38 protein-coding genes, 3 tRNA genes and 1 pseudogene are annotated in these 51,953 nt (G+C 44.6%); 25 read left to right on the forward strand and 17 right to left on the reverse strand.

Going from position 1 to position 51,953, the window contains the following annotated elements; all coding sequences use genetic code 11:
* The 5 genes and pseudogenes from NG821_RS06855 to NG821_RS06875 form a co-directional block, all read left to right on the forward strand.
* Positions 1 to 123: transposase (locus NG821_RS06855; protein WP_252760955.1), on the forward strand; the 123-nt coding region annotated here is incomplete at its 5' end.
* A gap of 23 nt (positions 124 to 146) precedes the next feature.
* The gene (locus NG821_RS06860) at positions 147 to 476 is read left to right on the forward strand and encodes a helix-turn-helix transcriptional regulator (RefSeq protein ID WP_252760919.1); all 330 of its coding nucleotides are present in this window, start codon (positions 147 to 149) and stop codon (positions 474 to 476) included.
* Positions 477 to 483: 7 nt separating this feature from the next.
* Entirely contained in the window at positions 484 to 1,182 is a 699-nt protein-coding gene (locus tag NG821_RS06865; RefSeq protein WP_252760920.1) for a DUF6291 domain-containing protein, read from the forward strand.
* On the forward strand, positions 1,176 to 1,766 hold the full coding sequence (locus tag NG821_RS06870; protein WP_252760921.1) for a P-loop NTPase family protein: 591 nt from the start codon (positions 1,176 to 1,178) through the stop codon (positions 1,764 to 1,766). Before NG821_RS06865 ends, NG821_RS06870 begins: the two co-directional genes overlap by 7 nt.
* A gap of 812 nt (positions 1,767 to 2,578) precedes the next feature.
* Positions 2,579 to 3,241: pseudogene (locus NG821_RS06875) on the forward strand (IS982 family transposase); the annotation flags it as partial.
* Positions 3,242 to 3,269: 28 nt separating this feature from the next.
* On the opposite strand, the gene NG821_RS06880 reads toward NG821_RS06875, so the two are convergent.
* On the reverse strand, positions 3,270 to 3,740 hold the full coding sequence (locus NG821_RS06880; protein ID WP_252760922.1) for a lipocalin-like domain-containing protein: 471 nt from the start codon (positions 3,738 to 3,740) through the stop codon (positions 3,270 to 3,272).
* Positions 3,741 to 3,913: 173 nt separating this feature from the next.
* Here NG821_RS06880 and NG821_RS06885 point away from each other — a divergent pair, with 173 nt between their 5' ends.
* The 12 genes from NG821_RS06885 (at position 3,914) to NG821_RS06935 (ending at position 23,179) form a co-directional block, all read left to right on the forward strand.
* A complete protein-coding gene (locus NG821_RS06885; protein ID WP_252760923.1) occupies positions 3,914 to 4,909 on the forward strand; it encodes a helix-turn-helix transcriptional regulator in 996 nt (331 codons plus the stop codon).
* A 157-nt stretch (positions 4,910 to 5,066) separates the two neighbouring features.
* Positions 5,067 to 5,285, forward strand: a complete 219-nt coding sequence (locus NG821_RS06890) for a helix-turn-helix transcriptional regulator (RefSeq protein ID WP_252760924.1) — start codon at positions 5,067 to 5,069, stop codon at positions 5,283 to 5,285.
* Complete coding sequence (locus NG821_RS06895; protein WP_252760925.1) at positions 5,282 to 5,914, forward strand: BrxA family protein; 633 nt, start codon at positions 5,282 to 5,284, stop codon at positions 5,912 to 5,914. The genes NG821_RS06890 and NG821_RS06895 overlap by 4 nt, the downstream gene beginning before the upstream one ends.
* A complete protein-coding gene (locus tag NG821_RS06900) occupies positions 5,911 to 6,519 on the forward strand; it encodes a BREX protein BrxB domain-containing protein (protein ID WP_252760926.1) in 609 nt (202 codons plus the stop codon). Before NG821_RS06895 ends, NG821_RS06900 begins: the two co-directional genes overlap by 4 nt.
* An 11-nt stretch (positions 6,520 to 6,530) precedes the next feature.
* Complete coding sequence (gene brxC, locus NG821_RS06905) at positions 6,531 to 10,151, forward strand: BREX system P-loop protein BrxC (RefSeq protein WP_252760927.1); 3,621 nt, start codon at positions 6,531 to 6,533, stop codon at positions 10,149 to 10,151.
* 7 nt (positions 10,152 to 10,158) lie between these two features.
* Positions 10,159 to 13,677, forward strand: coding sequence for a BREX-1 system adenine-specific DNA-methyltransferase PglX (gene pglX / locus NG821_RS06910; protein WP_252760928.1), 3,519 nt, complete (start codon positions 10,159 to 10,161; stop codon positions 13,675 to 13,677).
* Positions 13,678 to 13,688: 11 nt separating this feature from the next.
* Positions 13,689 to 15,233: an RNA-binding domain-containing protein gene (locus NG821_RS06915; RefSeq protein WP_252760929.1), complete on the forward strand. Its 1,545-nt coding sequence runs from the start codon at positions 13,689 to 13,691 to the stop codon at positions 15,231 to 15,233.
* Positions 15,234 to 15,304: 71 nt separating this feature from the next.
* Complete coding sequence (pglZ, locus tag NG821_RS06920; RefSeq protein ID WP_252760930.1) at positions 15,305 to 17,857, forward strand: BREX-1 system phosphatase PglZ type A; 2,553 nt, start codon at positions 15,305 to 15,307, stop codon at positions 17,855 to 17,857.
* Positions 17,858 to 17,860: 3 nt separating this feature from the next.
* Positions 17,861 to 19,936 carry a BREX system Lon protease-like protein BrxL gene (brxL, locus tag NG821_RS06925; RefSeq protein ID WP_252760931.1) on the forward strand — a complete coding sequence of 692 codons (2,076 nt, stop codon included), beginning with the start codon at positions 17,861 to 17,863 and terminating at the stop codon, positions 19,934 to 19,936.
* Positions 19,937 to 19,989: 53 nt separating this feature from the next.
* Entirely contained in the window at positions 19,990 to 21,753 is a 1,764-nt protein-coding gene (locus NG821_RS06930) for an SIR2 family protein (RefSeq protein WP_252760932.1), read from the forward strand.
* Positions 21,753 to 21,884 (forward strand): hypothetical protein, encoded by a 132-nt coding sequence (locus tag NG821_RS12600; RefSeq protein ID WP_262921868.1) that lies wholly within the window; start codon positions 21,753 to 21,755, stop codon positions 21,882 to 21,884. Before NG821_RS06930 ends, NG821_RS12600 begins: the two co-directional genes overlap by 1 nt.
* A 224-nt stretch (positions 21,885 to 22,108) precedes the next feature.
* Positions 22,109 to 23,179: a hypothetical protein gene (locus tag NG821_RS06935; RefSeq protein ID WP_252760933.1), complete on the forward strand. Its 1,071-nt coding sequence runs from the start codon at positions 22,109 to 22,111 to the stop codon at positions 23,177 to 23,179.
* A 117-nt stretch (positions 23,180 to 23,296) separates the two neighbouring features.
* On the opposite strand, the gene NG821_RS06940 is transcribed toward NG821_RS06935, so the two are convergent.
* Positions 23,297 to 23,370, reverse strand: a tRNA-Ile gene (locus NG821_RS06940).
* Between the two features lie 324 nt (positions 23,371 to 23,694).
* On the opposite strand from NG821_RS06940, the gene NG821_RS06945 reads away from it, so the two are divergent.
* From NG821_RS06945 to NG821_RS06965, 5 genes are all read left to right on the forward strand, one after another.
* Positions 23,695 to 24,000, forward strand: a complete 306-nt coding sequence (locus NG821_RS06945) for a helix-turn-helix domain-containing protein (protein WP_252760934.1) — start codon at positions 23,695 to 23,697, stop codon at positions 23,998 to 24,000.
* 175 nt (positions 24,001 to 24,175) lie between these two features.
* Positions 24,176 to 26,881 carry a calcium-translocating P-type ATPase, PMCA-type gene (locus tag NG821_RS06950; protein ID WP_252760935.1) on the forward strand — a complete coding sequence of 902 codons (2,706 nt, stop codon included), beginning with the start codon at positions 24,176 to 24,178 and terminating at the stop codon, positions 26,879 to 26,881.
* A gap of 41 nt (positions 26,882 to 26,922) precedes the next feature.
* Positions 26,923 to 27,561 carry an HAD family hydrolase gene (locus NG821_RS06955; protein WP_252760936.1) on the forward strand — a complete coding sequence of 213 codons (639 nt, stop codon included), beginning with the start codon at positions 26,923 to 26,925 and terminating at the stop codon, positions 27,559 to 27,561.
* A gap of 12 nt (positions 27,562 to 27,573) precedes the next feature.
* On the forward strand, positions 27,574 to 28,527 hold the full coding sequence (locus NG821_RS06960) for a bifunctional riboflavin kinase/FAD synthetase (RefSeq protein WP_252760937.1): 954 nt from the start codon (positions 27,574 to 27,576) through the stop codon (positions 28,525 to 28,527).
* Positions 28,520 to 29,344: a CPBP family intramembrane glutamic endopeptidase gene (locus NG821_RS06965; RefSeq protein WP_252760938.1), complete on the forward strand. Its 825-nt coding sequence runs from the start codon at positions 28,520 to 28,522 to the stop codon at positions 29,342 to 29,344. The genes NG821_RS06960 and NG821_RS06965 overlap by 8 nt, the downstream gene beginning before the upstream one ends.
* Before the next feature lie 188 nt (positions 29,345 to 29,532).
* Here the strand turns inward: NG821_RS06965 and NG821_RS06970 are convergent, their stop codons facing one another.
* The 9 genes from NG821_RS06970 to NG821_RS07010 form a co-directional block, all read right to left on the reverse strand.
* A complete protein-coding gene (locus NG821_RS06970) occupies positions 29,533 to 30,021 on the reverse strand; it encodes a pyruvate ferredoxin oxidoreductase (protein ID WP_252760939.1) in 489 nt (162 codons plus the stop codon).
* Positions 30,011 to 30,523 (reverse strand): RNA polymerase sigma factor, encoded by a 513-nt coding sequence (locus NG821_RS06975; RefSeq protein ID WP_252760940.1) that lies wholly within the window; start codon positions 30,521 to 30,523, stop codon positions 30,011 to 30,013. The genes NG821_RS06970 and NG821_RS06975 overlap by 11 nt, the downstream gene beginning before the upstream one ends.
* Before the next feature lie 125 nt (positions 30,524 to 30,648).
* On the reverse strand, positions 30,649 to 31,428 hold the full coding sequence (argB, locus tag NG821_RS06980; RefSeq protein ID WP_252760941.1) for an acetylglutamate kinase: 780 nt from the start codon (positions 31,426 to 31,428) through the stop codon (positions 30,649 to 30,651).
* Between the two features lie 24 nt (positions 31,429 to 31,452).
* Positions 31,453 to 33,345, reverse strand: a complete 1,893-nt coding sequence (speA, locus tag NG821_RS06985) for a biosynthetic arginine decarboxylase (RefSeq protein ID WP_252760942.1) — start codon at positions 33,343 to 33,345, stop codon at positions 31,453 to 31,455.
* Positions 33,346 to 33,485: 140 nt separating this feature from the next.
* Positions 33,486 to 34,022, reverse strand: coding sequence for a shikimate kinase (locus NG821_RS06990; protein WP_252760943.1), 537 nt, complete (start codon positions 34,020 to 34,022; stop codon positions 33,486 to 33,488).
* Between the two features lie 39 nt (positions 34,023 to 34,061).
* Positions 34,062 to 36,398, reverse strand: a complete 2,337-nt coding sequence (gene topA, locus NG821_RS06995) for a type I DNA topoisomerase (RefSeq protein WP_252760944.1) — start codon at positions 36,396 to 36,398, stop codon at positions 34,062 to 34,064.
* Positions 36,399 to 37,255: 857 nt separating this feature from the next.
* Complete coding sequence (locus tag NG821_RS07000; RefSeq protein ID WP_252760945.1) at positions 37,256 to 37,777, reverse strand: NUDIX hydrolase; 522 nt, start codon at positions 37,775 to 37,777, stop codon at positions 37,256 to 37,258.
* A gap of 26 nt (positions 37,778 to 37,803) precedes the next feature.
* Positions 37,804 to 39,234, reverse strand: a complete 1,431-nt coding sequence (locus NG821_RS07005; RefSeq protein WP_252760946.1) for a sialate O-acetylesterase — start codon at positions 39,232 to 39,234, stop codon at positions 37,804 to 37,806.
* Positions 39,235 to 39,272: 38 nt separating this feature from the next.
* Positions 39,273 to 40,448, reverse strand: coding sequence for a TlpA disulfide reductase family protein (locus NG821_RS07010; protein ID WP_252760947.1), 1,176 nt, complete (start codon positions 40,446 to 40,448; stop codon positions 39,273 to 39,275).
* Positions 40,449 to 40,829: 381 nt separating this feature from the next.
* Here NG821_RS07010 and pnp point away from each other — a divergent pair, with 381 nt between their 5' ends.
* Together pnp and rbr are read left to right on the forward strand one after the other, a co-directional pair.
* Positions 40,830 to 43,124 (forward strand): polyribonucleotide nucleotidyltransferase, encoded by a 2,295-nt coding sequence (pnp, locus tag NG821_RS07015; protein ID WP_252760948.1) that lies wholly within the window; start codon positions 40,830 to 40,832, stop codon positions 43,122 to 43,124.
* A 275-nt stretch (positions 43,125 to 43,399) separates the two neighbouring features.
* Positions 43,400 to 43,942 carry a rubrerythrin gene (rbr, locus tag NG821_RS07020; protein WP_252760949.1) on the forward strand — a complete coding sequence of 181 codons (543 nt, stop codon included), beginning with the start codon at positions 43,400 to 43,402 and terminating at the stop codon, positions 43,940 to 43,942.
* A 123-nt stretch (positions 43,943 to 44,065) separates the two neighbouring features.
* Here the strand turns inward: rbr and axeA1 are convergent, their stop codons facing one another.
* The 6 genes from axeA1 to NG821_RS07050 form a co-directional block, all read right to left on the reverse strand.
* On the reverse strand, positions 44,066 to 45,451 hold the full coding sequence (axeA1, locus tag NG821_RS07025; RefSeq protein ID WP_252760950.1) for an acetylxylan esterase AxeA1: 1,386 nt from the start codon (positions 45,449 to 45,451) through the stop codon (positions 44,066 to 44,068).
* A gap of 95 nt (positions 45,452 to 45,546) precedes the next feature.
* Entirely contained in the window at positions 45,547 to 47,610 is a 2,064-nt protein-coding gene (metG, locus tag NG821_RS07030; protein WP_252760951.1) for a methionine--tRNA ligase, read from the reverse strand.
* Between the two features lie 96 nt (positions 47,611 to 47,706).
* Entirely contained in the window at positions 47,707 to 49,266 is a 1,560-nt protein-coding gene (locus NG821_RS07035) for a YifB family Mg chelatase-like AAA ATPase (RefSeq protein WP_252760952.1), read from the reverse strand.
* A 51-nt stretch (positions 49,267 to 49,317) separates the two neighbouring features.
* Positions 49,318 to 50,325, reverse strand: a complete 1,008-nt coding sequence (locus NG821_RS07040) for a DUF4369 domain-containing protein (protein ID WP_252760953.1) — start codon at positions 50,323 to 50,325, stop codon at positions 49,318 to 49,320.
* 54 nt (positions 50,326 to 50,379) lie between these two features.
* Positions 50,380 to 50,465, reverse strand: a tRNA-Leu gene (locus NG821_RS07045).
* Positions 50,466 to 50,484: 19 nt separating this feature from the next.
* Positions 50,485 to 50,557: transfer RNA gene (locus tag NG821_RS07050), tRNA-Gly, on the reverse strand.
* Between the two features lie 926 nt (positions 50,558 to 51,483).
* On the opposite strand from NG821_RS07050, the gene NG821_RS07055 reads away from it, so the two are divergent.
* Positions 51,484 to 51,834: a hypothetical protein gene (locus NG821_RS07055; RefSeq protein WP_252760954.1), complete on the forward strand. Its 351-nt coding sequence runs from the start codon at positions 51,484 to 51,486 to the stop codon at positions 51,832 to 51,834.
* The last annotated feature ends 119 nt before the right edge of the window (positions 51,835 to 51,953 follow it).

Consider the following 51,953-nt stretch of genomic DNA (forward strand, 5'->3'; position numbering starts at 1 on the left):
CTTGAAGGGATAAACAACAAAATCAAGACAATGAAAAGACAGGCGTATGGATATCGGGATGAGAAGTTTTTTGAACTCAAAATTTTATCGCTACATGATAAAAACTACGCATTTGTCGGATGAACCAAATTTATTCAAAGTAAAAAATGGAAGAGAAAAACTCTATTTTAGGTACTCAACTTATCGTGATGACTAAATCAGATTTGGATGAATTGATTAATAAGGCTGTTAGTGGCATTGCTCCATTAAAGGATAGCACTGCAGTATCTCTTCAAGAAAAAGATGCAGCGATTCCAATGGTGCCAAATGAAGAACGATTTATTACTCGTGAGGAAGCCTCTCAACTTTTACATGTTGATTTGAGTACATTATGGCGTTGGAACAAGACTGGGGTGTTGTGCTCTAAGAAGGTGGGCCCCCGCAGGGTGATGTACAAATATTCTGAAGTCTTATCCCTTTTGAATAATGCTAAATGATGTGGTAATGGGAAAGGATATGAAAGGCTTTATGCTGTTCACGGATCAAAAGGAAGCTATCTGCTGTCTGGACGATGTAGAGGCAGGGACTCTCTTTAAAGCACTCTATCGTTATGCTGCAGATGGCCAGCAACCAGAATTTAAGGTTAGGGCATTGATGTCACTTTTTTGCATGATTCGTGCGCAGATAGACCGTAGTCAAAGTACCTATGAGAAAAGGTGCAAGGCTAATCGAGCCAATGCATTGAAGCGACAAGTCGTTAAATTATCTCAAGGTAAAACGACCGTAACCCAACGTTTACAGTCGCAAACCACCGTTAGCGATGGTGTTCTATCGTTGGATAAGAATAAGGATAAGAGTAAGAAAAGTATTAATGAAGAAGCTAGCGCTTCTATTATCACGAAAGCCAGTAATGAAGAATATTCATTTGATACTGTTTGGCAAATGTACGGTAAATCTGTTGGCAATGTCGTGACTTTAAGGGAAAAGTGGAACCGTTTGCCTGATACTGACAAGGCTAATATCATACAGTATGTCCCGCAGTATGTGGCTTTACGGTCAGACGTTCAATTCCGCAAGAACTTTGATAATTTCCTTACTCAAAGAATTTGGGAAACGGAGCCTATCAGAAATAATAACATGAAGGTTGGAATAGTATTGCAAGATAATGATCCTAACAAATATAAAAATGACGAGACATGGTAACAATGAGTACGGAGACTTTCAATACTACGATACGGAGTATGAAGAATATGGGCTTCAACCCTGATGCGCAATGTGTATCTGTCCGGATACCTAATGCTAAACAAAATATAGAGATAGGATTAAAACGGTTCGTCCAAAGCCCTAAGTGGTTGCCGGAATATGATGCTGTTTCAGAATGGCTGTCTGACAATCATGGACGTGGATTGTTGTGCATTGGTAACTTAGGACGTGGTAAAACTATTATCTGTGCTAAGATACTGCCTGTACTCCTCAACTACTATCACCGGTTGATTGTACATGTAGTCGATGCCACGGAACTTAATACCAAGTTTGAAGACATCAAACAATATCATATCCTCTGCATAGATGATGTAGGGGTGGAGAATGAGGCCGTAAAATATGGCGAACGGAAGATACTGTTTACAGAGTTAGTGGACTTGGCAGAGAAGAAGGGCAAACTTCTACTACTTACCACCAATCTGTCTACGGCAGAACTGTCGGCCAAATATGGAATGAGAACACTCGACCGGTTAAAGGCAATTACTCGTGTCGTTCACTTTAAAGGTGAAAGCTTGCGTAAATAATTCCTAAATTCTAAGATTCTAATTTATAGAATCATATTTGGGAATAATAATTTATAAAATGTTATTTTACGAACTTATAGTCCGGTTATTATCCTTACAGAATCTGCCAGGCAAGTTGTACTTTTGTATATACATTCTTCCCTACGGGAAGCCTGTATGCCAAAAGTTACTTGCCGGCAGAGCCGGGGGATATAACTCGCAACTTGTTATATTTTGAAATGCAAGATAAAGGCTATAGAACTTATAATGCAGGAAAAACAAGGTTATTTGGCTCTCCCTGAAAGATGAGAACTCTTCCGAAAAAGTCAAGTCTTATCAGGGTAATATGAGTGCCATGATCCGTAGTACTGTTGCTTGGTTCTATGATAGGGAAATAGATGTATAAACTGACATGATGAAGCTATATCAAAACATTAGCAGATTTTAAGCTAATTGAAAGGAAATTTTAATTGGCCATGAAACAGCCAACAAAGTGGTTATCAGTAGCAAACTCTCCAAAAGCTACTACGAGGGGATGCTGGTGTCTAAACTCCACTTGCTGTAGAATATCAAGGACGAGTTGTCTGGTATCACAACCAAATTAACTCATGACTTATAATCCTTATCACTAATTCATTTGTCATTCAAGTCACTATAAGATATTTCCTATCATTTGATATTTTAATTTTCTCTACTTTATATTCCTGTAATTTATAATATCATAGGCTTGAACAATATAGATTTTGAACTTATATTTTTTAAGCTATAAACTTATAGGACAATAATGATAGCAGAGATATTGGTCTTAAGTCCCATTTTTTATGTGGTTGAATACAGAAAGTATTAACAACGAGAAAAGGTCCTTCGAATACAAGCTACAAGAATGCAGGGATAAAATTTCCAATCTTATTTCCCGCAGACAATTCAATGACCGCAGGAAGAAGACAGCCGGACTGTGTGAAGAAATCCGTAAGAGACTCGCCTACAGGATGGATGGCGGAGAAGACTTCTTTATTGTGGATTCCAACTAATAGAGGCTAGGGGGACAGCCAGAGGGGAACGCTGTAGGGACGGACAGAGGATTTTACCCGGGCTCCGAACTTCGGATTCTGTGCCTTGCAGAACACATACTATTTTGGCTACAAACTCCATGCTATCTGTGGGTTAAACGGTGTAATTATGGCGACAAAGGATATATCGGAGCAGATGTACAGCTCGATCTTTTTCTAGACGGCACACATCAGACTTGAATGTCCTTACCGTCTTAACCAGAAAGACTGGAATCCCAATTCATCCTATTTGCCGAGGCCTGGAAAAGGATTGAGACACTGTTCTCGCAACTGACAGATCAATTCTTAGTCATCAGAAACTATGCGAAGATAACAAACGGCTTGTTTGCCAGAATAATCGGCAAAATCAGTGCGCTGACAGTTTCTCAATATATGAAATACATTAATAGCAAGCCCATCGGCAGAATCAAGTACGCACTAAAATAATTCCGCCAACGAGTAGAGTTATTGATGATTATTCTATTTTTCTCAAAGTCAGCCGGTTAATGTATTTTGATCCCTCTTCCAGCGGAAACTCTACGACAAGTGTGCTATTCTTCAGAGTAGTCACCGTATAAGTATCCTCAATGTTTCCTCTGGAATCATAAATGTAAATCTTATTTTCGGAAACTTCGTATTTGCCTCCATCAAAATCATTTGAAAACCATGAGTCCGAAGAGGTCAGATAGAAATACTTTTTGTAAGTTCCGTCACCTTTAAATAAGATACGATCTCGGTCTGATCCTATCATATCCGAATCTATCGGTACGATATCATCTTCATCATCATAATCATATCCGGAGATATGATGAGTTTCCCAGAGTCCTACGATATTGGTTTTCAGGTCATCCGTATTGAAGGAATCGTGGCCGGATGAACAGGAGGATAAGGCAAGCATGCCAGCAAACAGGCCGATTAGGCCGAATAAACTCATTTTTTTTATCATATTAAGACCTTTTTAATGAAACATTTCTTTGTTTTTCGACAAAATTAAAAGATATGTGTCCAGTGAAAGCAAACCGATTAAAAAATATCTTATCTTTGCACAAGAAAGGTAATGATCCATAAGGGAAACCTAAACTTTTATAATCTATACCTATGATTTAAAAACTAGAACGAATGGCTAATACGAAGGATTATTCTACAAGAGAAAAGATACTGGACAAGTATTTGCGGAGTCGGAGAGGGTATACTCGTAAAGAACTCCAATATTTCGTTAATAAAGAACTTGCCCGTAGAGGGAGGGATCCGGTCACGGCACGGACTACGATTCTGAATGACTTGAACGAGATAGAAAACAAGTACAATACGGTCATCAGCCGGGAGCAGCGGGGACGCTCCATCTATTATTTCTATCAAGATTCTGCATTTAGTATTTTTAATATTGATCTTACTGATGAAGATTATGATAAGATTTCCATGGCGGTTACGGCATTGAAACGTCTGCAAGGCATCCCGAAATTCTCATGGGTTGATGAACTGGAAGCCCGGTTGGATATGACCGTCAGAAAAAAGAGCCGTCCTATCCTCATGTTTGAAGATGCAAGTTACAATACCGGAATGGAATACTTCCTGCCGTTGTATGAGTATATTGCCGACAGGACAACTGTCCGGCTCATCTATCAGAATTTCAGAAGTGAGGAATCTGAAGAGAGAATAGTCTATCCTTATCTGTTGAAACAGTATAATAACAGATGGTTCCTTTTTGGGACAGATAAAGGATATACCACTTTGAGCATCTATCCTCTGGATCGTATCCTTTCAGTAGATTCTTCCGAAGAGAAATTTATTGATACGGATATAGATTTCGCCACGTATTTCTCTGATAAAATAGGTGTGGGTATCCCTAAGGAAGGTAATGAGGTCAGGGACATCCTGTTCAGAGTACCGCTCAATCAGAAACCCTATCTGGTGACGAAACCCCTGCACAGCAGTCAGACCTTGGTTAGCGAAGATGCGGAGTGGGCTACCTTCTCCCTGCATGTGAGAATCAATTATGAATTACAACAGGAGCTTCTCGCTTTCGGCGATCTGATCGAAATACTGGCTCCGGCCGACTTCAGGGAACAGATCAAGTCCAGGCTTCAGAAAAGTCTGGTCCGTTATGAGAAATAATCAGACAGGTTTGCTTTGCGTGGACCGATTTAACTTACTTTAGCGGACAAGAAACTCATAAATTGATCTTAAAAGCATAAGAAAGTAATCAAAGACCATGTAAATTAAAATAAAAGCATTATATTTGTCTCTGACACAATCAATTCTTTTTATAGCAATGGAAGATATTAACCGAATCAAAGTGGTTCTGGCAGAAAAGAAGAGAACCAATAAATGGCTGGCCCAACAGTTGGGAAAGGATCCTGCTACAATCTCTAAATGGTGTACGAATACTTCCCAACCGGATCTGGGAACATTAAAACAGGTGGCCTTGTTGTTGGATGTGGATATTCGGGAATTAATTTACCGGACTAAAAAGGAAGGTCATAATCTATGAATAAAATCAATAGTCCATATCGTTCCATTACCGGCTGTGCTTTCCAGTATTATGAATACCAGCGGTTGCTGCCTTTACTGATGGATCCGGATTCGGAGCGCCTTCTGAAGGAGGAAGTGGAACAGAACCGGTTCTTGCAGATTAATGCCCGCACTGCCCGAATTCGCTTTGTCACGGAGTTTAAGCACCGCTTTTCCGCCGTTCCAAGAGCTTTTTGGAAGCAATGGGAAACATTGAGCGAAGAAGGACAACGTGCCGGATTGTTCTTTGCAATATTAAAAACTTATAAACTGGTGTTTGACTTTCATTTTGATGTCACCGTCAGGAAGTGGAATTCCATTGACCATCAGTTGACCAAGTCAGACTTGATGATGGAAATGAACGAAATAGCGGCAAAGGATGTTTTCGTGGACAGTTGGTCGGAGAATACGAAGAGCCGTTGTGTGAGTCAGTATCTCACTATTTTGCGTCAAACCGGTTTGTTGGAAGGAAAGGACAACCGACTCCAGCCCCTCCATCTATCATCCGTCAACAGTGCCTATTATTTCCGCAGCGGGGAGGAATGGTTTTTCGATGCCTGCCTGCTCTATCCCTATGAAGTCAAGGCCTTAAAATCCCAGTTGCTATGAGAAGTATGACGATCCCTGAATTGTATGACTATCTTTGCAGTCCTCAATTTCAGGATGCGAAGAGTGGTAATATTTTCTACAATTACTATATCTACCAGTATCCCGCACGACAGGAATATGAGATCCGGCGGCAGATCCGTGAGTTCCAGCAACAGTTGAGGCGCCCGGCCCATTTCATCAATGCAGTACTCCTGGATTTGTTTGAAGTATTCTGTGATTATCTTAAAGCAGAAACTTTTGGCAATCAGAACCTCCTCGATATGACTTTTCAGGAAGAGAAGGATACCCCCGACGAAGTGACAAGTGAACTTACTTATGAAGCCAATAGTGACGAATTTTTCTCTTTTGTCCATGATCGTATCCTTCAATATATTCAGGAAGATGACGGTTATAAGCATCCCTATGTTTTTGTCTATGGCATCGGAAAAATGTTTCCCTATTTGCGCAGCAATGTCTTTCTTAATGGCTATGAGAAATATAACGATACGGATATTTACAAGATCATCCTCTTCTATCCCGGCCACAGTGTCGGTAATTCCTTTTCCTTGTTTGATACGCTTCCCGATGAGCATACTTACAGGGCCATATTACTGGTAAATGAATAAAATCTATCCACATGAAATTTGAAGACTTATACCTGAAAGGGCTGGACCGGAAAGTCAACCCCGCAGTTTCTGCATCAGATCTCAACGAAGAGACTGTAAATATTGAAATCGACGAGTATGTGTTTACTGATGATATTATCAATAATCTCTATGAGATATTAAGGAATATCCGGGAAAATCATGGAAACCATACCGGTATCTGGATCAACGGCTATTATGGTTCGGGAAAGTCGCATTTTCTGAAGTATGTCGATTACTGTCTGTCACAGAAGTACGGAGCGAAGGCTCTGGGCCGGTTGCGGGAGGCAGTGGCGGAACGCAAGCCTATGGAACTGAATGTGGAACCCGGGGAGATGGATGACCTGATTCGTTGGTATACCACTCGGGCCACGGTGGATACGGTTATGTTCAATATCGGCACCGTTCACGATGCCAACAGTGGCGAAAATGAAGTATTTACTCAGGTGTTCTGGAATCAGTTTAACGGGATGCGCGGACTGAATGCCGAACATCTGGCTATGGCCCAGTTTCTTGAAAAGCCTCTTGCTGACGATGGCAAATATGAGAAATTCTTGGATTATGTCAAGGAACAAGGGTATGACTGGAAACGGAATATCCACCGGTTCAGCGGCAGCAAACTCGACCTTGCCCTGAAGATGGCAGCGACTGTCGACCCATCACTTTCTACTGATGTTATCCGTGAGCGCATCAAGAACAATGATGTCAATATCAGTGTGGAGTCCTTTGCCAATGAGTTAAAAGAGTATCTTGACCATAAGAACAATCCGAATTATCGTCTGTTGTTCCTCGTGGATGAAATCAGCCAGTTTATTGACAACCGCCAGAATGTGCTGCTCCAGTTGCAGGAGGTAGTCAGCCGGGTATGTGAAGTCTGTGCTTCGCAGGTGTGGTTTGCCTGTACTGCCCAGCAAGACCTGTCAGAGGTACTGGACAACTGTAATATCCAGAAGACCAGCGAGAACTATGGCAAGATCATGGGCCGTTTTGAGGTACGTCCTTCCCTTCAGGGAACGAACCCCGAATACATCACCCAGAAGCGTATTCTCGAAAAGAAAGGTGAGGTGGAGATAATGTTGAAGAAACTCTATGAGAAAGACAAGGTCAAGTTGGATGCCCAGTTCATCCTGCCCACATCATACAACTCTTATCGCAATGCTGATGATTTCGCCAATTACTATCCCTTTGTACCTTATCAGTTCCAGTTGATCATGAAGGTGCTGGACTCTTTCGTCAACATGAACTATGTCGACAAACAGGTTAAGGGCAACGAGCGTTCACTGATCAATATCACCTTCTCCATTGCCCGGGATACGGCCGGTATGGAAATGGGACAGTTTATCTCCTTCGATCGGTTCTTCGGGGCTATGTTTCAGGGTTCCATGCAGCATCTGGGCCAACGGGCCTTGTCCAATGCCCGGGCTGCCCTTGACCAGGTCAAGGATGAAAAACGGGATTTCTATCAGAGAGTGGTCTATGTTCTCTTCATGGTCTGCAACCTGGCTGAGGAAGACAAGCAACAGTTTTCGGCTACGATAGACAATATCGTGACCTTGCTGATGACGAAGATCGATGATTCCAAGGCGGCCATCAAGAGCGATGTGGCGGAGGTCTTGACTTACCTGATGGACAAGGCTGTCATCCGAAAAGTGAAGACCGACAGTGGTGGTGAAGTCTATGAGTTCTATACCGAGGAAGAATCCAAGGTGGCTCAAATCATCAGCAACCAACATGTAGACAGCAATACGTACAGTGATGAACTTTATAAGATTTTCTTCAAGCATTTTGGTGAACCTGGCAACAAGGAACCTTTTGGCACCCGGTCTTTCAGTGTCGGGGCGATGATAGAGGGGAGGAATTACCTTGTCAACAATGCGGATGTGTACGTTGATTTTGTCACCACGGCTGATACGGATTCTCCCGAACAATATGCCTTGAACAATCCAGCCAATCACCTGGCTTTTTTCCTCTTCCCTCAATTGAAGGATAACCGGGATTTGAAAACACAGTTTCTGGAATATTGTCGGGTGCAGAAGTTTGCCAGGGAACCGGCACTCAGCGAGGAACGGCAACGCACTAAACAGATTTTCCAGGACCGTGCTAAGGAGCGTTATGATCAGGAGATCTGCCCTCAGTTCCAACATATTCTGGATACGTGTAAGGTTATCTCCGGTCAGAATGTCCTGTCGGAATCTGAAATCGGTATGGTAAAGGCCAAGGAACGCTACAAGAGAGCCTTGCAGATGCATCTGTCTCTCGTCTATAACCAGGCCAAACTGATAGATATTAAGAAGGTTCCCCAAACAAATGCAGACCTGACACAGCGAATTCTCCGTCCCGTGCAACCGCAGATGCTGGACCTGCCCCTGACGACTGCCGAGAAGAGGGTTAAAGATGTTCTGGACCGTTCACCTCATGACAACACAGTGGCAGACCTTGTGCGGATTTTCTCCAAGGTGCCTTACGGGTGGTCAGATCTGGCCACGATTGATGTGCTGAATGAGTTGGTGCGCCGTCATCTTTATGCTTTGAGCTACAATAACAATCCGGATGTAAGCCGTGAGGAGATAGCTCGCAATATTGTCCGTGATGCTGCCCGCTTTACTATCGAACCCGCCAAGGCCATTTCTCAGGAAGTGTTGAATGCGTTTGTGGAGAGTTGGAAACAGATCTTCAATGTCATGACGGTTCTGGGCAGCAATGACAGTGCGGAACTTTACCATAACTGCAAGGAGAGAGAGGATTCGGCCTTGAAAGAACAACTTAGAGCGTACCGCAAATTGTCCAAGACTCTAGGAGATAAGCCTTTTACTCCCGTGGTTGATGAGGCAGTCGAACTCTTGGAGAGTTGGTCGGCCATCCGCGATCAGCAGAAGTTTTTCGAGACCATCATCGCTGCCCGCGAACATGCCAGTGCACTGATGGACCGGTGCAAATCCATTGCTACCTTTTATAACGATCAGAAAGATAATTATCTGAGTCTCTATCACTTTTTGGATGATAACAGGGATAATTTCGCTTTCCTGACTCCTGAACAGCAATCGTCTGTGGAGAGTCTGAAACAGGTCAAGAGTGATGAGGAACCGTGGAAATCTCTGCAGTCGTATCTCAAGATTATGAGAACCCTGAGAGGTCAGTTGGCAGAGCGCAAGCAACAACTGGTAGAGGATATCAGGAAGAATTACGGTCGGGTGTTTGACGAACTGGAAGCCTATGCCATGAAGATGGGGGTGGTGCGCAGTGCCTTTGCTGATCGGGACCGGACGATTGCTCAGAAAGTAGATTCCAATAATTTTTATGCGCTCCAGTTAGCGGCGGATACCAGTCAGTTCTATGCTTCTGAGATGGAGAAGATCAGTGCAGCGATCCCTCAGAAGCCGATAGAAGAAGGTTCGAACGGTTACCCGGAAGCTCCCACAGGCGGGACTTTCGTTAGCGAACCCGACCCGGGAACAAGATCAAGACCGGTTCCCCTGAAAGTCGTCCACCTGTCCGTTCATTCTTCCCGACCGATTTGTTCGGAGGATGACATCGATCATTATCTTCAGGACTTGAAACAACAACTTCTGAAGGAGCTCAATACTAATAAAGGTAAGGGCATTATCATCAACTGAGACGAAGATGGATACAAATGGATTAAAACGCTTTGCGGCTGAAGCGCGTACGATATTAATTCAAGGTGTAAGAAACCGTGTGGAAGGCTTAGGCTTTGATCTGGAATCCGGACAACCGGCAGCGTTGCCGCAGTTGAAGGGTGGTGGAGCCGTATTCATGGACGAAACTCAGTCTGAGGCTTTTTACGACCGGTGGATGTCTCTTTACAACCATATCCGGAACCGTGGAGTGAAGGATGTTGTGGAGGAAGCTGCCTATACGTGGTTTAACCGTCTGGTAGCTATCCGTATTATGAGTCAGTTGCATTTTATTACTCCGGTGCTCAAGTACGAAAGCAACGAGATTCATATTCCTGTCATCGTCTCGGAAGCCCGGCATGGCCGATTGCCGGAAATGCAGGAGAAGCTGCGGGATGAACTCTGGGAACTGTTAATGGATGACGCTAAAACCAATGAACAGTTTGCCATTCTCATTGTTGCTTTTTGCCGCAGTTGTCCTGTCATCCATCAGTGTTTCGGGGCCATCTCCGACTATACGGAACTGTTGCTGCCTCAGGATATTTTGAGGGAAGGGAGCTTTGTGGATAGACTTAATCATACGGACTTCATCAAGGAGGAGGATTATCAGTCGCCGGAACTCATCGGTTGGCTGTACCAGTTTTATATCTCCGAACGCAAGGATGAGGTCTTTGCTAAGAAGGGCAAGTATGAATCGGATGAGATTGCACCGGCCACTCAAATCTTCACGCCCAACTGGATCGTAAAATATATGGTGCAGAATACGGTCGGGCGAATGTATCTGGATAATCATCCCTACGAGAAAGAAGTGGCTAAGAATTGGAAATATCTGGTGGATATTCCTCAACGTGATGATAAAGACAGTTATCATTTTACGGATTTGGAGGAATTGCGTTTGGGCGATCTGGCTTGTGGTTCCGGTCATATACTCAACGAAATGTTCGATATTCTCTTCCAACTCTATACTAATGAAGGTTATGGTCGAAGACAGGCCATAGAGAATATCTTCCGCAAGAACCTTATCGGTATCGACTTGGATACCCGTGCCAGACAGCTGGCTACTTTTTCATTGCTGATGAATGCCTGCCAGAAAGATAAAAGTTTCCTGGATGCACGGGTTATGCCCCGAGTGTATGATATGCCCCGGCCGTTCTGCGAGGAGTTTGCCTCAGAATATGATCCTGAGCGACAAGATGAAAAGGCTTTCATCAAGGAGCAGATCAATCCGTTAGTTCCGTCCCAGGACCAGGAGGTGTGCGATGAGCTTTCGGATGCCATTATAGTGATGGATCATGCCGATACCTTGGGCAGTATCATGCAGTTCGAGCTCTCTGAACGTACCCGGAATATCTTGCAGGCACAGTTGCAGGAGACGGAGGCCCAGCATTACCTGACGGATCGGGCCCGCAAGATTCTACCGTATGTGCGTATCATTCTCGCCCTGACAGAAAAATATTCGGCCTTGGTCATGAATCCACCGTATATGGGGAGTGGAAACATGAATGCTACGCTTTCTGATTATGTGAAGAAACATTATAAAGAAGGTAAAGCGGATTTGTTCTCTGTGTTTATGCTTTTAGCCGTGAGACGACTTGCTCCGAATGGCAAATATGGTATGATCAATATGCAAAGTTGGATGTTTCTTTCTTCTTTTGAAAACTTACGTAAACAACTCCTTGAACATGAACAGATAGATAGCTTGCTACATCTTGGTCCACGAACATTTGATGAGCTGAGTGGAGAGGTGGTTCAGAATGTAGCCTTTGTGATCAGTCTTCATTCTCCTAAATATATGGGAACTTACTATCGCTTAGTGGATGGTAAGAACTGTGCTGATAAAGAAAACAGATTTCTTACTAAACAGCAGGAATATGCAAATGTAGATCAACAAAAATTTGAGCAGATTCCGGGTAGTCCAATAGGGTATTGGGTGAGTGAGAAATTCTTTTCCGGCTTCGCCGGAAATCTCGCGTTGTCTGCTGTTGCTAAACCCTGTGTTGGTTTGCAAACAGCAGACAACGCGAGATTTCTCCGATATTGGTCAGAAGTTAGTATTCGGAGAATTGGTTTTGGATGTAAATCTTCGGAAGAAGCATTGTCTTCAAGGAGGAAGTGGTTTCCTTACAATAAAGGTGGTGGACAACGTAGATGGTATGGTAATCAAGAATTTATTGTTAACTGGGAAAATGATGGACAAGAGATAAAGGCATATAAGAGCGCAGTTATCCGTAACCCAGAAACCTATTTCTTAGTATCATTATCTTGGGGATTAATTTCTTCAATTGGGGCAACATTCCGTTATTATCCAAACGGATTTATCTATGATGTTGGAGGCATGAGTATATGTCAAGCTGATATAGTTCTATTGGGATTTTTAAATACTAAGGTGTGTAAGATATTTTTAAATATCATTAATCCTACTCTTAATTATCAGGTAGGAGATGTTGCACGTGTCCCACTTTCATCTTTCAATAAAGATTACATTTTACCCATAGTAGAAAATTGTGTAAGTATTTCCCGCCAGGATTGGGATGCACATGAAACTTCCTGGGACTTTAATGAAAATGAATTGATCCGTATAGGGAAGGAGAAGGGGACGCATCTTTTGGAAGACTGTTATGAGGCATACGTGGAGGAGTGGACAGATAAGTTTATGCAGCTCCATGCCAATGAGGAGGAATTAAATCGCCAGTTTATTGATATTTATGGTCTCCAGGATGAACTGACACCTGATGTGCCTTTGGATGAGATCACAATTCTCCAGCAGGGGGAAATATCCATTGAAGAGAATCACTTGGTGTGGCACCCGGATGTAGTGATGAAACAGTTGATTAGCTATATTGTAGGGGTATGGATGGGGCGTTACCGCCTGGACCGGTCGGGACTGTATATCGCCTATCCGAACCCTTCGGCAGAGGATTTGGCACCGTACACCTATCACGGACAAACCGTGAATATAGACGATGATGCCATTATTCCCCTGTTGCCACGGGACAGTCCGTTTGAAGATAACTTGGTGAATCGGATCGTGGATTTCGTGCGGATCGTCTTTGGGGCGGATATGCTGACGGAGAACTTGAATTTTATCGAGAGACAGTTGGGGATGTCCATCGAGCAATATGTGTTGAAGAATTTCTGGAAGGATCACAAGAAGATGTATCACAACAGGCCCATCTACTGGCTGTTTTCTTCCAGGAAGGGTGCATTTCAGTGTCTTGTCTATATGCACCGTATGGATGCGTACACGGCGGAACGGGTGCGCAGCAAATACCTGTTGCCCTATATGGACTGGTTGCTGAACCGGTTGCATGAGTTGGAGGAGAATGCAGCCAACCTCTCCACGGTTGAACGGCGGGAGATGGACAGGATTACCCGTCAGATCGCGGAGTGCCGGGAGTATCATGATCGCTTGCATGTCGTGGCAGACCGGCAGGAGGGTTTCGATTTGGATGATGGTGTAGTCGTAAACTATGCCAAGTTCGGGGATGTGCTGGCAAAACTCAAATAAAGGATAATCAGATGATAACGAAAGAAGAATTAACAGAGCTTCTACAAAGTTCAGAAACTTATAGAATAGAGCGAACAATCTCTAAAAGCAATACGGATAAATTCTGTGAGGCTATCTGTGCTTTTGCTAATGATTTGCCTGGTTCTAAAAAAAACGGCTATCTTATTATTGGTGCTGAAGATGATGGTTGTATTCAAAAGGGTTTCAAAGTAGATGATACTCTCTTGAAGAACATAGCGTCATTGCGTTCTTCCGGCAATATATTGCCTTTGCCAACTATGACAGTTGATAAGTTTGAATTTCCTGAAGGTGATTTATTGGTATGTGAAGTACAGCCTTCATACTTTACTCCTGTTAGATATAGAGGACGCATATTCGTTCGTATAGGTCCTCGTCGGGATATTGCTTCAGAGGATGAAGAACGGATTCTTACGGAAAGACGCACCGCCAATATGGCAACTTTTGATGTTATGCCGTGCTTGAGGGCAAAATTGACTGATATTGATGTTGAAGGCATCAGAAATGGCTATTTGCCCAAAACAATAAGTGAGGAAGTCTTGGTTGTTGACCGACGAAGTATTGAGGAACAGATGGCTTCTGTCGGATTTTATGATCTGGAACATCATTGTCCTACGTATGCTGCGATAATCCTTTTCGGAAAGAATCCTAAACTGTTTTTACCCGGCGCCTACATCCAATATGTTAAGTTTGATGGTTGTGACGTGACTTCAGAAATATTGAATGAAAGAGTGTTCAATACATGTCTTTTCGATATGCTGCCTAAGTTAGATACCTTTACAGAAAATTCGGTCGTTACCAAAAGACCTGTTGCTGTTACTGCTTTTCGTGAGGAACAAATTATCAATTATCCAAAAGAAGCGATTCGTGAAATATTGCTCAATAGTGTCATGCATAGAGATTATAATTCTAATATGCCTATCCGCTATTATGAGTTTAAAGACAGAATAGAGGTAATGAATGCCGGTGGATTATATGGCAAGGCACGGCCTGAAAATTTTCCAACAGTCAATGATTACAGGAATCCGATCGTAGCTGGTGCACTGAAGAATTTAGGATATGTAAATATGTTCAACAGAGGTGTTCGGCGTGTCAAAGAGCTTTTTGAAGAGAATGGTAATCCTCCAGTGCAATTTAATGTAGACAAGATTACGGTCTTTGAGGTTGTAGCAAAGGCTGCTACACAGATAATTGGGACCAAGTCAAATTGGGATCAAATCAAAAGTGGGACCAAGTCGAAAGTGGGACCAAGTCAAATTGGGACCAAGTCAAATTGGGACCAAGTCAAAGTGGGACCAAGTCAAAGTGGGACCAAGTCAAAAAGAAAATTTATTGCAAGTCAGACCGAGTGCAACAAGATGCTGGAATATTGTTCTTCCCCACGTTCTCTGTCAGCAATTTTGCAGTATATGGGTTATACGAATAGATCGAAATTCCGCAATAAGTATATTGTTCCAATGATTAAACAGGGTAAATTGGCAATGACAATACCGGATCATCCAACGAGTAGATTTCAAAAATATGTGATAAATAAATAGGGAATCAATGAAGAATGATAGGATGCAATCTGTTTTAGAATATATAGAGCAGTAAGATTGAAAGAGAAGAAATGACCGTATTACAAGACAAGATATTGAATTATTTTGAACGGGACCACGACTTGCGGGTGCTGTTCATTTTCAGAGATGATTTCATTGAGGCTGAACTGAAGGATGTGGTTTGGCCGGCGGGGTATCGTTATGTAGACTTTAAGGGTGACTGGTTTACGACCAAATATCATCTGGATCATGACTGGGCAGGGAAGAAGGTGATCCTGCAGTTTCACCAGGAATCACCGTTAAAGCAGAAATCGCTTCAGGAGTCTTTTCCTTTGATGGATGTTCTGGTCGCAAACATGGAATTCCATAGTCAGGACACGGAGGCGTTTATGCAGCAGTATGATATTCCCCGTCAGATGGCTCGCTTCGTGGAGAAAAATATCCAACAGCTCCAGACATCTAAGATGATGAAGTTGTTGGAACCTTATTATCGGGATCATACTATTACGGAAGATATGGCTGTACGAGCTTTCTTGAGTCATTTCCTGGGAAAGCAGAGGATATTGGACTGGGATTCTATTCTTTTGCAGGTTCTCTTTCTAAGTTGTGAAGACGGGGGACAAAAGAGAAGGGACTTCTATACCAAACTGCGGAAAAATCAGATCGTGCAGGAAAAGTTGCAACGGAAGTGGAAGGATATTTTTGGAGTGGGGTACGATGACAATACGGAGGAGAAAGTTAAGAATATTGTAGAAAGATTCAAATACAATGCCATCACGCAGAATTTAGCTCCTGTAAAGGCCGATCGTTACAGTCCATATCGTATGAAGGATGCCCTGGCTCTGGAAGAGATGAACCGCATGCTGGAATTGGCTGCCGGACAGAAAGATACGGCGTTGGCTCTGGATGAGTTACTGGACGATCTCGGAGGGGATGTCCGGGATGCGGAGATTATCCGGTGGTATGGTCCAGAGGCGGATTATTATTATGTGCCGGATGGTTTGTGTGTACCTATCGTCAAGACGTTATTAGACAAGAAACTGGAAACGGAGCCAGAGGTGGCGCTTCAGCGTCTGCAGGAGTTGATGATGCGCCGGGGAGATAACGGTCCGATGAAGCTTGTGATGGATACGGCCGTGCAGATGGCCAGGTATTATGAGAAAGTCTTGTCAATAGGTTCAATTACGCTGAATATTCCGGATGATTATGTGACGGCCTACCAACAGGACTACTATCTTTTAGACCAACTCTACCGGCAGTCGCTGGAGACTTACTTTAAGGTGGATCCGTCAGTAAAACTCTTTGATACCTTGCAGGCGGCTAAGAAACGGTTGGATCGGCATTATGCGAAGTGGACTAATCTGCTGAATCTGGAATGGACGAAATGTCTGCGTGAGGCTGGAGGTATGAATACGGTCCACTTAATGCGGCAGGAGAATTTCTACAAGGAAAAGGTAAAACCGGCCAATAAGAAGATTGCGGTCATTGTCAGTGATGCGCTCAGATATGAGGTGGCACAGGATTTAATGCAGGAACTGGCTAAACGGAAGCATTTCGCACATCTGGATGTCGCTCTGGCCATGCTGCCCACGGAAACGAAATTCTGCAAACCGGCTTTATTGCCTCATCGGAAACTGCAACTCTGTAAAGGGCAGGATGAAATCAATATGTTGGTGGACGATCAAATTCTGAATTCTACGGCAAAGCGGTCTGCTCATTTAGCCCAGTATAATGAAAATGCTATTTGTGTGGATTATCAGGAAGTGGCAGCCTATGATCAGGAGAAGAACCGTGAAATCTTCAAACATTCTTTGGTATATGTCATGCACAACACAATAGATGAAAAAAGTCATGATGCTTCTGCGGCAGATGTGGTAAATAGTTGTCGGAAAGCGATTAAAGAATTGGAAATGCTGGTACATAAGATTCATGAAACATATAATGTGACGGAAGTCTTTGTGACTAGTGATCATGGATTTTTGTTCAATGATATTTCTTTTGCGGAAAAGGATAAGCAAAAGGTGGTTGATGATTGTATCGAAAGCAAGACTCGGTATTACTTGACACATTCATCTGAAGAGGTTAAAGATGTCATGAAATTTAAGCTCAATGAGGTTTCTGCAATGGATACGGATAAGGTTGATGTGGCTGTTCCGGAAGGCTCAAACCGTTTTGCTGCGCCCTCTGGAGGTTATCAGTTTGCGCATGGAGGAGCCTCGCTCCAGGAATTACTGGTGCCTGTTATTGACAGTGTTTACGAGCGGAATGATACCAAACAACCAGTGGGGGTAATGCTGCTCGGGCATCATCTCTCTGTCCAGTCTTCTCGTCTGCGGTTCAATTTGTTGCAGACGGATGCTGTCTCAATGGAGAAAAGGGAGCGGACGATTACTTGTGCGCTTTATTCCAATGGTCAACCGGTTACTCCAATCAAGGAAATAGTCTTGAACATGACGGATACTTTGTTAGACAATAGGAAAATTCTGGTGGATCTGACTTTGAACAAGAAGGTGAAGTCGAAGATTTTCCAACTGAAGGTTTATGATGTGCATGACAAGATTAATCCGCTGATCAGTGAAAATGTAACCAATAATACTCTAATAGAAAACGATTTTGATTTTTAGCGTATGAGTCTGCAAGAGAAGATAATGGATGCCTTTATCGGCAAAGTGGTCCGTAAGGATCTGGCCTTTCAGGTCAAGGGTGGTCTGCCCGTACCTACTTATGTTCTGGAATATCTGTTGGGACAGTATTGTGCCAGTGATGATGAAGAGGTAATTCAAGAAGGTCTTGAGAAGGTGAAGACGGTCATTCAGAATAATTATGTTCATCGGGCTGAGGCTGAGACGGTGAAAGGAATTATCCGTGAACATGGAAAGCATCGGATCATTGATAAGATCAGTGTTGTCCTGAACGAAAAAGAGGATGAATACCATGCTTCTTTTGCTAATCTCGGCATTTCGAATGTGCCTATCGGTACGGAATACATTATGAAAAATCCCAAATTGCTGAGTGGAAATGGGGTGTGGTGCATTGTTACGGTAGGGTATAATCATGGAGAGGACTTGAAGGTGCGCTGGGAGATCCAGAGCCTGAAACCGATACAGATCTCTAATGTCGATAAGGAAGAATATATCGAGCAACGACAGAAATTCACGACTGATGAATGGATGGATCTGCTCGTCCATACCATCGGCCTGAATCCGGAGATGATGAACCGAAGGGAGAAGTTGATCACGCTGGCTCGCCTGTTGCCGCACGTGGAGAACAACTTCAACTTTATGGAACTGGGACCTAAGGGGACGGGGAAGAGTCATGTGTTTCAGGAGTTGTCTCCTTATGGGGTGCTGGTCAGTGGAGGAGATGTCACTTCTGCCCGGTTGTTCGTGAAGATGTCTGGGAATAATGAAATCCTGGGGCTGGTCGGCTACTGGGATGTCGTGGCATTGGATGAGTTTGAACAGCAGAAGGGGCGTAATGTGGATCCCGTGCTGATTGATACGATGCAGAATTATCTGGCCAACAAGAGTTTTAACCGGGGGAAAGCTACGCATGAGGCGAGTGCGTCTATGGTATTTGTCGGCAACACGAAGCATACCGTACCGTTTATGTTGAAGAACAGCCATCTCTTTGAGTCCATTCCCACAGCCTTCATCAAGGGAGCCTTTTTGGATCGTATTCATCTCTATAATCCGGGATGGGAAATTCAGATATTGAAGAAGAATAGTTTTTCTAAGGGCTATGGACTGATCACGGACTACATTGCAGCCATTCTGCACGAATTACGGAATACAGACTGGACTGCTGTCATGGACCAATATGCCAAGTTTGACGGTTCTCTTTCTGAGCGTGATCACCTGGCTATACGAAAGGCTTTTTCGGGCATGATGAAATTACTCTACCCGGATGGGAATATTACGGATGAAGAAGCCTACGAATTAGTCGATTTCGCTGCGGAGGGGCGTAAGAGGGTGAAAGACCAACTCTATAAGATTGATGAGACTTTCCGGGCTGAGCCGGCAAAATTCCAGTATGTCAATCTGAAAACAGATGAAACGGTAAAGGTGACGACCTTGGAGGAGGTTGAAAATCCACAGTATGCGGAACTTGGAGAAGAAGGAAAGGGGGAGTCTGGAACACAGTCTGATAGAAATGAGCAGGCAAAAGTGGCTGGTCAGGAAGGTACAGAAAGCAAGATGCCCCGTCCTAGGATTCCTATACTTCGTGAAGGAATGAAAAGTATCCGGATGAATCAAAAGGGAGTAACCTATCAATCCTTGTTCGGTGATTATCTGCATTCGGCCCGTCAGATCGACATTGTTGATCCTTACATACGGGCTCCATTTCAGGTCGATAATTTTCTCGAACTTGTAGAGACTATCCGTGAAGTCAGTTTGACACCTGAAGAACTGACTATCCACTTGAGTACGGCCAATGAGGAAGACAAAATTCCGGAAATGACTGAAATCTTCAATGGTATCAGTGACGAACTGCAAGCTCTGGGTATTACTTTTACCTACGATTTCAAGGCAGATCATGACCGCTGGATACTCTTGGATAATGGATGGAAGATCCTCCTTTCCCGTGGACTTGATATCTATGAGAAATACGACCGCTTCTCTCTAGGTTCTATCCGTCAGAGCGAGCGCCGTTGCCGTGCTTTCACTATCAGCTTTACGAAAGGAAAAGATATCACATCATAAAGACTTAAAATCATTCTATTCTTTGATCATTAAAGACTTTAAAACAGAAAAATATGGATAACATTGAATTAACGACATTGTCGGTATCTATGTATACCAACAAGGGAGCTTATGCTTTATTATTAGGCTCTGGTATTTCCGTCCCTGCTCATATTAAATCTGGATGGGGTATTGAAGAAGAGTTGATTAAAAAATTTGCGATAACCAATGGCGTTTCTGAGGCACCAGATTGGCATAATTGGTATAAAATCAAATATAATGAAAAAGCTACTTACACATCTCTACTTAGCAGGTTGGTTAAGACATCAACAGAAAGAGTACAGCTCATGCGGCCCTTTTTTGAGCCGAGTGAAGAAGAAAAGAAGTTAGGATATAAGTTGCCAACACAAGCTCATCGTAAAATCGCTAACCTTGCAAAAGAGGGATATATTAAGGTTATCCTGACAACAAATTTTGACCAACTAATGGAAAATGCTCTTGAAGATGCTCAAGTTCATTGTCAAGTGATTAAAAATGAGAACGATATAAAGACTGCAACTCCTCTTATTCATTATCCAGGAGTGACCATAGTTAAAATCAATGGTGATATGGGTGATTGCAATTTCAGAAATACGGAAGCTGAGCTTTCAGACTACCCGGAGGCCTTTCAATCTTTTCTGCAAAGGATTTTTTCTGATTTTGGTGTTATCTCTTCCGGCTGGTCGGCTAAATGGGACACAGGTTTGATTGAGATTCTGAAAAAAGCTCCAGTTTCAAGATATAATTCCTTCTTTACGGATTGCACTGTAAACGAAAACTTAAAAGGACTTGCCATTAATCGTAAAGGTGAGTTTTTGAAAGTAGATAGTGCCAATACATTATTCAGCAATTTATTTGATGGCATTGCTTCACTAGAAAAAGCCGATATAAGCAAATCAATGTCCAAAGATATCATTCTGGCCCGAACTAAGAAATATTTGGTCAGTGATGTCTACCGTATAGAATATGATGATCTTGTTAGAGAACAGTGTAATTTGGCAAAAACAGCTATCCTTAAAGAAGCACACTATGACTTTGAACTTACAAAGGAGAAATTTGATCACTATGTTTCTTTGCATGAAAAGGCAGTCAGTAATTTAATAGATATGAGCATACTTGCTGGTAAGTATGGTAAAGATTATCATATACAAGCATTGACTAAATGTATTGTTGAGTTGTGCTTAAGACAATTTTTTAACGGAATGAGAGAAGTTCTAGATACTTCTTACTTACATTCTATTGGGGCAGTATTAGTTTTTAATGCCTTAGGATTTTCTTTGGTAAAGAACAGTAAATTTAAGGCTCTGAATGAATTGTTTAAGACAAAAGTTCCACCATACAATTTCTTAGGATCACATCCTGAAAATATTTTGCAGCTTTTAGGTGCACCTCTTTTTTTAGATGAGACATTAAAAAGTCTTATGAATCGAAATTATAAATTTCCAAGAAGTTTCTTTATTAAGAAACAGCTCAACTCCCACTTTAAAAAGGAATTTTATTCGGATGATGATTTTGAAAATGAATTTGACAAATGGGAGATGATGGAATCCTTAATGTTTTTTTATCGTCAAGATGGTAAGCTAATGGAACCTTTTTTCCTTGATGGTGACTTTGTGAATCATGTAGGGAAAGATTTTAGCGGACAAGATTCATTTACAGAATTCTATAAATCCGCTGATGTTCTAAAGCAGGAATGGCCACCGATCAAAGAGGGACTATTCGGGGGGAAATATGAAGAATATGTAAATATACTAAAGAAGGCAGAACAGGAGTTTCATCATGAATTGTATAAACGATAATGTTAGATACGATTGGATGTAACGGTGCAGATCATGCTATGCTTTATACTACACAACTCTTCGATATCGGTTTTGTCGTCTTTTCTGCTATTGTATCGTTAGTCTTAAGTTGTAATCTGAAACTTGTATAAGAAGTTATTAGCAACATCCCTATCGGGGTAGCGTGGAACGGTGCCCAACTTGAGTGATTGTGTCTCTCTACTATCTGAGAATGGAATCAAGACCATTCTTGTGTCTATGGATAATCTTTAGGAAATGGCTATATTGCCCGTAACAATTCTCAACAAGACAGATGTACTTTTCTATCGAAATCCTCAGATGTTAATACAAAAGAAGATATAAAAGATTATTAAAAATGAAGAATTATTTTCAGTCAGGGCTAGCATTAGGTAATCCCACAGGAGCTTGTCAGGCTTGTAATATTGATATTTCATGGTTATTTCGTAATACATCATCATTATTGTGGATTGATAAAATCTATGTTACAAATCATGTATGGGATGTTATAATGGAATATCATAAAAAGGATACCAAAATCGGACAAGTAATCAAACTATTTTACAACATGTTGGATGACGCCGGATTAGTAAGGAAAATAAACGATAAAGAAATAACGGAACAACAGGCGGAAAATATATATGAACAAATAGAATATGATCTTGGCTTAATAAAAATACATAACGGTATTGAAACCAGTAAAGAAGATAGTCATCTTCTTAAAATTGGTGATTATTCATACTGTGAGCCTCGATTATGGAGCTTATATGCAGCACTATCTTTATCTTACAAGCATAATGCAAGCTTCACTTTATCAGATGAAGAGATGTATTACTTACAACTATTGATTAACCTCAAATACAATTCTAATTTAAATGTAGGAGCAAAAGGCAGTTCAATAACTGAAGTTCTAAATGTGTTGGTGCCTCAAGTTAGAATTTGGCCAGAATATGTCCTGGAAGATTCGAAACATTGCGTTAAATGCATAAACTATCAAAAATGTAGCAACAATTATCTTCCAAAAATTGAGAAAAATATTACTCATTTATTGTCACTTCGAAATTGCGATGAAATCAGACAGTTATGTGAAATAATGGATAAAATAACGGAAGAAAAGTTTAAGTCTGGATTAGATATTGACGGCGAATCTCTCCTTCATGATGTACGAATAGAAGCACTAGCTGTCCAAAAAAATATATATAAAGTCTTTAAAAGGGTTGATCACTGGTCTAAAGTTGTTGGAGTTATTTCCGGTGCTCTATCATTAGGAGCCTTTTATCGTCATCCAGAATTAGTTCCTTTTGGAGGATTAGGCCTATTTGCTTCAAATGCCGCTGACAATATTGAGAAAATATATAAGGATAAATATAAATGGGTAAATTTCGTAGTATCATCACCAATCTTACGTAAAGATAAGAATTCAGACTAATTATAAAACTATAATTCACTATCAGTATCCCCTTTATGATTGCCCCGTGTTCGCAATGTGTTCGCAAATAAAAGAAAAAGGAGTCGCAGAATTTCTGTAACTCCTTGATGTTCAGTGTGGACCAGATAGGGCTTGAACCTATGACCTCCAGATTATGAGTCTGTTGCTCTAACCAACTGAGCTACAAGTCCGTGAAAATAACCAAGGTCATTTTCGTGTGCAAAGATACAATGTTTCCAGCTATTTCGCAAATTATTTAGGGAAAATATTGAAGTTAGACCGGCGTCAGGAGAAAGAATCACTCGCCTTTGGCATCTTCTGAATCTTCGTTCCGCTCTTGGTGTTCATGACGGATTTTGGATCAACTTAAAGGTTAAGCCGTTAATAGGATTCAAAAAATAAATAAAGTTGTATAAATAGTTGACTCGTTATTTGGTCTTAAATAGAGAAATATCTATATTTGCAATGACTATCATACAAAGTTACTATTTATCGATCAGGCATAATTTGCTGCTATGTTAGAAGAGGATGATATCTATGCGAAATTGAATTCGATGATTATCGCAGATCTTGGCCGTCGGTTTAAGAGATACCGAGTACTCTCTCAACTAACTCAACGGGATGTCGCGGAAAAGGCAGGGGTAAGTATTTTTACAATCAGCCAATTTGAAAAGGGTGAAGATAAAAATATTACCTTCGGCAACTTTCTCGCGCTTTTGCGTAGTATCGGATTGTTGGAAGAGGTGGAAAAACTGCTGCCTTTGATGCCTGATGGAGAGGAACAGCAGCGATGGAAGGAAAGGGTAAGGCATGGCAAATGACGCCCCGATCATTTCCGAACTATCGGGAATTGGAAATAAAGCGATGGGATCTTCTGAGCATGATGTCGCAGGACTCTGCCAAGAGAAAGATAAACGTTGATGATGTTAAATCATAAGGATAGCCAGTTCATTCGTTGGATTTTCATTAACTTTGCGCATAATTTAGGTATAGAATATGAACAATAACCAGAAAGACGGGAATTATAATTCCCATGGCCTGACCGACAAGCAAGTTTTGGAGAATCGTGAGAAGTTTGGTAAGAATCTTTTAACCCCTCCTCACAAGGTATCGATGTGGAAACTGTATTTGGATAAATACAAAGATCCTATTATTGAGATATTGCTGGTAGCTGCCGGTATTTCCCTGGTCTTGGGATTCCTTGAGAATGATTTCGTAGAGACGATAGGAATATTTGTAGCTATCTTTTTTGCTACTACCGTAGGCTTCTATTTTGAGCGTGACGCAGCGCATAAGTTTGACCTTCTGACTGCTTTAGGTGAAGAACAACCTGTGAAGGTTCGCCGAAATGGAAAGGTGATGGAGATCCCAAGATATGATGTGGTCGTCGGGGACGTCATTCTGGTTGAAACCGGTGACGAGATCCCTGCAGACGGTAAACTCTTTTTCTCTCAGAACCTGCAGATCAATGAGTCGCAGTTGACCGGAGAACCGGTAGCAGCCAAGTCTGCTGAGGCCGAGGAAGAAAAGGACTCTAAAGATGCTGCAGCTTTCCCAAGAAACGTGATCCTTCGTTCTTCTATGGTGATGAGTGGGAGAGGGGAAGCGATAGTCACGGCTGTAGGAGATGCGACAGAGATCGGAAAAGTTTCCAAACTCACTACTGCTGAAACCTCCGTGAAGACCCCGCTGAACATCCAATTGACCAAGTTGGCTTCTCTGATTTCCAAAATCGGTTCTTTGATTGCCGTTGCCGCCTTTGTCATCTTTCTGGTACATGATATTCTGACAAATCCGGCCTGGGGTTCAAAGGATTATTTCTATCTGGCACAGATTGTTCTGAACTATTTCATGATGGCTGTGACCCTTATTGTAATGGCTGTCCCTGAAGGCTTGCCTATGGCAGTGACCCTCGCTTTAGCCTTGAATATGAGGCGGATGCTGAAGTCGAACAATCTGGTCAGGAAACTCCATGCCTGTGAGACGATGGGAGCCGTGACAGTGATCTGCACAGATAAGACCGGTACCCTTACGGAAAACAAGATGACCGTAGGAGAGATGTACCTTTGTCATCCTGAATCTTCCCGAACGGTCCAGTTGCCCGAAGGTGAAAATGAGAAAGAGTTATTGGTGCATGGCATTGCCGCCAATTCTACGGCGGAGTTGAATGGGAACAAAGGTATCGGAAACCCTACGGAAGTTGCCTTGTTGCTTTGGATGAAAAAAGAAGGCTACGGGTATGAGAACCTCAGAAAGCAAATGAAGGTTGAAGATCAGATGCCTTTCTCAACAGAAAGAAAATATATGGTTACCATTGCCTCTTTCGACAATCACCGTTATGTGTTTGTCAAAGGCGCCCCGGAGCGGATTCTGGCCATGTGTGACCTGAGCGATGCAGAGCGCCAGTCGGCAGGCGAAAGGCTGCTGGGGTATCAGAACCGGGCGATGAGAACACTCGCTTTTGCCTATAAGGAGATTCCTGCAGGGCAATCAGAGGAAGAGCCGTTGGCTACAAGCGTAGACCATTTGCTGGTCCATTTATCCTTACAGGCACTGACTGCAATTTCTGATCCTGTCAGAAAAGATGTGCCTGAGGCTGTGAGAAAATGTCAGGATGCCGGAATAACGGTGAAGATCGTCACCGGTGATACTTCCGCTACTGCTGTAGAAATAGGCAGGCAGATCCACTTGTTTGATGATATCAAACCCGGTACTGATCTGTCTCCATATACGATTACCGGTACTGAGTGGGAGGCGCTGCCGGATGATGAGGCTTTCCAACGTGCCAAAACGCTTCGGGTCATGTCCAGGGCAAGACCTGCTGACAAGCAAAGGCTGGTAGAACTCCTTCAGAAAGGTAAAGAAGTGGTTGCCGTAACGGGCGATGGCACCAATGATGCCCCCGCTCTGCACTATGCTCATGTGGGACTCTCACTTGGGTCCGGTACATCTGTCGCAAAAGCAGCTTCGGATATCACCCTGATCGACGATTCCTTCAGTTCCATCGCCAGTGCAGTGATGTGGGGACGATCGATCTATAAGAACATACAGCGGTTCCTGTTCTTCCAACTGACAGTGAATGTGACGGCATTGCTGCTAGTTTTCGTAGGTTCTGTGGTCAGTACCCAGATGCCGTTGACGGTGACTCAGATCTTATGGGTCAATCTGATTATGGATACCTTTGCAGCCATGGCGCTGGCTTCTCTGCCTCCTTCTCCTGAGGTGTTGAAGGAAAAACCGAGAGATCCCGACAGTTTCATCATTTCCAAACCGATAGGAATAGGTATATTGGCTTGTGGCTTTGTCTTTTCCCTGATGATGTTCCTGTTCCTCCTCTGGTGTGTAAGGCGCGGCCCGGAGAGTGGCGTGAGTGTACACGAGTTGACCTGGTTCTTTACCGCCTTCGTTATGCTCCAGTTCTGGAACCTCTTCAATGCAAAGGCATTGGGAAGCAAGCATTCGGCTTTCTACCAGTTCTTTGCTGATAAAGGAATGCTTTGGGTCTTGCTGATCATCTTGGTAGGGCAGTGGCTGATCGTCACTTTCGGTAGTACGATGTTCCGGACTGAACCGATGTCATTAAAGGAATGGCTGATCATTATCCTTTCGACCTCTGTTGTCCTCTGGGTAGGTGAAATCGGACGTATATTCGAAAGACTGGCTGACAGGATCAAGCGGAGACGTGCCGCTGCCGCTGTATAGAGGAGCAGAGCGATAAAGCGGGAGACATAAACAGTTTAGAAATGAATCAAATTAAGAATATTATCTTTGATATGGGCGGTGTGCTCGTTGGCTTGGATGTCCAGAGGTGTGTGGATGCATTTACAAGTCTCGGTGCAGGGAGCATTGCCCATTATGTCCAGGAACATCTGACGGAAGACCTTTTTCTGGATATAGAGACGGGAGCGATCAATCAGAAACAGTTCTGTGATAAAGTTCGCCTGACTGCGGACATCCAGTGCTCTGACGAGAAAATCGTGTGGGCTTGGAACCAACTGCTGACCGGTATCCCGTCTGCCAAAAAAGCGCATCTCCTGCAACTTCGTCGTCAAGGGTATCATCTCTTCCTGCTCAGCAATACCAATGTCATGCACTGGAATTACTGTGTCAGAGATTTCTTCGATGACGGGAAACATACTGTGAATGATTATTTCGAGAAATGCTTCCTGTCTTATCAGATGCAACTCGTCAAACCGTCTGAAGAAATTTACCGGAGTGTACTGGATCAGACAGGGATTCAACCTTCTGAGACAGTTTTCATAGACGATACGAAAGTGAACCTCGAAGGCGCTGCCAAAGTTGGACTGAAGACATTCCATGATACAAATGAACACAGTTGGCTCGCTCTTTTAGGGAATTTTCTGGAATCGGATAATAGGTAGCGGTCGTTGATAATGGATACAATATATTTAGACAATAATCATCATCTGCAGGCGATGAAACCCTGTGTCGCCACTATCGGCTTTTTCGATGGTGTGCACCGTGGCCATCAGTTTCTGATCAAACAGGTTGTAGATGATGCCCGAAGAGAGGGGCTAGAGTCGTTGGTCATCACTTTTGACCAGCACCCCCGTAAGGTCCTGCAAAGCGATTATCAGCCCCAGTTGTTGAGTACGCTGGACGAGAAACTTGTCCTTCTTTCCAAAACGGAAATAGACCATACTGTCGTACTTCATTTTGATAAAGCGATGGCAAGTTTGTCGGCTTATGACTTTATGGCTCAGGTGCTCAGGGATAAACTGAAAGTCAAGAAACTCTTTATCGGATACGATAACCGTTTCGGACATAACCGTGCAGAAGGCTTTAATGAATATGTGAAATACGGTCAGCAACTCGGCATAGAGGTGTTGAAGAGTACGGCTTTTGTCATGAACGGCGTGAATGTGAGTTCTACAGTCATACGCTCATTGCTCAAAGACGGTGAGGTGGAACTTGCCAATCATTGCCTGGGTTATCCTTACACCCTGTTTGGAAGAGTGGTAAGAGGTTTCCAACAAGGCCGTAAACTGGGTTTCCCTACGGCAAATCTTGACTCAGGGAGTCATGACCAACTCATACCGGCACAAGGCGTATATGCCGTGATGACCAGAATAGAAGGGTCTGTGGTATATATGCGGTCGATGATGGATATCGGGACAAGACCCACCTTTAATGGACGGAATCTGACTTTAGAGGTGAATATCTTTCATTTTGAAGGCGATATTTATGGTAAGAAATTGTTCGTCAGTTTAATGCACAGGATTCGTGAAGACAAGAAATTCCCTAGCGTGAAAGCGTTGCAGGATCAACTCTTTGAGGATCGTAGAATGGTCAATGAACAATTTGATAAAGATTTAGAAAATGAGTAAGACTACAAGAGGAATCTTAAATGTCGTAGAGTTTGTTGTTGTCTTCTTTCTGATCCAAGTGATCGTTGAGATGGCAGGAGCTGAAATAGTTGCCCACAACAGTCATCTGACTTTCCAGCAGGTGATATCAGGTATCACGGCGGGGCATCAGGGGGCGCTCATCGCCATCACTACTGCCCTCAGCAGTGTCATCACCATCGTCCTCTTCTCTTGCCTGAAATGGGCGCCGGTATCACGTACTTACCTACAGTCAAAGCCATGGGGGGTGATGATCTGGGTGGTTATGCTGACCTTGGGTACAATCCTGCCCGCCGAATGGCTGGATGAGAAATTGAATCTGGTGATGCCCGAGAACTACGGTCAACTCTTTGACAGTGTGATGAAGAATCCTTGGGGCTATGTCGCCATCGGTATCTTTGCGCCTCTTGCAGAAGAGATGGTGTTCAGAGGCGGGGTCCTCCGCGTCTTGCTCAAACTGTTTCATCAGAAATGGCACTGGATTGCCATAGCCCTCTCTGCTCTGGTCTTTGCTGCAGTGCATGGGAATATCGCTCAGGGCGTACACGCCTTTGTCATTGGGCTCTTCTTGGGATGGATGTATTATCGTACGGACAGCATTATTCCGGGAATCATCCTGCATTGGGTGAACAATACAGTAGCTTATTTCATGTTCAATCTCATGCCTTGGATGGCTGACGGCAAACTGATAGACTTGTTCCATGGGAACGAGCGATTGATGGTGGAAGGCATTGTATTCTCCTTCTGCATCCTTGTTCCAAGTATTTATCAGTTGTATATCCGATTGAAGAAAGCTTGACCGATTGAAGAAAGCATTTTCAATTGGCGGAAGCATAAGAAAAAGATGAAGGGCTGTCAGTCATTTGACCGGCAGCCCTTTTTCTACGTTAGTATGTTATGAAAAATTTGAGAGAAATGAAACTTCACAGTTTCAAGAGATGTTGTTTTAACTAAACATGATATTTATAGAGAAAGCATAGAAAAATTCTATTTGAGTATCGTACCTGCGGGAGTGGGGGATGTCGGAACGACATTGCTTTGCTGTACGCTGTCGATAACCGCTGTATCCAATCCCATTGCGACAGAAGCTCCCTTTACGGATTTGAGGCCTGTCGTGTTTGCTGCCGGTTTGTCGGCTTCCCTGAAAGGTACCTGAGCTGCATTGCCCAGTGTCAGTAATATGGCTACGATGGCAGCCGCTTTGAAGAGGGGCATCAGGCGCTGGTGCATCGTGATCACGCGTGCTTTTACCGTCCTTGGACCCTCCGTCTTCGACAATACTTTCTCATCGAAATCTTCTCCTAGAACGTCTTTCTTCGTCTCATCCTGCATATAGCAGAAGAGTGTCTGATAGGGTTGTAGTTCTACGGGAACATCTTTCTGGCTGAAGAACGCGCGGAGAATTTCCTCTTCTTCAAGAGTAGTTTCGCCTTTCCAATAGCGTTCCAAAAGTTGATTAATGTACTTATAGTCCATATTTGTCGAGTTCCTGATATTTTCTTTTAATAAATTGACGTGCACGGAAGATATTGACTTTTACTTGTTCCTCCGTTATGCCCATGATTGTGGCAATTTCCTTGTAAGGTTTCCCTTCAAAATCTCGGAGCTGTATGCAGGTCCGTTGCTTTTCCGAGAGTTGGTCGATGAGTTGTCTCACACTCTTGATCCGGTCTATCCGGATCATTTCCTCTGAAGGATCTGAAGACAAGTCTGCTTGCTCGCTGAACCTGTCGTCAAGAGAGGCCGTCTGATTTTCGCGTCGCTTGTGGCGGTCGAAAGAAAGATTCCTGGTGATCGTGTAGCAATAGGACTCAATAGATTCTATTTCTTCCCATTTATCCCGATTGTTCCAGACTTTGATCAGCGTATCTTGGACGATGTCTTCCGCTTCTTCTCTGTTGAGAGTAATGCGCAATGCCAGTCTGAAGAGTTGATTCTTCAGCGGCAACACATCGTTACGAAAGCTAATCTTTTTCATCCTCTCTGAATAAATGACGACTCAGTTATCTGAAAGTTACAGTAAAGCGGAATTTTCTCTCAGATTTAATATTGGTTAACAATCCCGGCATCTTGAGGCGGGAACAATGAAGTCAGCAAAGGGTCTTATGACCTGATTACTGTTCCCTTCCGGCCATCTAACGCAGAATACTTGGTGATAATCACTTCCTTGACGCCTTTGTCCACTGCTTCGAGCGCATTCTGGAGTTTGGGAACCATTCCTTTTGCGACTGTCCCTTCTGCTGCATACCGGTCAAAAGCGGCTCTGTTGATAACCGGAATGACGCTGTCATTGTCGTCAGGATTGCTGAGGACACCGTTCTTTTCAAAACTGTAGATCAGTGTGACTTCTTCCAAGCGAGACAGCGCTTTGGCTGTTTCGGCCGCTATCGTATCGGCATTTGTATTCAACAGTTGACCTTTGCCATCGCAGGTAATGGGAGCGATGACAGGCACGATGTCCTGCCGGATGAGCGCCTGAAGGCTATAGCCGTTTACGGTGTCTATATCCCCTACAAAACCGAAATCTATGCCTTTGACCAACGGGCGTCGGTGACTGCGGATCACATCCATGTCTGCACCGGTCAAACCGAGTGCATTGACACCCTTTGACTGTAACTGTGCCACTAAGTTCTTGTTGATCAGACCACCATAGACCATCGTGACGATGCGCAGCATGTCCGCATCCGTAATGCGGCGGCCTTCAACCATCTTACTTTGGATACCCAAAGCGGAAGCAATTTTGGTAGCGCTCCTGCCTCCCCCATGGACTAACAACTTATGTCCGGGAATAGCTGTGAAGGCAGTCAGGAACTCTTCCAGTTTGGTGCTGTCTTCGACTACGGCTCCTCCAACTTTTACGATTGTCAGATGTTCTTTATTCATATCTTTCCATCTTTTAGAAGATTTTCAGTCCAGATAAGTATAGCCATAGAGTCCACTACGGTAATTATTGAGAAATTCTTTGCCTTCTTTGAGGGAGATCTTGTTCTCCTTCATACTTTTGGTGACCCACTGCTCCAACTGCCGGACGAGTTTTTTGGGATTATACTGAACGTATCCGAGAACGTCTGAGACAGTCTCGCCGTCATAGATCTGGTCGATGCTATAATGGCCGTCCTTTACAGTGATATGGGCAGCATTGGTATCTCCGAAGAGATTGTGCATATCCCCCAATATCTCTTGATACGCTCCTACCAGAAAGACGCCGAGATAATAGGGTTCACCTTTCTTCAAGGCATGCAAAGGAAGGACATTGGAGATATGGTCATTGCTGACAAAGTTGGCTATCTTTCCGTCGCTGTCACAGGTAATATCTTGAATGGTGGCATTGCGGGTGGGCTTTTCATTGAGTCGCTCGATAGGCATGATCGGGAAGAGTTGGTCGATGGCCCAACTGTCGGGAAGACTTTGGAAGAGGGAGAAATTACAGAAGTATTTGTCAGCTAAGATCTTGTCGAATCCTCGGAGTTCGTCGGGCACATGCTTCATGGTCTTGGCCATATTGTTGATCTCATGGCAGACGCTCCAGTACATACTCTCTATTTCTGCCCTTGTCTTCAGGTTGATGATCCCGTGGGTAAAGAGTTCTAGGGCTTCATCCCTGATCTGTTCGGCATCGTGCCAGTCTTCCAGCATGGAATGTGAATTCAGGTTATCCCAGATGTCGTACAAGTCCTTGACCAGTTGGTGATCCGTTTCCTTCGCTTCAAACTCTTCCGGCATTTCCGGCAGGGAAGCTGTTTCCAGAACATTGATGACGAGTACGGAGTGGTGGGCAGCGAGACTGCGACCACTTTCCGTGATGATGTTCGGGTGGGCGATCTGGTTCTTGTTGGCAGCTTCCACGAAGGTGTAGACACAGTCGTTGACATATTCCTGAATGGAGTAGTTGACAGAACTTTCGCTGCTTGAACTTCTCGTGCCGTCATAATCGACACCCAGTCCACCGCCACAGTCCACGAAATCCACGTCATAGCCCATCTGGTGCAGGTTGACATAGAATTGTGCAGCTTCTTGAAGCGCATCTTGGATACGGCGGATGCGGGTGATCTGACTGCCGATATGGAAATGGATGAGCCTCAGACAGTCGTGCAGTCCCATATCATCGAGTTTCTTGAGAGCGTCCAGAATCTCTGAAGAAGTCAGTCCGAATTTAGAAGCATCACCGCCACTCTCTTCCCATTTCCCTGAACCGGTAGATGCGAGTTTGATGCGGATGCCCAGATTCGGCTTGACGTCAAGTTCCTTAGCCACCTTGGCTATAATATCGAGTTCGTTCAGTTTCTCTACGACGATGAAGATGCGTTTGCCCATCTTTTGGGCAAGCATGGCCATTTCGATATAACTCTGGTCTTTGTAGCCGTTGCAGATGATCAGGGAATCACTTTGGCATTGCACGGCAATGACAGCATGCAATTCTGGTTTAGAACCGGCTTCCAGTCCCAGATTGAACTTTTGACCGTGAGAGATGATCTCTTCGACGACAGGTTGCATTTGGTTGACTTTGATCGGATAGATAATAAAGTTCTGTCCTTTAAAGTCGTATTCTTTTTTCGATTTTGCGAAACAGTTGGCAAATTTTTCGATGCGGCTGTCCAGTATATCAGGAAACCGGAGGAGTACAGGTGCCGTGACATCGCGCAGTGCCAGTTCGTTCATCACTTCCCGCAGGTCTATCTGCGTGCCGTCTTTACAAGGAGTTACATAGACATCTCCTTTTTCGTTGATACCGAAGTAAGAGGTTCCCCAGCCTTTGATGTTGTAGAGTTCCTCTGAGTCTTCAATCGTCCACTTTTTCATTATTTATACAGAGAAGGTTTTTAAATCAGATTTGCTGATTTTGATACTATTAAATGATATATACCGGTAAAATCCCTGTCAATCTTCTACAGATTCTGACGGATCCCGCCCTCAAAGGGTGTCTTCAGGATAGTTCCCTGCTATTTTGTTTCTATTCCGATCAACTTTTTCAACTGGTCAACAGTTGTTTTGATCTTTTCGTAATTATTCATTAGATTCACGTCCAGCGTATATTTAGCCTTCAGGTAGAAAGGCTCACGCTCTGCAAGTTGTTGCTTTATAAAGACCTGTACTTCTTCCGGTGTCTTGTTCAGCAAGAGCGGACGAACAGTCTTTCCCATCTTCAAGTGTCCGTAAAGGACTTCAGGGGTTGCCTTAAGGTAGACGGTTTCCCCTTGTCGGTTCAAATAGTCCATATTGTCGAAGAAGCAAGGCGTGCCGCCCCCACAACTGAGGATGACATTATCGAATTCCGCCACTTCGTGGAGCATGTTGTATTCGATCTGGCGGAAACCGGCCTCGCCCTGTTCGTCAAAGAGTTGTTTGACCGTCTTCCTCATCCTGCTCTCAATGTACCAGTCCAGATCGTAGAATTGACGGTTCAGTTGACCGGCAAGTGCTTTTCCTACTGTTGTCTTGCCGGCACCCATGTACCCGATAATGATGATTCTTTTCATTTGCCTGCCCTGATCTTCTTTGCAATCTTCGAATGGCATTTATTTCCGGACTTTCCTGGTTCTCGTGCGGGGTTCAGGCGCATTCTTGATGATCTCCATACATTGATCGGAGGTCAGTTCTGCAGCCTGGTCATGCATCGTCTTAGGGATGCGGTAGTTCTTTCCTTCGTATGAGATATAGGGGCCATAGCGGCCGTTGAGCACTTCCAAGTCTGGAATATCATCGAAAGATTTGAGATGGCGCTTTTTCTCGGCTTCTCTTTTAGCTTCAATGAGTTGGATAGCCGTATCGAGGGTCATGGTCAAAGGATCGTCAGTCTTTGGAATGGAGACATATTTCTTGTTGTGAAGGATATAAGGTCCGAAACGGCCAGCACCGATGGTGACAGGAGTACCTTCATAATCACCTACCTCACGCGGCAGTTTGAAGAGTTTTAGCGCTTCTTCAAGTGTGAGTGTTTCCATACTCTTGTCTTTGGGGATCTGGGAGAAACGGGGTTTCTCTTTATCTTCCGCAGAGCCTATCTGCACGACAGGACCATAGCGGCCGATTTTGACAAAGACAGGTTTCCCGCTTTTCGGATCTACGCCTAATTGCCGTTCTCCGGCTTTGTGCTCATTTCTGGCATTCATGACTTCCGTGACGGTAGGCTCAAATTTCTTGTCGAAGTCCTTCATCATCGTATGCCATTCTTCTTTGCCGTCAGCGATACGGTCAAACTGTTGTTCCACTTTAGCCGTGAAATTATAATCCATGATGTCCGGGAAGTTCTTCATCAGAAAATCATTGACGACGATGCCTACATCAGTAGGAACGAGTTTGCCTTTTTCTGACCCGGTCATCTCTGTCTTTTTCCTTTGTGTGATTTGCAGGCCTTTCAGGGTGTCAATGGTATAACTGCGTTCCTTGCCCGGCTGATCGCCTTTCTGTACGTATCCGCGTTGCTGGATAGTAGAGATGGTCGGTGCATAGGTGGAAGGTCTGCCGATACCCAGTTCCTCAAGTTTCTTGACCAAGGAGGCTTCTGTATAGCGTAGCGGTGCCTGGGAGAAACGCTGGGTGGCTGCAATCTCACGACGCTCCAACTGATCACCGGTCTTCATGACCGGCAGGCTGTGAACGAAATCTTCGGCATTGCTGTCTTCATCATCAGTAGACTCATGATAAACTTTCAAGAACCCGTCGAAAGCGACGACTTCTCCATTGGCGACAAATTTCTCACTTGTATTGCTGATCGCAATCCCTGCTGTCGTCTTCTCGATCTTGGCATCTGCCATCTGCGAGGCTGCCGTACGTTTCCAGATCAAGTCGTAGAGGCGGCGTTCCTGTGAGGTGCCTTCTATTTCTGTCTTACTCATGAAAGTCGGTCGGATAGCCTCATGAGCTTCCTGCGCGCCTTTGGAATGAGTGACGTAATTGCGGGGCTTGCTGTATTCTTTCCCATAGAGTTTGATGATCTCGTCCTTACTGGTGTTAATGGCCAGGCTGGAGAGATTGACACTATCGGTTCGCATGTAGGTGATCTGTCCGCTTTCATACAACCGCTGGGCGACCATCATCGTCTGACTGACAGTAAAACCGAGTTTTCTGGCAGCTTCCTGTTGAAGGGTGGAAGTTGTGAAAGGTGGTGCCGGCGTACGTTTCAGGGGTTTCTTGGAAACGTTTTCTACGGTGAAAGCAGCCTCTTTACACAGGTTCAGGAATTTTATGACTTCGTCATAACTCTTGAAACGCTTGTTCAGTTCGGCTTTTACTTCGGAAGCGCTGCCGTCCTGACTGATATGCGCAAAGATCGCATTGACGCGGTAATAAGGTTCCGACTGAAACTTCTGAATCTCCCGTTCGCGTTCTACGATCAACTTTACCGCAACACTCTGTACACGACCTGCACTCAGTGCCGGCTTCACCTTTCTCCAAAGTACGGGTGAGAGTTTGAAACCGACCAAGCGGTCGAGGACACGACGAGCCTGCTGGGCGTTGACCAGATTCATATCCAAATGCCGAGGGTGTCGGATAGCTTCGATGATGGCAGGTTTGGTAATTTCATGGAACACGATGCGGCTGGTCTTGGCTTCGTTCAGCCCCAGGACTTCACAGAGGTGCCATGAGATGGCTTCTCCTTCGCGATCCTCATCAGATGCCAACCAAACTTTTTTGGCATTCTTGACGTTGGCTTTCAGGTCTGCTACCAGTTTCTTCTTTTCCGGTGGAATCTCATAGGTAGGATCCATCGTATTCTTGTTTATACTGAGTTCTTTTTTCTTAAGGTCCCGGATATGGCCATAAGAGGACATTACCTTATAGTCTTTTCCTAAAAACTTTTCGATGGTCCGGGCCTTGGCAGGACTTTCGACGATAACCAGATTTTCTTGCATATCTCGCTCTTTATTGGTTTTTAAAGGCTGTGCGGGTAGTGGGCCTGAATGACCTTTACACTCACCTTACCTCTATCTTAACCGTCTTTCCTTCAGAAAAGAATTCAGAATGACCGGCATGATTATCACCGGTTTACCCTCTATTGAAATCAAAAGGTTGTCTTGAACAGTCTTGAATAGAAGTCAGTTGCGGACACAGTTTATTTGGGCGCAAAAGTAAGCAAAGTTTTGGCTTATACCTTATTGTATAAGATTATTTTTCTGTTTTTTAATGTTTTTAGGTGTAATTTATAGCATTTAACTTTTTGTAAGGGAAAGGTAATGTCCGCAGGATTCTGTCTGTAAACAGATGGATTTGGTCTTCTCTTTTCAAGGTCTAGGCAGCAGAGTCTGTTTCTCAAACCTGACAGACCGGATGCAATTCACTATTCATACGCCCTTGAAAGCGGCATGACCGTCATAGCGACCATGGTCTCCAGTCGTGAGACCGGTGGTCTATGGCATCTTTATTTGCTTTTCCGAGTCGTTCCGCTGCCTGCTGCTAACCGGCACTATAACGATATGTTCAGTCTTACATCGGTTTGGAACCCCGGGCCTTTTAGGTTTTGAGCACCTTGTTCCATAGGTATATGAAGACTGTTCCCAAGGTTATATGAAGAAGGTTCCCAAAGGTATAGGAACGTGTGTACCATGGGTAGATAACGGGATGTCCTTAGGTTTGGAACAGATGTTGATACGATACAGTAGGCCTTGTCTTATAGGCGATACCGGTATCCACCATCAAGTTGACTTGATGAGGTAAACGATGAAATAAAGAAGTGAAAATATTCGGTGATGGATAGAATGTTTGCCTAAGGTTATTCCGGGTTTTTCAGGAATCGGTCTACACCCCTTCTGATGGACTGAAGTCCGAACTTCTCAGTTTGCAGATCTGTCAGAGAGACCCACATCAGTTCGGCTGCATCGTCATTGGCTTGTGCCTTTTGGTAGTCGTCGACCGTGCATCTGAAAAAGAAGTCGAGGGTGGAAATATCCATCCCTGAATAATGATAGATATTAGGCAAACTGAAAAGATACCGGGCTGAAGTAATCTTCAATCCGGTTTCTTCCTTGATCTCACGTGCTATCCCTTCTTCTGCCGTTTCCCCGATATCTGTAAATCCTCCGGGAAGGTCCAGCGTGCCTTTTTGCGGATCACGTCCTCTCTTTTCGACGAGGATTTCGCCTTTTTCATTAATGATAAAAGCTGCAGTTGCGGCACTCGGATTAAGGAAATACTCAAATCCACAGTCCCGGCACTTTTTGCTTTTTCCGTCCTGAATATTGAAACGGTCAGAGCCACATACGGGGCAGAATTTGAATTTGTCTAAAGGATGCATGTTGTGTTAGAATTTTGAAGGACGGATTACCAGTTGTCTGTTCTGAAAGGGAACAAGGGGAGGAGGGCGCCATTTTTGACATTGCCGTACCCCCAGTTACGGAAAGCATAGCGGACAGCTACAGGAGCCTTGACTTCCGGACAGGTGAGGATGATCCCCTTAGTCCAATAATAAGTTGCATGTGCCGGATGGAATATCCGATCAGATCCTGCCATCTCGAAGCCCTGCAAGTCTTCATAGCGGCTGATCGCTCCGTAATCATTCTGAAGATGGACATAGCAGGTGTCATGACTGATCTTCATGGATTTGAATTCCGGGCTGTCACACCAAATAGCTTTCATCCCGTACGTCTTGTTCAGGGCTTGAAATGCCAGTCTTTCTCCCACCGGTTTCTTTTGGCAGGGATGGATCTGCTGACTCTCGTAAGGATAGACACAGTCGTCAATGCATACGATTCCACTGTTAGGTATGACCTTGGAGGCTTTCCATTGCGCTTCACGGAGTTTTGCACCGGCGTCCCCTTTGGGATCACCATAGTAATAGGGGGCAATCTGTACATAGTAGAAGGGGATGTTGTCGGCACGGAAATCCCGGCGCCATTGGCTGACGAGGATCTCAAGCAGATGGGTATATTGCTCGGGAGAACTCCCTACGTTGGAGCATCCTTGATAGAACAGTATCCCCTTTACAGTATAGTTCAGGATAGGCGAAAATGTACCGTTTCCCCATACGAGAGGCCGAAGATAGTCGTTCTTGGAGTATTTGCGGACATTGGTCATCGAATCCAGACTCTCGCTGGTGTATTTCTTCAGGTTGGAGGCATCCAACCAACTCTCCACGCGGGTACCTCCTTTATTTGCCATGATCAGTCCCACTGGTTCTTTCAAAGTTTTATTGAGAACTTTAGCAAAAAAGTACCCTACTGCCGAACAATCTGCGACCGTATTAGGGGAGATCGTTGCCCATGAACAGTTGGCATCTTCCAGAGGTTTCATGCTCATCACGCTCGGAATCTTGACATAGTGAATGCCCTTGTTCTCGGATGCTTCCACTACAGCTTGGTTGTAGCCTTCTACAGGACAGTTGTCAAATCCTTTGAGCGTAATCTCCATATTGCTCTGGCCGGCACAGACCCACACTTCTCCTGAAAGAACATCGTGTAGGGTAGTTGTTTCCCCATCGTTGAAAGTGATGGAGAGTGGGGTATAACTTGCCGGCGGTGTCTTTACTGTCAGAGACCATTTTCCGTCTTTGCCGGTTTTTGCCGTATAGTTCATGGAACTCCAGGATACTGAGACCTGAATGCTTTTTCCCGGTGTGTCCCATCCCCAGAGGCGGGCGTCTGTCTGTTGCTGGAGGATCATACCGTCTCCTAACAAGTGGGGGAGTTTGACCTTCGCCTTTGCTCCCGTCATCATCGTGACGAGAGCAATTGCCAATAGTGTTCGTTTGTTCATGATAGTTATATTAGGTCTGGCATGCTGATAGCGGATGACTATTTCAGCAGTGCCTGTATTTCTTTGTCGAGATCTTTGATCTGTACATCCCGTTTCTGGAGGACATTGTTCCGGTCAATGAGGAAGTAGGTCGGAATCGTCTGGACATTGTACAGTTGGAGACTTTGCCCTTGTACGCCTCCTTCGTCACGCACGCAGATCCACGGTAAAGATGCCGTCTGTTGCTTCCAGTAAGACTCGTCAGGGTCTACGGATACTTGGTAAATTTCGAATCCTTCTTTACTGTATTTGTTGTAAAGGCTTCTCAACCACATGATCCGCTGCATGCTCTGATCACTTGCAAATAGATGGAAGTCGAGCATGACAACTTTACCTTTCAGAGAGGAGAGGGTCCGCTCCTGGTTCTTGTTGTCAGTCAACTTTAAGTCGATGAGGCCTGCATTGGATACCTGACTGGCAGCCAGACTTTGTGACTGACGGGCTTCAACAATGCGGATGTTCTTCATTCCCTGCAAGGCTATCTGATGCAAGTTCTTGCCTCGTACCGAACCTGGATAGAATGTATCCCAACTCGTTGCTACGGCAGCGAAGACCTGTACGTCTGCCTTGGAAGCCTGAGGATTGAAGATCAGAGTGTTCTGTCCGCCAATCTGAATGGTCTGGAACAACGCATAGTAGGAAGAAGCCTTCATCGGTTCCTTGAAAATATAATTGAGTTTTACTTTGTTCTTATAAGCCTCAATGATATTCCCGATGACCACTTCAGAGGAGTCGATGCCGTAAGAAGGGTTGCGTGCAATGGCATTGATCTTAGCCTGCAGTTGCATTTGCATGAGGGAGAGGTCCTTGATCCTCGAGCAGTCAGCTGATCCGCGGACTTTATACTGGGTAGATATGAAAGGCCATTTTGCAGTAACCGTAACGGTCTCGGTGGAGTCTATAGAGAGATTGATGCTCTGGCCTGCAATGCGCAGGCGATAGAAGTCGGGGCATACAGAGTCGGCGGCGTTCTCCGCGAAATCAAAGTTTCCGGTAGAATCGAGTTTGACGGAATCGATTTTCACAGGTCCGTTCAAACTAATATTTTCTAAATACAATATGGAATCTTTTGCGTTTGTAATATTGCCTTCGATGTGGAATTTCTTGTTAGAGCAAGAGGTGGCAGCCAACGCTGATCCAATGAGGGCGATAGCGAATAGTTTTGATATTTTCATTTTCCGGTTGTATTGTGATTTCTTCCCTGACTCCTCTTTAGAGTCGTAGATATGTGCAAATTTAGTGTAAATACGGCAAAACACAAAATTATTTCCTGCATTTTTGACAGATATCGAAAGGATAGGATACCGGACTGTTCTTTCTGGAATTGGATTTTCTTTGGAAAATGATTCCACAGTCCTTCTTTCTCCCTTAACGAAAAAGCCTTTAAAGCAGTTTGTCCTCAAATCATAATGCCCTTTTCCGATAATAAATATAAATAAATGCACTTTTTTTCGTGATTCAGTAATAAATTAGGTAACTTTGCTTCGGTTTTACTGAAGAAACGCTTTGGTAAAGTTTTTAGATGTTAGTCAAAACAATAAAGTATTAAATTTTAGATGAACGTAATTACGAAAACAGTTCAATTGCCAGATGGCAGGACCATCTCAATTGAAACCGGAAAGGTTGCAAAGCAGGCTGACGGCGCCGTTGTCCTTCGGATGGGCAATACCGTGATGCTTGCAACGGTTTGTGCAGCCACAGAAGCAGTACCTGGAACAGATTTCATGCCTTTACAAGTGGACTATCGCGAGCAGTATGCTGCCGCAGGTCGTTTCCCTGGTGGCTTTACCAAGCGTGAAGGTAAAGCTTCTGACAGTGAGATTCTTACTTCTCGTCTTGTGGACCGTGTCCTTCGTCCACTATTTCCTTCTGATTTTCATACCGAAGTGTATGTGCAGGTGATACTTTTCTCGGCTGATAATGTCGACCAACCTGATGCTTTGGCAGGATTCGCTGCTTCGGCAGCAATGGCTGCTTCAAATATTCCTATCGAATGCCCGATATCTGAAGTTCGTGTCGGCAGGATCAACGGTAAATACGTCATCGATCCTACCTTCCAGCAGATGTCTGAATCGGACATGGATGTCATGGTAGGCGCTACAAAGGATAATATCATGATGGTCGAGGGCGAGATGGATGAGGTTTCTGAACAGGATCTCATCGGTGCGCTCAAGGCTGCTCAGGAAGCCATCCAACCGATGTGCCAACTTCAGGAAGAGCTCTCTAAAGAACTTGGGACTGATGTCAAGCGGGAGTATTGTGACGAGACCAATGATGAGGACCTCCGCAAACAAGTCAAGGATGAACTCTATGACAAATGCTATGCTGAGGCTCAGGCTAGTGATGCAGACAAGAAGCATCGCGAGACGACTTACGATAAGATCAAAACTGATTTTGTAACTGAATATGATGCTGCCCATACTGATCTCTCTGAGGAGGATCTGAATGAGAAGCATGCTGAAATAGACCGCTATTTCGCTGATGTACAGCGTGATTCCATGCGCAACAGTGTCTTGGATACACGCAAACGTATGGATGGTCGTGCCTTGGATGAGATCCGGCCTATTTGGTGCGAGGTTTCTCCACTGCCAATGCCTCATGGAAGTGCTATCTTCCAGCGTGGTGAGACAATGTCCCTGAGCACATGTACGCTGGGTACCAAAATGGACGAGAAGCAGATCGACAATGTATTGGAAAAGGGCTATCAGCGCTTTATCCTTCACTATAACTTCCCTCCGTTCTGTACAGGCGAGGCAAAGGCTCAAAGGGGCGTCGGACGCCGGGAGATCGGACACGGTCATTTGGCTTGGCGCGCTCTGAAAGATCAGATACCTGAGAATTTCCCTTATACCGTTCGCCTTGTTTCTGAAATCCTGGAGAGCAATGGTTCTTCTTCAATGGCTACTGTTTGTGCAGGTACGCTTGCTTTAATGGATGCCGGAGTGCCTATCAAAAAACCGGTTTCCGGTATTTCCATGGGTTTGATCAAAGACGGTGACCGGTATGCTATTCTGACTGATATTCTCGGTGACGAGGATCACTTGGGCGATATGGATTTCAAGACAACTGGTACTAAAGATGGTCTGACGGCTACTCAGATGGATATCAAATGTGACGGTCTGAGTTTCGAGATCCTCGAAGAAGCTTTGATGCAGGCTAAGGGTGCGCGTGAGCAGATCCTCGAGAAGATGCTGCAGACGATGCCTGAGCCTCGGAAAGACCTGAAACCTCAGGTGCCGCGTATTGAGGCCTTCGATATTCCTAAGGAATTCATCGGCGCAGTGATCGGCCCTGGAGGAAAGATCATCCAGCAGATGCAGGAAGAGACCGGTGCCACGATTACGATTGACGAATCTGACGGTAAAGGACATATCCAGGTTTCTGCACCTGATAAGAAGAGCATTGATTCTGCTTTGGCAAGAATCAGGTCTATCGTCGCTATCCCTGAAGTTGGCGAAGTTTATGAAGGCACTGTCCGCTCGATCATGCCTTATGGCTGCTTCGTAGAGATTATGCCGGGCAAGGACGGACTGCTCCACATTTCTGAGATTGATTGGAAACGTCTGGATAGGGTTGAGGATGCCGGTATTCATGAAGGTGACAAGATCAAGGTGAAGTTGATTGACATCGATTCCAAGACGGGCAAGTATAAACTTTCCCATCGGGCCTTGCTTCCTAAACCTGAAGGCTGGGTAGAGCGTGAGCGCCGTCCTCGCCGTGAGTTCGGTGACCGTGACCATGACCATGATCGTCGCAATTATCATGAGCACCGCCGCTTTGAGCATCATGATCATCAGGAAACTCCGGATAATGAGACGCCTCAAAACGATAGCGGAAAACAGGAAGAATAAATCTTTCCATCTTCTTTCATGAAGATAGAATGCTGAAGATAAAGCTCCGCGAAAACCTTTCGTGGAGCCTTTCTTTTACAAGGGCCGGATGCCTCTGTATAGAATGACTTTTAAACTATAGTTCTCCTATCTTTCAGGATAGAACTTCTACTTCTTCTTGTAATTATAAAAGTATTAAATATTATACAGATTCTTTTTGGAATTTTACATTTTTATTTATACATTTGCATATGTCCCTGATATTGGGGACACAGTAATAATTTAACAAAAGCTTTATGAAAAACTTAAAAGGGACTAAAACTGAGAAGAACCTGCAGGATGCATTCGCAGGTGAATCACAAGCACGAAACAAGTACACTTTCTTTGCATCTAAAGCTAAGAAAGACGGTTATGAACAAATTGCTGCTCTTTTCGAAGAGACTGCTAATAACGAGAGAGAGCACGCCAAACTTTGGTTCAAATACCTTGAGGGCGGAGACTGGAAAGCCACTGCTGACAACCTTCAGGCTGCTGCCGCCGGTGAACACTATGAGTGGACTGATATGTATCCTCGTATGGCCAAAGAGGCTCGTGAAGAAGGCTTCGATGTGATTGCTGCAAAATTTGCGATGGTAGGTGCCATCGAGAAGCATCATGAGGAGCGTTATCTGAAACTGCTGGAAAATGTAAAGCATGACATTGTCTTCTCAAGAGACGGTGATAAGATCTGGAAATGCCGTAACTGCGGACATATCGTTGTAGGACCTAAGGCTCCTGGCGTTTGCCCGGTATGCGGTCATCCTCAGAGTTTCTTTGAGATTGCTGCTGACAACTATTAATTGTAACTTTCAAGGATGCCTGGATATCAGGCATCTTATTAAAAAAGGCGGATTTTTGTGATCCGCCTTTTTTGATGTGGTGATCCGTATGGGGGACACCACTAGATTGTTGAAGGGTGAGTTTTATTTCTTCAGTGCCGTTGCTATGATTTCCGCTAATTTTGAAGCTCCTTTTGCCGTAGGATGGATGCCGTCTTGTTGCATCAGACCTGCATAGGGGGCAAAGGCTGTATGAAGGTCTAACATTTGGCAACGGTTCTTTTTTGCTAACTTGCGGATGACTGGGATGATGCCTTTCGCGATCACACTGTCGCTGATGTTCCAACTTGCCTTGAAAGCGGGGATAGGAGTGGCGAGATAGATTTTCGGATGGCTCGGAAGGGCTTTGAGTGAGTCGATCATCTCTTGCATGTCTTGCCGGAATTCTCGTCCGTATTTCCAGTTCTCCGGTTTGGAGTCGTTCGTCCCTAATTTGATGATGACAATTCCTGGTCTGAAGGCCAGGGCGTCCTGCCATGCCAGTTCTTTCATATAGGGATGGTCGCCTTTATTCAGCATTGTTCGGGCACCCACACCGAAGTTCTTTACAAGATAATTATCTCCCAAGTCTTTCTGCAGACAGGCCGGGTAACCTCTTTCAGTATTCATATCGATGCCTGAACCGTGGGTGATGCTATTGCCTATGCAGGCTACTCTTATAGCACTAAGTTTGGGACTGGGATGTGTCGACAACCACTGTGAAAGGTCTTCCAGCATCTGCTGATGATAAGTAAACTGTGGATTGAAGCCGAACCCATGACCACCTGTAGGATAGATGTAGAGCGAACAGTCATTGCCGGCTTTCCGCATTGCGGTATAGTAGGCGATGCTGTTTTCTACGGGTGGTACCACATCGTCGTCGTTGGCGAGAAGCAATACGGCGGGGGGAGTCAGGTCTGACCGGACTTGTTTCTCATTTGAGAAATTGGTAATGGCGGATTCGTCTGGGGTAGTTCCGAGGAAGTTAGCTCTTGAACCTTGGTGGGTGCCGTTGCCCATGGTGATTACCGGATAAAACAGGATAGAGAAGTTAGGGCGGAGGGCATAACTGGCATGTGTGCTGATGGTGGAGGCGAGGTGTCCGCCGGCAGAGAATCCCATGATCCCGACATCATAGGGGTTGATCTTCCATCGGTCGGCCGAGTCTCTGACGAGGCGCATGGCGCTCTCTGCATCACTGACGGGTATATTGCGGTTCCCTTTAGGCATGCGGTATTTCAAGACGAAATAACTGATACCTTTCTGATTGAAGAAGGAAGCCCAGTTATGACCTTCGTTATCCATGGAAAGTCCTACATAGCCTCCTCCCGGACAATCTACAACGGCCCTTCCTGTAGGCCGGTCTGCCAGATAGCAGGTCAATGTGGAGGCTCCGTCTGTGATGATATTCAGAGTCATCTTCCTCGCAGTCTGTGCCTGCAACGAAAGTGCGAAAAGGATAAATGCGCCGAAAAATAAGTTTTTTTTCATGAGGTATGAATTTCTAGATTATACAGTTTAAGGTTGATAGATAAAAGGAGAAGTATAAAATTGACTTCTCCTTCTTTATTATTGGTCTAAAGAACTTAGCAAACTTTGCTGCCGGGTTTGACTTTCCCCAAGACGCTTGTGACGGCAAGGCTGTCGTCTGCATCGAGGGCGGAAAGGATCATGCCCTGACTTTCGATGCCCATCATCTTGCGGGCAGGGAGATTGGCTATGAAGAGGACGTCTTTGCCGATCAGTTCCTCGGGCTTGTAGTATTTTGCGATACCTGAAAGAATCGTGCGGTCCTTGCCCAGTCCGTCATCAATGGTAAACTGGAGGAGTTTGTTGGATTTCTGGACTTTCTGACAGTCCTTGATATGTCCCACACGAATATCGAGTTTGTCAAAGTCATCCATAGAGCAGGGCGCTTTGATAGGCTCTGCCTTGTAGGTGCTGGCTTCGTTTGCTTTCTTGGTATCCTCCAATTTCTGTAACTGGGCATTGATGGCGTCATCATCGATCTTCTCGAAGAGGAGTTGGATCTCTCCAATTTGATGACCGGGTTTCAGTAAGTCCGTACTGCCCAATTGATTCCATTCGAAGTGCTCCATACCGATCATCTTACGGAGTTTTTCGGAAGAGAAAGGCAGGAACGGATCGAAAGCAATGGCGAGATTGGCAACCAACTGCAGGGAGATGTAAAGGACTGTCTCTACGCGCTTGGGGTCTTTCTTCCACACCTTCCAAGGCTCGCACTCTGTGATGTATTTGTTGCCGATCCTGGCCAGATTCATTGCCTCTTTCTGGGCTTCCCGGAATTTGAAGTGGTCAAGATACCCTTCCACTTTCTCCTGAACATCCTTGAATTCTTTGATGGCCCTTTGGTCGACATCCTGTAGCTCCCCACATTTCGGGACTACGCCATTCCAGTATTTCTTGGTCAGTTGGAGGGCACGGTTGACGAAATTGCCATAGATGGCGACAAGTTCGGAATTGTTGCGCTCTTGGAAATCCTTCCAGGTAAAGTTGTTGTCTTTCGTTTCCGGTGCATTGGCAGTGAGGACATAGCGCAGCACATCCTGTTTGCCGGGAAAATCCTTCAGGTATTCATCCAACCAGACTGCCCAGTTGCGGGAAGTGGAGATCTTCTGATTCTCCAGATTCAGGAATTCGTTAGCCGGTACATTGTCTGGCAGAATATATCCGCCGTGGGCCTTCAGCATCGTCGGGAAGATCAGGCAGTGGAAGACGATATTGTCCTTGCCGATGAAATGGACCAGTCGGGTTTCCGGATCCTTCCACCATGTTTCCCATTTCCCGAATTTCTCAGGTTCGTTCTGACAGAGTTCTACCGTATTGCTGATATAGCCTATAGGGGCGTCAAACCAAACATATAAAACTTTTCCTTCGGCTCCCTTGACAGGCACCGGTATACCCCAGTCTAGGTCCCGGGTCATGGCACGTGGCTGAAGATCCATGTCCAGCCAACTCTTGCATTGTCCGTACACATTTGAACGCCATTCCTTATGGCCTTCGAGAATCCATTTCTTCAACCAGTCCTGATATTCATTGAGGGGCAGATACCAGTTCTTGGTCTTCCTGAGGACGGGCTTACTGCCACTGATCGTGGAGTGCGGGTTGATGAGTTCCATAGGACTCAGGTCACTGCCGCAGACTTCACACTGGTCACCATAAGCATTCTTGTTGTGGCAGTGGGGGCATTCGCCCATGATATAGCGGTCAGCGAGAAATTGGTGAGCTTCTTCATCGTAGTATTGCTCGCTCTCTTTCTCGATCAATTTGCCGTCATTGTATAGTTTCTTGAAGAAATCACTCGCAAACTTGTTGTGAATCTTTGAGGTCGTACGACTGTAGATGTCAAAACTGATACCGAATTCACGAAAAGAATCCTTGATCAGTTTATGATAACGGTCACAGATATCCTGAGGGGCGCATCCTTCTTTCTTGGCACGGATAGTGATGGGGACGCCATGCTCGTCACTTCCTCCGATAAAGCAGACATCCTGCTTCTTCAGGCGGAGATACCGTACATAAATGTCAGCTGGAACATAGACACCGGCTAAATGGCCGATATGCACACCACCATTGGCATAAGGCAGTGCAGCTGTCACGAGGGTGCGCTTGAATTTCTTTTCTTCCATTAACTTATTGTTTTTTACTGTTTTGTGCAAAATTACTATAAATTGGGCGGAGAACAAAATAATTTGATTGTTTTTTGACGGACCTGTTGCACACTGCTAAATTCTTGTGCGAAAAGCTCTTTCTGCCCAGTCTCCCCGGTCCAGTTCCCGATAGGAGATGGCTTCTGCCAAATGTTCCGGCAGTACAACTTCACTGGCGGCCAAATCGGCGATGGTCCTGGCGACTTTTAATATCCTGCTATAGGCTCTGGCACTGAGACTGAGTTTCTCCATCGCCGTACGCAGTAAGGTCAGGCCTTCTTCTCCGGGCTCGGCATACTGGTGGATCTGACGTTCGCTCATCTGGGCGTTGCAATGGATGCCGTTGAGATTCTTGAAACGCTCGGTCTGTATCGCTCTGGCTGCGATGACTCGTTTACGGATTTCCGCACTAGGCTCTCCCGGTGCCGCTTTGCTGATCTCCTTGAAAGGAACGGGAGTGATGGAACACTGGATGTCAATGCGGTCGAGGAGTGGACCGCTGATCTTGTTCATATAGCGCTGGATTTGTCCGGGCGTGCAGACACAGTGATGTGTCGGATCTCCATAATAGCCACAAGGACAGGGGTTCATACTCGCCACGAACATGAAGGAACAGGGATAGGTGATGGTGTACTTGGAACGGCTGATCGTGATCGTCCGGTCTTCCAGAGGTTGTCTCAGGACTTCCAAGGTGTGCTTGTTGAACTCCGGCAGTTCATCACAGAAGAGTACGCCATTGTGGGCGAGGGAGATTTCTCCGGGCATCGGGTTTGTGCCTCCTCCTACAAGGGCGACTTCAGATATGGTATGGTGGGGCGCGCGGAAAGGCCGCTGGGAGATGAGGGATACTCTTTGACCTAGTTTTCCGGCGATGGAATGAATCTGAGTGGTCTCCAGACTTTCTGTCAACGACAATGGGGGAAGTATAGAGGGCAGACGCTTTGCCATCATGGATTTGCCGCTCCCGGGAGGACCGATCATAATGAGGTTGTGCCCACCTGCAGCTGCTACTTCCAATGCCCTCTTGACACTTTCCTGCCCGCGTACATCCGCATAATCAAGATCGAAATGGCTCTGGTTGTCATAGAATTCTTTCCGTGTGTCGATGACTGTGGGTTCGCAGGTGTCCTGACCGTCGAGAAAACGGATGACTTCTACGAGATTGCTCATGCCATAGACATCAAGGTGATTGACGACCGCTGCTTCCATGACATTCTGACGAGGGACGATCAGTCCTTTGAAATGTTCTGCTCTGGCCTTGATGGCAATAGGTAAGGCACCTTTAACAGGTTGAAGTTTCCCGTCAAGGCTCAATTCTCCTACCAGCATATAGTCATTCAGTCGGTCGGCTGTCATGTTCTCGTTGGCGGCGAGGATGCCGATAGCTAAGGGCAAATCGAAACTGCTGCCTTCTTTCTTCAAGTCTGCCGGAGCCATATTGACGGTGATATCTGCTATAGGAAACTTGAATCCGTTGTATTGCATAGCTGCTGCTATCCGGTCACGACTCTCTCTGACCGCTTCATCTCCCAGACCTGTGAGATGAAACTGTACTCCTCTTGTGATACTGACTTCAATTGTTACCGTAGTCACTTCAAGACCGTTGACTGCGGCACAGAATGTTTTTATAAGCATAGATATAAGGTTACGATGTGTTTTCTGCAGAGTTTTCCGGTTAACCGGAATTTATCTCACCAAATGCTCCAGTTGGGCATTCATCTGACTGGCTTTGATGCCTCGTGCGATGATGCGTCCCCGTTGGAGTAGCAGGTTGTCGGGGACATTGGTGAGTCCCAATTTTCTCAGGGTCTTGTTCTCCAACAGTTCTCCGTCCCAGATATTAGACCACTGGATCGTGTCATTTTTCAGGGTGTTCAGGCAGTCTTGTTTCGTGGCATCCACAGAGATGCTGACAACTTGCAACTTCCCTCCGCTGCGACGCCGGAAATCATTGACTTGGCGCAGAATCTGCTGGCTTTGGTCGTTCCAGGTCGCCCAGACAATAATCATAGCATAAGGTGAATGGGTAAGGTCAGCACTGGAAATAGGCTTGCCGTTCATGTCTACAGTTTTAAAGACTGGAAGGCGACGCCCTGTCTGAGTAGCTTCTATACTTCTGATCTTTTCCCTGATACGGACGAGTGTCCCGTTCTTTCCTTGTGCCTTAAGCATCAGATCTGACAAAGCTATGGCCTTGGTATAGTCAGGTTGCTGGTCCTGAATGAAATATTTCTGGACAAGATAGGTGCCGACTTGAGAAGTGGGATGGTCCTTGATAAACTGCTCCGCATAATGTTTGGCTTGGGGTGGTGAGGCATTCTCAATCTCTTTCCGGAAATCAGTCATCAACTTATTGTCTTTGGTTCCGCTCACTTCCATCTCTTTGAGTTTGGAAGCATCGGCATCAATCTCTACGGATTTCCCGGATTGTGCAAAAATGGGTTGTTGGGAAAAATTAGGAAAGACAAGCATTAAGATTGCATCGTCTTTCAGTGGAATCTCATACGCGAAACGGCCGCCTTGAATCTTGATGGTATCCATCCCTATGGTGCCCCCATCTAGACTGTAAACGTACAATTCACCCTGATTCATGTGAAGTATCTGCCCTTCAAGTTTGAAGTGCCCTTTGCTCACTCCACAAGAGGTTAGTAAAAATATCAGGATAGAGAAAAGGGTGTATGCTGCTCGTTTCATGTATTTACCCTCACTGATTCTTGAAAGCAAGGATCTCAAAATTGATTTTAGAAGTGCCGCGAACGGGACTCGAACCCGTACAGCCATTTCTGGCCAAGGGATTTTAAGTCCCTCGTGTCTACCAATTCCACCATTGCGGCCCCCGGAATCGGGAATGTGAGCGGCAAACGGGACTCGGACCCGCGACCTCGACCTTGGCAAGGTCGCGCTCTACCAACTGAGCTATTGCCGCTTTTTGCCATGCTGATTGATTGCATAGCGATTGCAAAGATAGAGCTAAATCTTTAAAATCCCAAATGAATTAAGAATTTTTTGTCTAAGGATAGTGCTTTTCCTTAAGTCTCTTTTATCCTTCTTGAGACCATCTGCCTTTTGTATTTGGATGTTTTGTCTTGGCAGGATGGGCTGATCTGTTGAAGATGGATAAACCTGGAGTGTTGGTAAAATACCGATGAGGACAGTTGTATTCGAAGGACGGTCTATCTTCTGTCGCGTAATGAAATAGACCGGAATTAGATTCTTTAGACGTCTGCCTTTGCTTCTTCCTTAAAGTTCTCCTTCTGGAATTAGAGAAGTGATAAAAACAGTTGGTGTCGAATTGCCTTTATTGACAAAGTCTTGACGGTAGAAGGGTGTAGAACTTTGCATTGGGTATTATCGGCCTGGTAAATCACCTTATTAATATGGGGGGATAGAATTTAGGTGTATTGTAGTAATAGCGTTTAGGAATATTGTGGTATAGCGTTATTCAGACTAGATATTAAGAACAGTTGCAAAGTAATTGATAATCAAATACTGTGATGGAAAATCAATACTGCTTTTCCTATATCGAATCAGTCGAGTGTCTCTCATTCGAATCGTTTTATCGATGGTCCTCAAACGGTCTGTATGTCCATTCCAACTTTATGAGTAGCCTGCTTCTTTTGTTGGTATATTTTTCATAGGGATGTTATCTTATTGATGACTTGTAGAAAAATAAGGAGAATTGGTGGATTATTACAATTTTTTATTAACTTTGTAGGGTTGTAATCGATGGGATTTCATAGAGGCATGAAAACACTGGAATCTTGATCTGATTCAGAAGAGATGTCAATACTTTGTATTTTCAAGGTAAATTAGAGAGTAAAATAAAAACAAGTTAACAGAAATTTATAATTGATGTCATCTCAGGTACATGAATTAAGTAATCGAAACGGTAATCTGCTCAAAGGGGGAGTTATCTTGACCGATCTCGTTCTATTGTATGGTTATACGTGGATTTTTTCTGACGTCGTACATTCTCCATTGACGAGAATGAAAGGTTTTTGGCTGGCTATTGGCTTTGCCTATTTGATTAGTGTCCATTTCTTCCCTCCTATTTTTCACCTGCGCCAGTCGACGAGGTTAGCAGTAATCGGAAGGACAATGAAAACATGGTCGTGTTTTACAGTGATGTCGCTGGGTTTCGTGTTCTTCCTCCACTGTGCCGTCCTACTGAATTGGCGGTATTGGACACTTTATTATATATGATTATCCTCAACTGAGTGATTTTCTTCAATCATAGGTTCTGTGCTGAAACGCCGGTCTATAGGACACAGCTGCAACAACTAGCCTGTCAAAAAGTCTGTCGCCAAATGATCTTCGGTTGA

Source organism: Segatella cerevisiae (assembly GCF_024054555.1).
Lineage (GTDB): Bacteria > Bacteroidota > Bacteroidia > Bacteroidales > Bacteroidaceae > Prevotella > Prevotella cerevisiae.

What these genes read in the sequence shown, in the direction of transcription:
- NG821_RS06970 (WP_252760939.1), bottom strand. Translation starts at nt 30,021, where the DNA reads ATGGACTATAAGTACATTAATCAACTTTTGGAACGCTATTGGAAAGGC.
- NG821_RS06895 (WP_252760925.1), top strand. Translation starts at nt 5,282, where the DNA reads ATGAATAAAATCAATAGTCCATATCGTTCCATTACCGGCTGTGCTTTC.
- NG821_RS06990 (WP_252760943.1), bottom strand. Translation starts at nt 34,022, where the DNA reads ATGAAAAGAATCATCATTATCGGGTACATGGGTGCCGGCAAGACAACA.
- NG821_RS06965 (WP_252760938.1), top strand. Translation starts at nt 28,520, where the DNA reads ATGAGTAAGACTACAAGAGGAATCTTAAATGTCGTAGAGTTTGTTGTT.
- NG821_RS06945 (WP_252760934.1), top strand. Translation starts at nt 23,695, where the DNA reads ATGTTAGAAGAGGATGATATCTATGCGAAATTGAATTCGATGATTATC.
- NG821_RS06885 (WP_252760923.1), top strand. Translation starts at nt 3,914, where the DNA reads ATGGCTAATACGAAGGATTATTCTACAAGAGAAAAGATACTGGACAAG.
- pnp (WP_252760948.1), top strand. Translation starts at nt 40,830, where the DNA reads ATGAACGTAATTACGAAAACAGTTCAATTGCCAGATGGCAGGACCATC.
- NG821_RS07005 (WP_252760946.1), bottom strand. Translation starts at nt 39,234, where the DNA reads ATGAACAAACGAACACTATTGGCAATTGCTCTCGTCACGATGATGACG.
- NG821_RS06880 (WP_252760922.1), bottom strand. Translation starts at nt 3,740, where the DNA reads ATGATAAAAAAAATGAGTTTATTCGGCCTAATCGGCCTGTTTGCTGGC.
- argB (WP_252760941.1), bottom strand. Translation starts at nt 31,428, where the DNA reads ATGAATAAAGAACATCTGACAATCGTAAAAGTTGGAGGAGCCGTAGTC.
- NG821_RS12600 (WP_262921868.1), top strand. Translation starts at nt 21,753, where the DNA reads ATGTTAGATACGATTGGATGTAACGGTGCAGATCATGCTATGCTTTAT.
- brxC (WP_252760927.1), top strand. Translation starts at nt 6,531, where the DNA reads ATGAAATTTGAAGACTTATACCTGAAAGGGCTGGACCGGAAAGTCAAC.
- topA (WP_252760944.1), bottom strand. Translation starts at nt 36,398, where the DNA reads ATGCAAGAAAATCTGGTTATCGTCGAAAGTCCTGCCAAGGCCCGGACC.
- speA (WP_252760942.1), bottom strand. Translation starts at nt 33,345, where the DNA reads ATGAAAAAGTGGACGATTGAAGACTCAGAGGAACTCTACAACATCAAA.
- NG821_RS06975 (WP_252760940.1), bottom strand. Translation starts at nt 30,523, where the DNA reads ATGAAAAAGATTAGCTTTCGTAACGATGTGTTGCCGCTGAAGAATCAA.
- NG821_RS06860 (WP_252760919.1), top strand. Translation starts at nt 147, where the DNA reads ATGGAAGAGAAAAACTCTATTTTAGGTACTCAACTTATCGTGATGACT.
- NG821_RS06900 (WP_252760926.1), top strand. Translation starts at nt 5,911, where the DNA reads ATGAGAAGTATGACGATCCCTGAATTGTATGACTATCTTTGCAGTCCT.
- NG821_RS06960 (WP_252760937.1), top strand. Translation starts at nt 27,574, where the DNA reads ATGGATACAATATATTTAGACAATAATCATCATCTGCAGGCGATGAAA.
- pglZ (WP_252760930.1), top strand. Translation starts at nt 15,305, where the DNA reads ATGACCGTATTACAAGACAAGATATTGAATTATTTTGAACGGGACCAC.
- pglX (WP_252760928.1), top strand. Translation starts at nt 10,159, where the DNA reads ATGGATACAAATGGATTAAAACGCTTTGCGGCTGAAGCGCGTACGATA.
- NG821_RS06915 (WP_252760929.1), top strand. Translation starts at nt 13,689, where the DNA reads ATGATAACGAAAGAAGAATTAACAGAGCTTCTACAAAGTTCAGAAACT.
- NG821_RS07040 (WP_252760953.1), bottom strand. Translation starts at nt 50,325, where the DNA reads ATGAAACGAGCAGCATACACCCTTTTCTCTATCCTGATATTTTTACTA.
- NG821_RS06935 (WP_252760933.1), top strand. Translation starts at nt 22,109, where the DNA reads ATGAAGAATTATTTTCAGTCAGGGCTAGCATTAGGTAATCCCACAGGA.
- NG821_RS06955 (WP_252760936.1), top strand. Translation starts at nt 26,923, where the DNA reads ATGAATCAAATTAAGAATATTATCTTTGATATGGGCGGTGTGCTCGTT.
- NG821_RS07000 (WP_252760945.1), bottom strand. Translation starts at nt 37,777, where the DNA reads ATGCATCCTTTAGACAAATTCAAATTCTGCCCCGTATGTGGCTCTGAC.
- NG821_RS06930 (WP_252760932.1), top strand. Translation starts at nt 19,990, where the DNA reads ATGGATAACATTGAATTAACGACATTGTCGGTATCTATGTATACCAAC.
- brxL (WP_252760931.1), top strand. Translation starts at nt 17,861, where the DNA reads ATGAGTCTGCAAGAGAAGATAATGGATGCCTTTATCGGCAAAGTGGTC.
- NG821_RS06950 (WP_252760935.1), top strand. Translation starts at nt 24,176, where the DNA reads ATGAACAATAACCAGAAAGACGGGAATTATAATTCCCATGGCCTGACC.
- rbr (WP_252760949.1), top strand. Translation starts at nt 43,400, where the DNA reads ATGAAAAACTTAAAAGGGACTAAAACTGAGAAGAACCTGCAGGATGCA.
- NG821_RS06865 (WP_252760920.1), top strand. Translation starts at nt 484, where the DNA reads ATGGGAAAGGATATGAAAGGCTTTATGCTGTTCACGGATCAAAAGGAA.
- metG (WP_252760951.1), bottom strand. Translation starts at nt 47,610, where the DNA reads ATGGAAGAAAAGAAATTCAAGCGCACCCTCGTGACAGCTGCACTGCCT.
- NG821_RS07035 (WP_252760952.1), bottom strand. Translation starts at nt 49,266, where the DNA reads ATGCTTATAAAAACATTCTGTGCCGCAGTCAACGGTCTTGAAGTGACT.
- NG821_RS07055 (WP_252760954.1), top strand. Translation starts at nt 51,484, where the DNA reads ATGTCATCTCAGGTACATGAATTAAGTAATCGAAACGGTAATCTGCTC.
- axeA1 (WP_252760950.1), bottom strand. Translation starts at nt 45,451, where the DNA reads ATGAAAAAAAACTTATTTTTCGGCGCATTTATCCTTTTCGCACTTTCG.
- NG821_RS07010 (WP_252760947.1), bottom strand. Translation starts at nt 40,448, where the DNA reads ATGAAAATATCAAAACTATTCGCTATCGCCCTCATTGGATCAGCGTTG.
- NG821_RS06870 (WP_252760921.1), top strand. Translation starts at nt 1,176, where the DNA reads ATGGTAACAATGAGTACGGAGACTTTCAATACTACGATACGGAGTATG.
- NG821_RS06890 (WP_252760924.1), top strand. Translation starts at nt 5,067, where the DNA reads ATGGAAGATATTAACCGAATCAAAGTGGTTCTGGCAGAAAAGAAGAGA.